This is a genomic window from Pseudomonas sp. GL-B-26 (assembly GCF_019947405.1).
In the GTDB taxonomy this organism is placed as follows: Bacteria; Pseudomonadota; Gammaproteobacteria; order Pseudomonadales; family Pseudomonadaceae; genus Aquipseudomonas.
The window spans coordinates 115,343-172,621 of the sequence record NZ_JAGYGJ010000007.1 but is presented as its reverse complement, the minus strand read 5'-3'; the positions used below and the strand labels follow the sequence as shown (position 1 = coordinate 172,621).

The 57,279-nt window shown below is 59.6% G+C and carries 53 protein-coding genes and 1 pseudogene (2 of these 54 only partly in view); 36 read left to right on the top strand and 18 right to left on the bottom strand.

Annotated elements, in window-relative coordinates; genetic code table 11:
* The 15 genes from KGB23_RS06995 to KGB23_RS06925 all read right to left on the bottom strand — a co-directional run.
* Positions 1-272 carry the 5' portion of a YMGG-like glycine zipper-containing protein gene (locus KGB23_RS06995; protein WP_223430435.1) on the bottom strand. It extends 184 nt beyond the left edge of the window, so the window shows 272 of its 456 coding nt (coding positions 1-272); it begins with the start codon at positions 270-272; its stop codon lies beyond the left edge, outside the window.
* A gap of 160 nt (positions 273-432) precedes the next feature.
* Complete coding sequence (locus tag KGB23_RS06990) at positions 433-768, bottom strand: Rieske (2Fe-2S) protein (RefSeq protein ID WP_223430434.1); 336 nt, start codon at positions 766-768, stop codon at positions 433-435.
* A gap of 2 nt (positions 769-770) precedes the next feature.
* Positions 771-1,082 carry a YciI family protein gene (locus KGB23_RS06985; RefSeq protein ID WP_223430433.1) on the bottom strand — a complete coding sequence of 104 codons (312 nt, stop codon included), beginning with the start codon at positions 1,080-1,082 and terminating at the stop codon, positions 771-773.
* Between the two features lie 3 nt (positions 1,083-1,085).
* The gene (locus KGB23_RS06980) at positions 1,086-1,958 is read right to left on the bottom strand and encodes a dioxygenase (RefSeq protein ID WP_223430432.1); all 873 of its coding nucleotides are present in this window, start codon (positions 1,956-1,958) and stop codon (positions 1,086-1,088) included.
* A gap of 37 nt (positions 1,959-1,995) precedes the next feature.
* Positions 1,996-3,063 carry a maleylacetate reductase gene (locus KGB23_RS06975; protein WP_223430431.1) on the bottom strand — a complete coding sequence of 356 codons (1,068 nt, stop codon included), beginning with the start codon at positions 3,061-3,063 and terminating at the stop codon, positions 1,996-1,998.
* 8 nt (positions 3,064-3,071) lie between these two features.
* Positions 3,072-4,535 (bottom strand): aldehyde dehydrogenase family protein, encoded by a 1,464-nt coding sequence (locus KGB23_RS06970; protein ID WP_223430430.1) that lies wholly within the window; start codon positions 4,533-4,535, stop codon positions 3,072-3,074.
* A 104-nt stretch (positions 4,536-4,639) separates the two neighbouring features.
* Positions 4,640-5,659 (bottom strand): hydroxyquinol 1,2-dioxygenase, encoded by a 1,020-nt coding sequence (locus tag KGB23_RS06965; RefSeq protein ID WP_223430429.1) that lies wholly within the window; start codon positions 5,657-5,659, stop codon positions 4,640-4,642.
* Positions 5,660-5,703: 44 nt separating this feature from the next.
* Positions 5,704-6,198: a hydroxyquinol 1,2-dioxygenase gene (locus tag KGB23_RS06960; RefSeq protein WP_223430428.1), complete on the bottom strand. Its 495-nt coding sequence runs from the start codon at positions 6,196-6,198 to the stop codon at positions 5,704-5,706.
* Between the two features lie 128 nt (positions 6,199-6,326).
* Complete coding sequence (locus KGB23_RS06955; protein WP_140678827.1) at positions 6,327-7,256, bottom strand: LysR family transcriptional regulator; 930 nt, start codon at positions 7,254-7,256, stop codon at positions 6,327-6,329.
* Between the two features lie 87 nt (positions 7,257-7,343).
* Positions 7,344-8,378 (bottom strand): branched-chain amino acid ABC transporter permease, encoded by a 1,035-nt coding sequence (locus KGB23_RS06950; RefSeq protein ID WP_223430427.1) that lies wholly within the window; start codon positions 8,376-8,378, stop codon positions 7,344-7,346.
* On the bottom strand, positions 8,378-9,241 hold the full coding sequence (locus KGB23_RS06945; RefSeq protein ID WP_223430426.1) for a branched-chain amino acid ABC transporter permease: 864 nt from the start codon (positions 9,239-9,241) through the stop codon (positions 8,378-8,380). The genes KGB23_RS06950 and KGB23_RS06945 overlap by 1 nt, the downstream gene beginning before the upstream one ends.
* A 2-nt stretch (positions 9,242-9,243) precedes the next feature.
* Entirely contained in the window at positions 9,244-9,936 is a 693-nt protein-coding gene (locus KGB23_RS06940; protein ID WP_317851609.1) for an ABC transporter ATP-binding protein, read from the bottom strand.
* Positions 9,937-9,956: 20 nt separating this feature from the next.
* Entirely contained in the window at positions 9,957-10,682 is a 726-nt protein-coding gene (locus KGB23_RS06935; RefSeq protein ID WP_140678833.1) for an ABC transporter ATP-binding protein, read from the bottom strand.
* A 25-nt stretch (positions 10,683-10,707) separates the two neighbouring features.
* Complete coding sequence (locus KGB23_RS06930) at positions 10,708-12,018, bottom strand: ABC transporter substrate-binding protein (protein ID WP_223430424.1); 1,311 nt, start codon at positions 12,016-12,018, stop codon at positions 10,708-10,710.
* A gap of 106 nt (positions 12,019-12,124) precedes the next feature.
* Entirely contained in the window at positions 12,125-13,396 is a 1,272-nt protein-coding gene (locus KGB23_RS06925; RefSeq protein WP_223430423.1) for an outer membrane beta-barrel protein, read from the bottom strand.
* A gap of 373 nt (positions 13,397-13,769) precedes the next feature.
* Between KGB23_RS06925 and KGB23_RS06920 the strand changes: the two genes are divergently transcribed.
* The 7 genes from KGB23_RS06920 (at position 13,770) to KGB23_RS06890 (ending at position 21,788) form a co-directional block, all read left to right on the top strand.
* The gene (locus KGB23_RS06920; protein ID WP_223430422.1) at positions 13,770-16,157 is read left to right on the top strand and encodes a DUF3772 domain-containing protein; all 2,388 of its coding nucleotides are present in this window, start codon (positions 13,770-13,772) and stop codon (positions 16,155-16,157) included.
* 214 nt (positions 16,158-16,371) lie between these two features.
* Complete coding sequence (locus KGB23_RS06915) at positions 16,372-17,148, top strand: ABC transporter substrate-binding protein (protein WP_046047038.1); 777 nt, start codon at positions 16,372-16,374, stop codon at positions 17,146-17,148.
* A 90-nt stretch (positions 17,149-17,238) separates the two neighbouring features.
* Positions 17,239-17,928, top strand: coding sequence for an ABC transporter permease (locus KGB23_RS06910; protein ID WP_046047037.1), 690 nt, complete (start codon positions 17,239-17,241; stop codon positions 17,926-17,928).
* A gap of 14 nt (positions 17,929-17,942) precedes the next feature.
* Complete coding sequence (locus tag KGB23_RS06905) at positions 17,943-18,641, top strand: ABC transporter permease (protein ID WP_223430421.1); 699 nt, start codon at positions 17,943-17,945, stop codon at positions 18,639-18,641.
* A gap of 9 nt (positions 18,642-18,650) precedes the next feature.
* On the top strand, positions 18,651-19,763 hold the full coding sequence (locus KGB23_RS06900; protein ID WP_223430420.1) for a succinylglutamate desuccinylase/aspartoacylase family protein: 1,113 nt from the start codon (positions 18,651-18,653) through the stop codon (positions 19,761-19,763).
* Between the two features lie 18 nt (positions 19,764-19,781).
* Complete coding sequence (locus tag KGB23_RS06895; RefSeq protein WP_223430419.1) at positions 19,782-20,546, top strand: ABC transporter ATP-binding protein; 765 nt, start codon at positions 19,782-19,784, stop codon at positions 20,544-20,546.
* A 321-nt stretch (positions 20,547-20,867) separates the two neighbouring features.
* Positions 20,868-21,788, top strand: a complete 921-nt coding sequence (locus tag KGB23_RS06890; protein ID WP_223430418.1) for a MurR/RpiR family transcriptional regulator — start codon at positions 20,868-20,870, stop codon at positions 21,786-21,788.
* Between the two features lie 12 nt (positions 21,789-21,800).
* Here KGB23_RS06890 and KGB23_RS06885 read toward each other — a convergent pair whose 3' ends face one another.
* Positions 21,801-22,724 (bottom strand): helix-turn-helix domain-containing protein, encoded by a 924-nt coding sequence (locus KGB23_RS06885; RefSeq protein WP_223430417.1) that lies wholly within the window; start codon positions 22,722-22,724, stop codon positions 21,801-21,803.
* Between the two features lie 161 nt (positions 22,725-22,885).
* On the opposite strand from KGB23_RS06885, the gene KGB23_RS06880 reads away from it, so the two are divergent.
* From KGB23_RS06880 to KGB23_RS06835, 10 genes are all read left to right on the top strand, one after another.
* The gene (locus tag KGB23_RS06880) at positions 22,886-24,244 is read left to right on the top strand and encodes a glutamine synthetase family protein (RefSeq protein ID WP_223430416.1); all 1,359 of its coding nucleotides are present in this window, start codon (positions 22,886-22,888) and stop codon (positions 24,242-24,244) included.
* A 150-nt stretch (positions 24,245-24,394) separates the two neighbouring features.
* On the top strand, positions 24,395-25,483 hold the full coding sequence (locus KGB23_RS06875; protein ID WP_223430415.1) for a polyamine ABC transporter substrate-binding protein: 1,089 nt from the start codon (positions 24,395-24,397) through the stop codon (positions 25,481-25,483).
* On the top strand, positions 25,480-26,781 hold the full coding sequence (locus tag KGB23_RS06870; protein WP_223430414.1) for an NAD(P)/FAD-dependent oxidoreductase: 1,302 nt from the start codon (positions 25,480-25,482) through the stop codon (positions 26,779-26,781). The genes KGB23_RS06875 and KGB23_RS06870 overlap by 4 nt, the downstream gene beginning before the upstream one ends.
* A gap of 152 nt (positions 26,782-26,933) precedes the next feature.
* Positions 26,934-27,530 carry a paraquat-inducible protein A gene (locus KGB23_RS06865; protein WP_223430413.1) on the top strand — a complete coding sequence of 199 codons (597 nt, stop codon included), beginning with the start codon at positions 26,934-26,936 and terminating at the stop codon, positions 27,528-27,530.
* Complete coding sequence (locus KGB23_RS06860; protein ID WP_223430412.1) at positions 27,527-28,183, top strand: paraquat-inducible protein A; 657 nt, start codon at positions 27,527-27,529, stop codon at positions 28,181-28,183. The genes KGB23_RS06865 and KGB23_RS06860 overlap by 4 nt, the downstream gene beginning before the upstream one ends.
* The gene (locus KGB23_RS06855) at positions 28,164-29,822 is read left to right on the top strand and encodes an intermembrane transport protein PqiB (protein WP_223430411.1); all 1,659 of its coding nucleotides are present in this window, start codon (positions 28,164-28,166) and stop codon (positions 29,820-29,822) included. Before KGB23_RS06860 ends, KGB23_RS06855 begins: the two co-directional genes overlap by 20 nt.
* Positions 29,823-29,839: 17 nt before the next feature.
* Complete coding sequence (locus KGB23_RS06850; RefSeq protein WP_223430410.1) at positions 29,840-30,397, top strand: membrane integrity-associated transporter subunit PqiC; 558 nt, start codon at positions 29,840-29,842, stop codon at positions 30,395-30,397.
* Positions 30,398-30,618: 221 nt separating this feature from the next.
* Positions 30,619-31,632, top strand: coding sequence for an iron ABC transporter substrate-binding protein (locus KGB23_RS06845; protein WP_223430409.1), 1,014 nt, complete (start codon positions 30,619-30,621; stop codon positions 31,630-31,632).
* 3 nt (positions 31,633-31,635) lie between these two features.
* Positions 31,636-33,234 carry an ABC transporter permease gene (locus tag KGB23_RS06840; RefSeq protein WP_223430408.1) on the top strand — a complete coding sequence of 533 codons (1,599 nt, stop codon included), beginning with the start codon at positions 31,636-31,638 and terminating at the stop codon, positions 33,232-33,234.
* Positions 33,231-34,301, top strand: a complete 1,071-nt coding sequence (locus KGB23_RS06835) for an ABC transporter ATP-binding protein (RefSeq protein ID WP_223430407.1) — start codon at positions 33,231-33,233, stop codon at positions 34,299-34,301. The genes KGB23_RS06840 and KGB23_RS06835 overlap by 4 nt, the downstream gene beginning before the upstream one ends.
* A 10-nt stretch (positions 34,302-34,311) precedes the next feature.
* Here KGB23_RS06835 and xerC read toward each other — a convergent pair whose 3' ends face one another.
* On the bottom strand, positions 34,312-35,250 hold the full coding sequence (gene xerC, locus KGB23_RS06830) for a tyrosine recombinase XerC (RefSeq protein WP_134421531.1): 939 nt from the start codon (positions 35,248-35,250) through the stop codon (positions 34,312-34,314).
* A gap of 389 nt (positions 35,251-35,639) precedes the next feature.
* Here xerC and arnB point away from each other — a divergent pair, with 389 nt between their 5' ends.
* The 10 genes and pseudogenes from arnB to KGB23_RS06780 form a co-directional block, all read left to right on the top strand.
* Positions 35,640-36,788 (top strand): UDP-4-amino-4-deoxy-L-arabinose aminotransferase, encoded by a 1,149-nt coding sequence (arnB, locus tag KGB23_RS06825; protein WP_223430406.1) that lies wholly within the window; start codon positions 35,640-35,642, stop codon positions 36,786-36,788.
* Positions 36,785-37,804, top strand: coding sequence for an undecaprenyl-phosphate 4-deoxy-4-formamido-L-arabinose transferase (gene arnC / locus KGB23_RS06820; protein WP_223430405.1), 1,020 nt, complete (start codon positions 36,785-36,787; stop codon positions 37,802-37,804). Before arnB ends, arnC begins: the two co-directional genes overlap by 4 nt.
* The gene (gene arnA / locus KGB23_RS06815; RefSeq protein ID WP_223430404.1) at positions 37,801-39,792 is read left to right on the top strand and encodes a bifunctional UDP-4-amino-4-deoxy-L-arabinose formyltransferase/UDP-glucuronic acid oxidase ArnA; all 1,992 of its coding nucleotides are present in this window, start codon (positions 37,801-37,803) and stop codon (positions 39,790-39,792) included. Before arnC ends, arnA begins: the two co-directional genes overlap by 4 nt.
* The gene (gene arnD, locus KGB23_RS06810) at positions 39,792-40,676 is read left to right on the top strand and encodes a 4-deoxy-4-formamido-L-arabinose-phosphoundecaprenol deformylase (RefSeq protein ID WP_223430403.1); all 885 of its coding nucleotides are present in this window, start codon (positions 39,792-39,794) and stop codon (positions 40,674-40,676) included. The genes arnA and arnD overlap by 1 nt, the downstream gene beginning before the upstream one ends.
* On the top strand, positions 40,673-42,322 hold the full coding sequence (gene arnT, locus KGB23_RS06805; protein ID WP_223430402.1) for a lipid IV(A) 4-amino-4-deoxy-L-arabinosyltransferase: 1,650 nt from the start codon (positions 40,673-40,675) through the stop codon (positions 42,320-42,322). Before arnD ends, arnT begins: the two co-directional genes overlap by 4 nt.
* Positions 42,319-42,663 carry a 4-amino-4-deoxy-L-arabinose-phosphoundecaprenol flippase subunit ArnE gene (gene arnE / locus KGB23_RS06800; RefSeq protein ID WP_223430401.1) on the top strand — a complete coding sequence of 115 codons (345 nt, stop codon included), beginning with the start codon at positions 42,319-42,321 and terminating at the stop codon, positions 42,661-42,663. Before arnT ends, arnE begins: the two co-directional genes overlap by 4 nt.
* Positions 42,660-43,061 (top strand): 4-amino-4-deoxy-L-arabinose-phosphoundecaprenol flippase subunit ArnF, encoded by a 402-nt coding sequence (gene arnF / locus KGB23_RS06795; protein WP_223430400.1) that lies wholly within the window; start codon positions 42,660-42,662, stop codon positions 43,059-43,061. Before arnE ends, arnF begins: the two co-directional genes overlap by 4 nt.
* On the top strand, positions 43,058-44,437 hold the full coding sequence (locus tag KGB23_RS06790) for a UDP-glucose dehydrogenase family protein (RefSeq protein ID WP_223430399.1): 1,380 nt from the start codon (positions 43,058-43,060) through the stop codon (positions 44,435-44,437). The genes arnF and KGB23_RS06790 overlap by 4 nt, the downstream gene beginning before the upstream one ends.
* The gene (locus KGB23_RS06785; RefSeq protein WP_223430398.1) at positions 44,434-46,032 is read left to right on the top strand and encodes an ArnT family glycosyltransferase; all 1,599 of its coding nucleotides are present in this window, start codon (positions 44,434-44,436) and stop codon (positions 46,030-46,032) included. The genes KGB23_RS06790 and KGB23_RS06785 overlap by 4 nt, the downstream gene beginning before the upstream one ends.
* A gap of 215 nt (positions 46,033-46,247) precedes the next feature.
* Positions 46,248-46,559: pseudogene (locus tag KGB23_RS06780) on the top strand (hypothetical protein); the annotation flags it as partial.
* Here the strand turns inward: KGB23_RS06780 and KGB23_RS06775 are convergent.
* On the bottom strand, positions 46,468-47,433 hold the full coding sequence (locus KGB23_RS06775) for a LysR family transcriptional regulator (RefSeq protein ID WP_223430397.1): 966 nt from the start codon (positions 47,431-47,433) through the stop codon (positions 46,468-46,470). The pseudogene KGB23_RS06780 and the gene KGB23_RS06775 overlap by 92 nt on opposite strands.
* Before the next feature lie 296 nt (positions 47,434-47,729).
* Here KGB23_RS06775 and argH point away from each other — a divergent pair, with 296 nt between their 5' ends.
* The 9 genes from argH to KGB23_RS06730 form a co-directional block, all read left to right on the top strand.
* Positions 47,730-49,157, top strand: coding sequence for an argininosuccinate lyase (argH, locus tag KGB23_RS06770; RefSeq protein WP_223430396.1), 1,428 nt, complete (start codon positions 47,730-47,732; stop codon positions 49,155-49,157).
* A gap of 165 nt (positions 49,158-49,322) precedes the next feature.
* Positions 49,323-50,201, top strand: a complete 879-nt coding sequence (locus KGB23_RS06765; RefSeq protein WP_056745976.1) for an amino acid ABC transporter permease — start codon at positions 49,323-49,325, stop codon at positions 50,199-50,201.
* A gap of 10 nt (positions 50,202-50,211) precedes the next feature.
* The gene (locus tag KGB23_RS06760; protein WP_033054778.1) at positions 50,212-50,976 is read left to right on the top strand and encodes an amino acid ABC transporter ATP-binding protein; all 765 of its coding nucleotides are present in this window, start codon (positions 50,212-50,214) and stop codon (positions 50,974-50,976) included.
* 53 nt (positions 50,977-51,029) lie between these two features.
* Positions 51,030-51,854 carry an ABC transporter substrate-binding protein gene (locus tag KGB23_RS06755; RefSeq protein ID WP_223430395.1) on the top strand — a complete coding sequence of 275 codons (825 nt, stop codon included), beginning with the start codon at positions 51,030-51,032 and terminating at the stop codon, positions 51,852-51,854.
* Between the two features lie 186 nt (positions 51,855-52,040).
* Positions 52,041-52,889 carry a polysaccharide deacetylase family protein gene (locus tag KGB23_RS06750; RefSeq protein WP_223430394.1) on the top strand — a complete coding sequence of 283 codons (849 nt, stop codon included), beginning with the start codon at positions 52,041-52,043 and terminating at the stop codon, positions 52,887-52,889.
* Positions 52,882-53,769: a polysaccharide deacetylase family protein gene (locus tag KGB23_RS06745; RefSeq protein WP_223430393.1), complete on the top strand. Its 888-nt coding sequence runs from the start codon at positions 52,882-52,884 to the stop codon at positions 53,767-53,769. The genes KGB23_RS06750 and KGB23_RS06745 overlap by 8 nt, the downstream gene beginning before the upstream one ends.
* A complete protein-coding gene (locus tag KGB23_RS06740; RefSeq protein ID WP_223430392.1) occupies positions 53,766-55,115 on the top strand; it encodes an MmgE/PrpD family protein in 1,350 nt (449 codons plus the stop codon). The genes KGB23_RS06745 and KGB23_RS06740 overlap by 4 nt, the downstream gene beginning before the upstream one ends.
* A gap of 151 nt (positions 55,116-55,266) precedes the next feature.
* Positions 55,267-56,445, top strand: a complete 1,179-nt coding sequence (locus KGB23_RS06735; protein WP_223430391.1) for an MFS transporter — start codon at positions 55,267-55,269, stop codon at positions 56,443-56,445.
* 156 nt (positions 56,446-56,601) lie between these two features.
* On the top strand, positions 56,602-57,279 hold the 5' portion of the coding sequence (locus KGB23_RS06730) for an HPP family protein (RefSeq protein WP_223430390.1). Its footprint extends 30 nt past the window's final position; only the first 678 of its 708 coding nucleotides appear in the window; it begins with the start codon at positions 56,602-56,604; the stop codon falls past the right edge of the window.

Here is a 57,279-nt window from a genome sequence, read left to right as displayed (position 1 = left end):
ACCTGATCATAAAACTCGTCATGCTGACGTCCCCGCACCTGCGCCCCCGCAGCCCCTGCGGCAGCGCCCGCCGCGGCGCCCTTCAGCCTTCCGCCGCCAGGAGGCGGTGCCGCCGAGGCGCTCTGACCGGCCGCGATGTTGTGGCATTCGGTGATGTCCGTTTGGGTTTGTTGCGAACTCTGCCCTTTCATCGGCACGACCGTTTCCGCCCACCCCTGGGTCCAGGAAACCGACAGTGCGATGCACAGGCTAATGGATGACAACCTTTTCATGATGACCTCCGACAGGGCCCGGCACTCTGCAAGCACACTGGGTCGGTAGACAGACCGCTCAATACGTCACACCTCGTGATCCTGAGCGTGGTTCAGCATAAAAGATTGTAGATCACCCCTTCTCACCCGCCCCCCTTCTCCATTCGTGAACCGCGTGGCGCTAGACCTCCATGACCAACCGGTCTTCGACCCATCGCACCGGCACGGGCTCCAACTGCGCGCCCTTGCAGGGACCGTCGATGCAATGCCCGTCTTCGAAACGAAACATCGCGCTGTGATGAGCGCACATCAGGATTTTGCCGCGATAGGTGCAGAATTCTTGCGGGCGATAGTCCAGAGGCACCGAGAAATGCGGGCAACGGTTGATGTAAACCCACACCTGCTCGCCTTGCCGCACCGCCACCAGCCCGCCGGGATGCAATTGCTGGTGTTCGGGCAGACCCAGGGCGCCGCCATCAATGATGTCATCCAGTTGGCATAACGTAATGATGGTCATGATCAGCCGCGCAATTCCGGGTTGCCAAGGCTCCAGTACCAGGGGCGAATCTGAACACTGGCGAACAGTCCTGCCTGAACATACGGATCGTCCTGGATGAACGCTTCCACCTCCGGCAGACTGCCCGCCTCGATGACCAGCAACGTGCCATTCATGGCCGTACCCGTCTCATCGAGGGTCGGGCCGCCGAACCGGACGACCACTCGATGCGTTTCAGTCGCTCGCAAGTGCGCCTGATGACTCGGCCGCAAGCGCTGACGCAAGGCCAGGGAATCCGGGTGGTCTGTAGCGAATACTGCAAAAAACTGTCCCATGGTTCACTCGGTTTCCATGACGAATTCGTAACAGGCGCGCTTGAACGGCAAGTCGATACCCAGGTCGGCGGACAGATCATCGTGGGTGATCCGGTCTTCATAGATCACCTGCAATGACTGTTTGACGCCGAACACCGCATCGGATGTCAGGTACGGATCATCGTGATTGAACAGGTGGGTGACCAGTTTGCGATAGCCAGGCACATCGATCATGAAATGCAGGTGCGCAGGCCGCCACGGGTGACGGTTGGCGGCGTTGAGCATGCGCCCGACCGGGCCATCGGTGGGGATCGGATAGCACACCGGGACAATCGTGCGAATCGCAAAATAGCCATCGGCATCGGTGCGATAGCGACCGCGCAAGTTGCCGAAAGGCTGTTCGGTATCTTGACCTGAATACATGCCATTTTCGGCAGTCTGCCAGACGTCGAGCACTGCGCCGGCCAGGGGATTGCCCCGAGTATCGACCACACGACCGCGCACCAGCGCCGTCTCGCCTGCGGTGAAGGACATGTTTTCACCGAAGTCCCGCTCTGGCATGCCTTCGATGTAGAACGGTCCGAACACGGTGGTCTCGGTGGCGTTTGCACTGTGCCGATGGTTAATCGCATCGACCAGCATCGACACACCCAGGGTGTCTGACAGCAGGATGAATTCCTGGCGCAACTGACCATCGCACTTGTGGCCGGTCTCGGTCAGAAAGCGGATGCCTTCAAACCACTCTTGCTCGGTCAGTTCGACGTCGCTGACGAATGCGTGCAGGTGGCGAACCAGGCTCTGCATGATCTGTTTGTAACGCGCATTGGGCGCATCGCCAAAACTGCTGACCGCCTGCTCGGAGATCAGGGTTTCTATGGCTTTGTCTTGATCGGTCATTGTTTTTATTCCGACGTGGGTTGTCTGCACGGGTCAATCAGGCTGGCGCCAGACCATTCATGGCACGGGTCAACAGCGCTTCGATCGGACCTTGTTCAAACGGCCGTGGGTTGTAATAAGGACTTGCGCAGGCGATTTGCGCGGCGTCGGCCGGCCCGTTTTCAGGCAGGCCAATGTCAGCCAGCGCCAATGGAATACCCAGCTTCTGGTTGAGCGCGTACAACAAGGCGCCCACCTCCCCCGCTTCGCTGCCGCCCAAGGCGCGGGCGGCACGCTGTAAAGGTCCTGCGGCCGCTTCACGGTTGTAATGCGCCGCGTGTGGCAAAACTATCGCGTGTGCCTGGGCGTGAGGCAAATTGAACGTCCCGCCCAAGGTGTGGCAGAGCTTGTGGTGTAAGGCCATGCCGACCGAACCCAGGCAAATGCCTGCCAGCCACGCGCCATACAAAGCCTGGCTGCGCGCTTGCGGGTCGTTGGGGTCATTGACCACGCCCGGCAGGGCCAGTGCCAGTGAGCGAATCGACTCTTCAGCCATGAAACCGATGATCGGATTGGCGTCCTGGGCGTACAACGCTTCAACCGCATGGGCCATGGCGTTCATCCCCGAACAGGCGGAAATCTGCGCCGGCAAGGTCAGGGTCAATTGCGGATCGTAGATCACAGTCTTGGGCAAAACCCTTGGATCACGTCCGGTTTTCTTCAGGCGGTTTTCGGTCAGCCCGTAGATCGGCGTCATCTCTGAGCCGGCGTACGTCGTCGGAATCGCCACGATCGGCAGCCCCGAATCCATGGCAATCGCCTTGCCCAGGCCAATGGTGGAACCACCGCCAATGGCGACGCAGCAATCGGCATCCAGACGCGCCGCTTCGACACGCGCCGCTTGCGCTACTTCCAACGGCACATGCATCACTGCCTTGGGATAGACGCCCGCAGCGCGATCACCGAGCAACGCCGCGACCTGTTCGCCGAGCCCATGCTGTTCAGGCGTGGTGAGGATCAGCGCGCGCCTGGCGCCCAGGCGCTCGATCTCTTCAGCCAGCGCCGAGAGCTTGCCCCAGCCGAACACCACACGGGTCGGCAGGCTTTGGTACACAAAAGGATTCATGGCAGGCCTCAACGTTTGAAGTGCGCAGCGATGTTGGCGTCGACGTTGACCCAGACCGAGCGTGCCTCGGTGTAATCATGGATCGCTTCAAAGCCCATTTCACGGCCGTAGCCCGACTGTCCAACGCCACCAAACGGGCTGCCAGGGCTCACGCGTTTGTAGCAGTTGACCCAGCACATACCGGCATGAATGGCATCGGCCATTTTGTGCGCGCGGCTCAGGTTCTGTGTCCACAGGCCGCTGCCCAGTCCGTATTCAGTGCTGTTGGCAATGGCCAGGGCTTCTTCATCGGTGCTGAAACGCACCACGGTGACGAATGGACCGAAGACCTCTTCCTGGCAAACGCGATCTTCTGGCGAAGCCTCGACAATGGTCGGCTCGACATAAAAGCCTTGGGCCAATGCCTGGTCATCCGGGGCCTTGCCGCCACAGAGGATTTTGCCACCCTGCTCTATCGCGATATCGATATAGGCCAGCACGCGGTCGCGGTGCAGCGCCGACGTCAGCGGGCCCATTTCGGTCTCCGGGTTCATCGGGTCGCCAAGGCGGATGGATTTGGCCAGCGCGATGAAACGCTCAAGGAACTGGTCAGCTATGTCTTTATGCAGAATCAAACGCGAACCGGCGATGCAGGCCTGGCCCTGGTTGTGAAAGATCGCCCAGGCAGCGCCGTTGACGGCCGCGTCCAGGTTGGCGTCTTCGAACACGATGTTGGCGCCCTTCCCGCCTAGCTCCAGTTGAATACGCTTGAGGTTGCCTTTCGACGCTTCAACGATCCGGCGACCGGTGGCCGTCGAACCGGTAAAGGCAATCTTGCCCACGTCCGGGTGTTCGGCCAGGCGTTGACCGGCGGTATGCCCATAACCCGGCACGACGTTGACCACGCCCTTCGGGAAGCCGACTTCGGTCATCAGTTCGACAATCCGCAAGGTCGTCAGCGGCGTAATTTCCGAGGGTTTGATAACGATCGTATTTCCGGCGGCCAGTGCCGGGCCCATTTTCCAACTGGTGAACATCAGCGGGAAGTTCCAGGGCACGATCTGCCCAACCACACCGATTGGCTTGCGCTGCACGTAATTGAGAAACCCGGCTTCGACCGGAATCACCGCACCTTCGATTTTGTCGGCCATGCCGCCGAAATAGCGGAAACAGGCCGCCGTGCGTGGAACATCGAGGCCGCGGGAGTCACGAATCGGGTGCCCAGTGTTGAGGGATTCGAGCTGCGCCAGTTCTTCGCCGCTTTCTTCGATCTTGTCCGCCAGTTTGAGCAACAAGCGCCCACGTTCGGCGGCACCCAGGGCAGACCAGACTGGAAACGCCCGTTTGGCTGCGGCGACAGCGAGGTCGATGTCAGCGGCTTCTGCCGCGGCGACGCGGGTGATCAACGAGCCGTCATGGGGCGAGACGACATCAATGGTGCCGCCAGCGACCGCATTCACGAAACGGCCATCGATATAGAGCTGATTTTGCATAATATTTTCCTCGCACCGCGCCGATGGCGCAGTGTCTGACGACTTGATTCTTGAGAGCATGCCTTGCTGATTAGCCCGGCGTGATGCCGAGCAAGACAAAGGTCTTAGAACTCGATCGGATACGGCTTGAGTTCACCGCTTTCGTAACGCTGCGGCAGGTTCGGCGTGGCGTTTTCCCACACCAGCAGCATCGAGCGCTTGGTCGAGTAGCCCTGATGACGAATGTCCGCCGGCATGGCGCAGATGTCGCCGGCACGCATGGTGATGCGCGCTCGCGGATTGCCGTCGTCCTTGTCACCGACGTCCCAGAGGATTTCATCGGACAACTGCAAGAACCACTCGACCCGGTCATTGCCATGGAACACCGGCAAGATGAATTCTTCAGTGGTCGGGCAGAACAGGCTGGCCTTGCACACCGAAGTCACCGATGGGTTCCAGGTCACGTCGGAGCGCGACAGGTACTTGAACAGGCTGAAGGCATGTAACTCAGCTTCGAAGCCTTCGGCGGCGTGTACTTCCGGTTCATCCTGAGGAACGTCGATGAACTGGCGATTGACCGGCAAATCGTTACGCAGCGGCGAGTCATCTTTCAGGCCCGGCATGCGCTTGGTGGCGATGCGGAAGCGTTCGATGGCCTCGATGTTGTTGCCGTTCTTGCGACCGAACGCCGAACCGGTTTCTTCCGGTGCTGCGAAGGGGTCGAAGGTGGCATTGGTCCAGTCCCGCAGGATGGCCTTGAAGGTCGCCATGATCAGCGGTGTTTCAAAGTTTTCGGTGTAGTTGACGCCTGCGGCCTTGAGCGTGCCATTGAAGGTGCCGGCGTACAGGTCGACTTTGCCGTAGTAATTGCGGGTGCCGATGACGTGGTCGAAGTTGACCCAGCCGTAGAAAAAACCCCAGGCCACGTCGCGCATCATGGCGCGCAGAAAGGCATCGACCGGAATCAGGTGCGAACGGGTCTGACCTTTGGCGGGCCAGGTGATGCGGGCAAAATACTCGTCGCGCGACAGTTCGAAGGCGCCGAGGTTGAAGGCGCGATAGCCGGTGACGGCATGGGGAGCGCTGGCCTGGACTTCGTCGTCGGCAAAGGGTGTGTTATCGGCAGCGTTTTCAAGCATGGCCATGACGGGGTTCCTCTTGTTGCTTTTATTAGATGGGAAGGCGGTGATCACTTGAAGCAGATGTCGGCCCACTTCTCGACCGATAACGGCCCCTTGATGGTCTGCTGGAGGATCACGCCGGGACGGCTGGCTTCGAAGCGATACGCGGTGCCGGTCGGCAACAGGCACTGGTGACCGCGTTTGAGCAGCACGTAACCCATCGGTTTGCCCGCCGGGACTTCACCGGCCAGCTGAGTGCCCTCGCCGTCTTTCAAAGGTGCATCGAGCTTGAGGAAGTCCACGCGGACTTCACCGTCCATGACGATGGCGAACTCGTCGTGCGCCGCTGTGTACCAAGGCGACTGTCCTTCGGCGCGCAGGGTTTCAATGACGTAGCCAAGATTGAGACCGACGACGACTTTTTCATAAGGAAGGGAGTTGTCCGCCACTTCGAAAATATTCGAAAAAGCGTAATGACTGGCCTGGCCGCTGATGATTTCAACCGCCCCTTTGCTGTAGTTATCCAGCGAGCCAAAGACCGTTTCGATTGCCGCGCTACTCATGGTTTTCACCGTTTTGTTGTTGTAGTAACAGTGATCCAACAGTACGTCCCCCCTCCTCTGGGGACAATTAGTGAGCGGGCGACAACAGTGTTCGCGAAACGCAAACACTGATAGCGCAACCGTTCCGTTCAGCGTACCCAGCCACGCTCCAGCAAGGGTTTGTCCCAGCACGGTTCGTCACCGAAGTTTTCCACCAGGAAATCGATCAGCGTGCGCACTTTCAAGGCCCGGCGCTGGGTTGCGGGGTACACCGCGGAGAAATTGAAGGATGACAATGCGTACTCCGGCAGCACCGGAATCAGTCGACCGCTGAGCAGGTCATCGCTGGCCACCAACGTTGGCAAACAAACAATGCAGACCCCGGTCGACGCGTAGTCGCGCAGCAAATGAACCGAATTCGAACGTACCTGCCCCGGCAGGCTCAGCTCCACCTGCTCGTGCTCGCCGGTGAAGATCCAGCGGTTGCGTGACGGATAGCCTTCGTACAAAGCAATTTTGTGTTGCAGCAGTTCCTGCGGATGCTTGGGCACACCGAACTCGGCGGCATAATCGGGTGACATGCAGAACAACCGGCGAACGCTGAACAACTTGCGTTCGATCAGGGTTTCCGCCATCGGTGGGAACATCTGGAACGCTACATCGAAACCCTCTTCGATCGGGTCCACCACCCGGTCATTGACGATGACGTCGACTTCAATGTCCGGGTACAGCCGCGTGAACTCGGCGAGCATTCTGCCGAAGTGGCCGATGGCGAAGCCCGGCAGCATCTGCACGCGCAATTTGCCGGTGGGTTTGGCGCGCAACTCGCGCATGTGTTCGGTCAGCGAGTTGAAACTCGCGACCATGTCCGCGCATTCCTTGTAGTAGGTCTCGCCCACTTCGGAGAGCCGGACATGCCGCGTACTGCGGTGGAACAACGGTGCATTGATGAACTGTTCCAGCTGTTGAATGCGGTGAGTGATCACCGACCGGGTCACGCCCAATTGCTGGGCCGCCTTGGCGAAGTTGCCGGTTTCGGCAACACGCACAAAGGCTTCGACACTGAGTAAACGATCCATGGGGCAGGCTCTCTGGATGTTTTTGTTCTTATAGGAACAGCGAGGTTAGCCTGTCGGCACCCAGCACTCCACATCCCTGGCAACGCGCTATTTGTGGTTCTGAACAGACAACCGTCGCTGCATGGGGAAAACCTGCCAGCCCAGGCGTTCACTGATCAGCCCCCACACCCCTTGCGGTGCCTTGAGCATCATCACCACCGCGACCACGCCGAGGATGATCATGTACACGGCGCCGTATTGCGCCAGACAACCCCGCAACACAAAGTAAATCAGCGTGCCGATCAATGGCCCCTCCAGTGTGCCGATGCCGCCGATGATGACGATGAAGATCACCACCGCCGTCCAGTCCTGCAGGTTGAACGCCGCGTCCGGTGAAATTCGCAGTTTCTGCAGGAAGATCAGCGCCCCGACCACGCCCGTGCAACCGGCGGCCAGCACGTACACCATCAACTTGGTACGAAAGGTGTTGACGCCCAGGCTGCCGGACGCCGGCTCGGAGTCGCGAATCGACGCCAGGGCCAGGCCCTGTCGTGAACGCAGCACAAAAAACACCACCGCCACGGCGGCAATGGCGATGGCCAGGGCGGTGAAGTAGATCAGCATCTCGCGCTCGTCCCGGTCATTGCCGATCTGCCGCACAATCGCCGCCGGCAGGCTTTGCCCGGAACCGCCGCCGAGGCTACTCATCTGCGCCAGGCCCAGGCGAAAGACTTCTGCCACCACCCAGGTGCCAATGGCGAAGTAGGCACCGCGCAACCGAAACACAATCAAGGCTGTGGGAATCGCCAACAGCGCGACCAAAACGCCCGAGAGCAGGACCGCGAACAACGGCGGAATACCAAACCGGGTGGCCAACATGAACAGCAGATACCCACCCAGACCGACGAACGCCTGCTGTCCGACCGAGACCATGCCCGCGTAACCCGCCAGCAGGTTCCACATTTGCGCCAGCGCCAGGTAATAGGCGAACTCCACCACGAGCCGCAAACTTGAGCGATCGGCCCAGAATGGCGCGCTGATCAACACCAACACACAGACGCCCAGCAATGACAGCCCGACCATGCTGCTGGTGGTCGTGCGTTGCACGCGATAGCTGAGCGCGGGATTGTTCAAGGCATTCATCAGTCGACACTCCGTGGGAACAGGCCACGCGGGCGCACGACCAGAATCAGCAAGAACACAAGATGACCGGCGAGGATTTGCCAGCCAGGATCGATTTTTGCGCCCAGCGCCTGGGCGACGCCGAGAATCACCCCGCCGGCCAGGGTGCCCCACAGGCTGCCCAACCCACCGATGATCACCGCTTCGAAACCGTACAACAGACGCGCCGGCCCCACAGTGGGGTCGAAGCTGGTGCGAATCGCCAGAAACACCCCGGCAATCGACACCACAGCCATCGCCAGCGCCATGGCCAGACCAAAGATATGCGCGTTGTTGACGCCCATCAGCCGCGCGGTGTGCTGATCATCGGAGGTGGCGCGAAATGCCCGACCCAGAGCGGTTTTGTAGAACAGTAATTGCAAACCGCCGATGATCAGCAACGCACTGCAAAACACGATCAGCGGCATGACGCCCACGCTCAAACTGCCGAAGCCGACACTGGCGACTTCAAGGTCACCCTGAGACAGCTTTTGACTGTCTGCGCTGAAAAACTCCAACAGCACGTTCTGCACGATGATCGACAAACCAAAGGTCACCAGCAGCGGCGGCAGGATGTCCTGGCCAAGCGTTCGGTTGAGCAACAACCGTTGCAGCAGATAACCGAAACAGAACATCAGCGGCACCACCACCAGCAGGCTCGCCAACGGGCTGAAGTCCAGATGATTGACCACCATCAGCGCCAGGTACGACGCCAGCACGATGAAGTCGCCATGGGCGATATTGACCAGGCGCATGATGCCGAACATCAGCGACAGCCCCACCGCGAACATCGCGTAAAGGCCACCCAGCAACATGCCCTGAAGCAAAGTATTGAGCCATTCCATAACTAGATCCCGAAATACGCGGCTTTGATTTGTGCTTTGTCCGCGTCCCCAGGGCGGCCAGTCAGGGACACGCGCCCTTCCTGGAAGCAATAGAAACGGTCGCAGACACTCAGCGCCTGATTGATGTCCTGCTCGACGAGAATCACCGTCGTGCCGTCAGCCTTGATCGAGGGCAGCGCGGCGTAGATGTCCTTGATCGTGGTTGGCGCCAGGCCCAGGCTGATCTCGTCGCACAACAGCAAATGCGGGTTGGCCATCAAGCCCCGGCCAATCGCAACCATTTGCTGCTGACCGCCGGACAGCGCGGTGCCGGGGCGCTTGCGCAGTTGTTCCAGCACCGGAAACAGCTGATAGATCCGCGCCAGCGTCCAAGGGCCGGGGCGTTTGCTGTAAGCACCAATCAACAGGTTTTCCTCGACGCTCAGCGAAGGAAACAGCTTCCTGCCTTCCGGCACCAAGGCGATGCCACGTTCCAGCACCTGATTGGCCGCCAGATCACCAATCGCCTGGCCCTTGAAGGTGATGGCGCCGGGCTGGTTTTTGATCAGCCCGGCCAGCGAGCGCAGGAACGTCGATTTGCCCGCGCCGTTGGAGCCGATGATCGCCACGGTTTCGCCCGCCTCAAGGGTCAGGCTGATATCGAACAGCGCTTGAAAGTCGCCGTAGCCGGCACAGAGTTTTTCGATGGACAACAGGTTTGAAGGGGTCGACATGTTCAGCTCCCGATGCCCATATAAATGTCCTGAACCCTGGGGTCGGCCATCACGCTGCGCGGTTCGCCTTCCGCCAATTTGGCGCCGAAGTTGATCACTGTCAGGCGGCTGACGACTGCCAGTAACGCGTGCACGATGTGTTCGATCCAGATGATGGCGACGCCGGCCTTGTGAATGCCCTGAATGGTTTCCACCAGCGCCAGGCACTCCGGTTCGGTCAGGCCACCGGCGATTTCATCCAGCAGCAACAGCCGCGGTTGGGTCGACAACGCGCGGGCCATCTCCAGACGCTTGCGGTCGAGCAATGTCAGCGAGCCGGCGAGGACGTTGGCCTTGCGCATCAGCCCCGTCAGTTCCAGGGTCTGCGCGCACCATTGGCTGGCCTCCTTGTCGCGCAATCGCGCCCCGAAGGTCGCGCCGACCAGCAAGTTCTCGAACACCGTCATTTTCACGAATGGATGCGGGATCTGATGGGAGCGGCCAATGCCTTGCTGACAGCGCTTGAACACCGGCTCGCGGGTGACGTTGCGACCTTCGAAATGGATCGTGCCGCTGTCGGCTGCCACGCCCCCGGCGATCAGGTTGAACAGCGTGCTTTTACCCGCGCCGTTGGGACCGATGATGCCAAGGGCTTCACCCGGTTGCAGGGTCAGGCTCATCGCATCCGTGACCTTCACCGAGCCGTAGCTTTTGTGCACATCGTTCATTTGCAGAAGTGGCTGTTGCATGGTGCACCCGTTTCTTTTCGAGCAATCAGTACGTAATGGCCTGCATGTCGCCGCCCAGCGGAATCGCTGGTGCGGTGGCATTGCTGGTCACGACCAGGTCGTATTTGTTGTCAGTGCCCAATCGCCATTGGCCGCTGACCAAAGGTGTTTTGGCGACGTTCTTCACCGGTCCGTTTTTCCAGCTGATCGGCCCGACAACGGTGTTGAGCTCGGTCTTGAGCAAGGCATCGCGTACCGCATGCGGGTTACCGATTTCTTCAGTGCGCTTGAGGATGTTCACCGCCAGTTCGAACAGGGCATGCACGAAACCCAGCGGTTGAGTCCACTGCTTGCCGGTCGCCTGAGTGAAGCCCTGGGCCAACTGCCCGGCACTGGCGCCGGTCAAGGAAGAGCTGAACGGGTGCGTCGGGCTCCACCAGATTTCGGTCGACAGGTTGTTGCCGGCCTTGCCCAGCGCTTCGACCGCCGTGGGAAACAGCAGCGCCTTGCCGACCGACACCGCTTTGGGCTTGAAGCCCTGCTGGCGCGCCTGGGTCCAGAAGGTGGTCAAGTCAGGTGGAATAACCACGCCAGTGACGATCTCGACGTCGGCCTTTTTGAACGCGGCGATCTGCGCCGAGAAATCGTCGGTCAAGCTTTGAAAGCGGCCGGGGTCGACCACTTGGAAACCCTTCTGCGCCAACACCGGTGGAAAGCCGAGTTTCGGATCGCCCCAGGCATTGCCGTCGCCATCGTTGGGGAACAGACCGCCGACCACCTTGTTGGACGGCATCGCGCCCCACATGGCGCTGTAAGTGCCGATCACATCCTCCAGGCCCCAGAAAAAGTGATAGGTCCATTCGAACCCCTGATCCGGCTTGCCACCGCGGGTAAAGAACCACGGCTGCCACGGCGCCACCGTGGAAATACACGGAATCTCGTTGATTTCGCATTGGTCGGAGACCGGGTTGGTGGTTTCCGGTGTCGACGACACCAGCATCAGGTCGACCTGATCAGAGAGAATCAGCTCGCTCGCCACTTCTGCTGCGCGATTAGGGTTGGACTGGCTGTCCTTGACGATGACTTCCAGGCGATACGCCTTGCCGGCCACGTTGATGGAGCTCTTCAACACCTGCTTGAGCGATTCAATGATGTAGTTGTCGGCGGCCGCAAAGGGGGCCAATGGTCCGGTTTGCGGGCTGACATAACCGAGTTTGATCACCCGCTCGCTACCCAGCGCAAAGTTGAACGGCAAACTCGCCAGCGCCATACCGCCGGCAGCAACGCCTGTGGTGCGCAGGAAATCACGGCGCGAGACGTCGCGGCCAAACAGGTTTTTATCGTTGTTGTCTGTCATGTAGTACTCCAAAGCGGCTGCGTATCGGCAAAGTCCGGACGAACAAAGTCGCAGCGTGTGGGCTGAGCCAGCACGCAGGGTCAGGTGCTTTGCGAAAGTGGGCGGTTTAGAAAAAGAAGCTGACGTCGAAGGACGCGACCAGTTGCGAGTCCTTTTGCCCGTCGGCGTAGGCATCGCGGCCGGGGCCGGAATGAATGTCGTAGCGCAATTCCGGTCGCAGGCGCACGTTGGGGGTCGGCGTCCAGGCCAGGTTGGTGGTCACGCCGTAGAAACTGCCCCAGGTCGGGTCGGGAATTCCGGTGTGCGGGTCGATGTTGGCCATCATCACGTGCACCGGCGCATCGGTGTAGAACCACTCGGCGCGGCTGTTCCACATCAGGGTTTCGCTGACCCGGTGGTACCAGTTGATGTCGGTGCCGTACCAGGTGGCATCGTTTTTGTTGGCAAACCCGGCGAAAGCGCCCTGCTCCTGTTTGCCGTAATTCAACTCCAGCGCCATACGGTTATTCGGATCGAGCACTTGCGACAGGGTCAAGTACGAGGCCAGGCGCTTGTAGTCGTCGTCCTTGGTGCCGGCCGGCAATGGCGAGCCACAACTGCAGTCGGCGAAGCTGTCGCCGGCGCCGTTGCCGTAGATGTTTTCCCAGTCTATCCAGGTGCTGAAGTCCGCCGAGCGCCAGCGTACGTTGGCGATCACATCGGGATCATGGTTGGGATCCTGCAAGTTGTTCCAGCCCTGCACCACGCCCAGTTCGAAGCCCAGCATGCTTTCCCCGGGCGCCGAGGGCAGTTTGAACGAGTACAGCGCCCCGGCATGCTTGGCCGGGCCGTGCATGAAGGAATAGGTGTGCGAGTAGAAGTCGCTCGGTGCCGGGGATGGCAAGGCAAAGCCGATTTCATTTTCCAGTGGCGTGTGGAAAATCCCGATCATCAAGTCGGAACCACCCAGCACAGGAAAGTAAAAATCGACGTAGGCCTGAGCGACAGTGAAGGCTTCGTCTTCAGCCTTGTTGTCGCGATTGACACTCAGGTCTTCGTCCCAGCCGTAGGTCTTGAAGAAGCGTGCATCCTTGCCATACAGCGCCGTGACATTGAAACCCCAATCAGCCTCTTGCGGCATGGGCCCGGGAAACGGTCCGACACGACCGATCACATTGCTCTTGGGTTTCTTTTCCACGGCCAGCGCGAACTGGTTGAGGTTCACGCCTTCGTCGGAAGTGAAGAAGCTCTGTTTGCTGACGTCATCCGTGCCGTTGTTGTTGTAGCTCACACCCACCTGGCCCCAGCCGTAGACCTTGATGCCATGCTCACGCTCAAGGCTGTCGCCGAACACCCCACGAACCAGCGAGCCCATCGGGTCTTCCGCGGCCGAAGCCATCGAGGGACATAAGATGCCGGCTCCCAGAACGGGGGCGAACAGGGTTGCTGCACATGCCCACGCACGAATACTCATACCTGTGTTCCTTATTTTTATTAGGCGCCAAACCCCCGAAAGGGCATCAGGCCGACAGCAAGGTATGACGTGAAGGTGTCTGTCTTGAAAAGCCCTGGCAGGGGCTCCACTCGATCCTTGGCAGATCGTAGTGTTCGGCGTATTGCAGGCTACAAGCCCGTCACTACCCCAACAATTCCATTCTCGGCGACTTCAGTGTTTGCGTATTCAGAACAATCGCGCGCAGTGCGGAACTATTTTTCGCGCCTGCACACGCCATGACCTAACCTGAATGGCTAAAGCCGCTGGAGGCATGCTTATGCGTCCTGCATTGAAATTACTCATATTCGTTGTGTTCGCGCTGATGGGGGCGAACATCGGCGAGCTGTCGGCGGACGAACTCCCCAACACGTCAAGCAACGGTGAGGCCAGCGCTACCGCTACGGTGTCAAAAAGTGATCTGGAAGCACTGCAATTAAGGCTGGACAACCTTAAACAGCAGGTGTCACTGACCAGTAACTACACCCAGTTGATAGGCTTTCAGGACAACGTTCAGTTGCTCTTCAGTGATGTGGACAAGTTGGCGGCGGTGTTACTTCCCGAGCAGGCGCAATTGCAAGCACAACTCAGTGTGCTCGGGACGGCATCCGCCACCAGTCTTGCCATGGAAACGTCCGATATCGTTAAACAGAGGTCCTATCTCACCGCACAAAAAGACAAGGTGGATGGCGATCTCAAGATACTGCAGGCCATCAAAGAAGGTGCTGCTAACCTCATCGCTCAGATTGCCAGTATTCGACGTACCCTACTGGAAACCGAACTGGCCCAGCGCACCGCCAGCTTCCTCAATCCCCGCTTTTGGTTACCGCTGTTTTCTCCACTGGAGGAGGATAAAAACCGTCTGAGGTTTTTGATCGATCAGTCCAACAGTGTCATTCAGTCCGTCTGGCAACCTGGCCGGCGTGCCGCGACCGCCACGTTGTTACTATTGGCCCTGGCCTTCTGGACACTGGGGCGAAGACTGGCTGAACGTGGTTTGACATGGATCTGCATCCATCGAGTACCGGAAGGTCGCCTGCGCAGAAGTTCATTGGCGATAGCGACCGTAGTTGCCACGATGCTGAGCGCAGGTTGCGCAATACAGCTCATCTCCGCGGCGGCTACCCGGCTTCAACCATTGCCGCAGCCACTGCAAGGTTACTTCGACGATGTCGAGAAAGTCGCTTACGCCTGCGCCCTGATTATCGGTTTGAGTCGGGCCCTGCTGTCTAAACGCAATCCCTCATGGCGGTTGCCTGGCATCGCCGATGAAGTGGCACTTGCAATAAGCCCTTTTCCGGCGCTGCTGGCCGGATCAATGCTGATACTCATCTCGCTGGTACAAGTCACCAATGCGACGGGTATGAGTACGCAAGTGGTTCTCTTCAGCCGGGGCGTCGTATCATTAGTCGTCATCATGATTATCGGTGCGCTATTGCTACGCGTCAGTAGAACCCGCCGAGCGATGGTCATTGCCGGGGAACACCCTGAGTCAGGGACTACGCTGGCGGGGCTGATTTATACCGGCGTCAGTATCGCCATGTTGATCTCGATTTTTGGCCTGCTGATCGGTTACATCTCCCTGGCCCGCTTCATCACTTACGAAATTGTCTGGCTCTATATCGTTTTTGCCAGCTTCTATTTGCTGACGCAGTTGTTCAGGGACTCGTGCGATTACCTGTTTTCGCCAAAACACCCCAGCGGCAAAACGATCAAACAGCTGCTCGGTATCGGCGACGTACGGCTCGAACAAATCGAGGTTGTTGTGTCGGGTATTGGCAGAGCGGCTTTACTGTTGATTGCCGCGATTACAACGTTTGTGGGGGGGGTTGGAGCGACCTTTGGCCAACTGACTGACAGGGTTTCAGCGATCCTCGGCGGCGATGGCTTGCGCAAGCTGAACATCATTCCGGGCAATCTGTTGAATGCGGTCCTCGCGCTGTTGATCGGTATTTACCTGATTCGATCGCTGCGCAGATGGCTGGATAACGAGTTCCTGCCAAAAACCGTTATGGACCCCGGCATGGGTGCATCGCTGAGCACTCTGTTCAGTAATATCGGGTACGTACTGGTCATTCTGCTGGCGTTGTCTTCATTGGGCGTCCAATGGACGAATCTGGCCTGGATCGTCAGTGCATTGTCGGTGGGGATCGGCTTCGGCTTGCAGGAGATCGTCAAGAACTTCGTGTCCGGGTTAATCCTGCTCACCGAGCGTCCGGTCAAGGTCGGCGACCTGATCAGCATCAGCGGAGTCGAAGGCGATATCCGGCGAATCAATGTCAGGGCCACCGAGATACAGCTCAGTGACCGCTCAATCGTGATCGTGCCCAACTCGCAGCTTATTTCCCAGAACCTGCGCAATGTGACCATGGGCGGCAGCGCCCAAGGGGTGGCCACACTCGAGTTGGTGTTCCCTCTGGATATCGACCCCGAACAAGTCAAAAACCTGCTGTACACCACCTATTGCGAACATGAAACCATCCTCGACAAACCCTCCCCCGTTGTTCGATTCAGCAATCTGAGCCCTGAAGGCATCACATTGACCATCACCGGCTATGTCAGCAGCCCAAGGATTGTCAGTACGACCAAGAGCGATCTGCTCTTTGAGATCCTGAAGCGATTGAGTGCGGCCGGCATCGAATTGGCCAAGCCGGTCCCTCCTGCGTAATGCCCATCAATAGCCTGCCTGGCGCCTGAACATGTTCGTGATCACACGGGATCGCCGTGATTTTTTGCGCCATCGAATGATATGTTTATTTTCATTACGTTGCATTATGAAATAAAACATGTCATTTATAGTCACACAAAATCATCAGGACTGATCCACCGTGCCAGATCGGATGGCCTGTACCACCCCAACGCCCCTCCAAGGAGTCAACAATATGAACAAGACAGAACTTCTAGGTGCTCTGGCACTGTGCGCCGCAAGCTTGCTGGCTCACGCCGACGAAGACAGCCTGCGTATCGGTATCGAAGCCGCCTACCCACCCTTCTCTTTCAAGACGCCGGAGGGCAATGTCAGCGGTTTCGATTACGACATCGGCAACGCCCTGTGCGAAGAAATGAAGGTCAAATGCGAGTGGGTCATCCAGGAATTCGACGGCATGATCCCGTCGCTGAAAGTGCGCAAGATCGATGCCGTGCTGTCGTCGATGTCGATCACTGAAGACCGGATGAAGTCGGTCGACTTCAGCAAAAAGTACTACCACACGCCAGGCAAGTTCGCGATGAAGGCCGGCAATGTGATCAACGACCCGCTGGTTGATCTCAAGGGCAAGAAGGTCGGGGTGCAACGCTCATCGACCTACGACCGTTTTGCTACCGAGCAGCTTGAAAAAGCCGGGGTCGAAGTGGTGCGCTACGGCTCACAAAATGAAGCTTTCCTCGATCTGGCGTCGGGTCGACTGGACGCGACGCTCGCCGACATCGTCAACACCGACGAGAGCTTCATCAAAACGCCGGCAGGCAAAGGCTTCGCGCTGGTTGGACCGGACATCAGCGACCCGAAATATTTCGGCCGAGGCGCCGGGATCGCAGTGCGTAAAGGCGACAGTGTGAACGTTGCACGTCTGAGTACAGCGATCGACGCCATCCGCGCCAACGGCAAGTACCAGCAAGTGATGGCCAAGTACTTCGCGTTCGATATCTACGGCGAATAAACCTTACCTGAAACCCTGTGGCGCCGGCCTCTTGCGGGCGCTTTGGGCTCGTCTCGCGCGCCTTTTGGCGCTCGTTTGAGGAACTTCATCATGCTTCACGGCTACGGATCGAGCATTCTCGATGGCGCCTGGCTGACCATTAACCTGGCCCTGACCTCCATGAGCATGGCGATTGCTTTGGGTCTGATCGGCGCGGCCTTTCGGCTATCGCCGCTCAAATGGCTGGCGATGCTGGGCGAAGGGTACACAACCCTGATTCGCGGTATTCCTGACTTGGTGTTGATCCTGCTGATCTTCTACGGCGGCCAGGATCTGGTGAACCGCATCGCCCTGGCGCTCGGTTACACCCGCTACATCGACATCAATCCCTTTATCGCCGGTGTCTGCACCATGGGCTTCATTTTTGGCGCCTATCTCTCGGAAACTTTTCGCGGCGCCTTTATGGCCATCCCTAAAGGTCAGGCCGAGGCCGGCGTGGCGTATGGCATGAGTGGCGGCCAAGTGTTCTGGCGGATTCTGGTGCCGCAGATGATTCGTTTCGCCATCCCGGGGTTCACCAACAACTGGTTGGTGCTGACCAAATCCACCGCGCTGATCTCGGTGATCGGCTTGCAGGACATGATGTTCAAAGCCAAGAACGCAGCGGACGCCACCCATGAGCCGTTTACGTTTTTCCTCGCGGTGGCGGCGCTGTATCTGATGCTGACCAGCGTGTCATTGCTGGTGCTGCGCTACCTGGAAAAACACTACTCGGTCGGCATCAAAGCCGCCGAATTGTGATTGGGAGCTACCCCATGATTCTCGACTACAACCTGATCTGGGAAAACCTGCCGCTGTATTTCAATGGCGCCTTGTTGACCCTCAAAGTCCTGCTGATTTCCCTGGCCTTCGGCCTGGTGCTGGCGATTCCGTTGGCATTGATGCGGGTGTCCCGATCGCCCCTGATCAACTTCCCTGCGTGGCTCTACACGTACGTGATTCGCGGCACGCCGATGCTGGTGCAATTGTTCCTGATCTATTACGGCCTGGCGCAGTTCGCAGTGGTCCGTGAAAGCGCGCTCTGGCCATACCTGTCCAGCGCAACCTTTTGTGCCTGCCTGGCCTTTGCGATCAATACCAGTGCCTATAGCGCGGAACTGCTGGCCGGCAGTCTGAAGGCCACGGCCCACGGCGAGATCGAAGCGGCCAAGGCCATGGGCATGTCGCGCCTTACCCTGTACCGCCGCATTCTGTTGCCATCGGCCTTGCGCCGGGCGCTGCCGCAGTACAGCAACGAAGTGCTGATGATGCTGCAAACCACCAGCCTGGCATCGATTGTCACCCTGGTGGATATCACCGGAGCCGCGCGTACGGTCAGTGCGCGGTTCTATCTGCCGTTCGAGGCGTTCATCACTGCCGGCCTCATCTACCTGGCCCTGACCTTCATCCTGGTTCGCCTGTTCAAACTCGCCGAGCGTCACTGGCTGGCGTATCTGGCACCGCGCAAGCACTGAGGAGCTGTTATGGAGCACATTGAATACCTGTTGCCGTGGAGTGCCTCGGGCACTGAACGGAAACTGTCGCTGTTTCGTTTTGGCAGCGGGCCGCGCAAGGCCTATATTCAGGCGTCCCTGCACGCCGACGAGTTGCCGGGGATGCGCGTGGCGGTTGAACTCAAACGACGTCTGCGGGTGCTGGAACAACAAGGTCGCCTGAACGGAGTGATCGAGCTGGTGCCGATGGCCAATCCGATTGGCATCGCCCAGATGTTCCAGGCCACCCATCAGGGGCGTTTCGAGTTCTCCAGCGGGAAGAATTTCAATCGGGATTTCCCGGAACTGGCCGAAGCCGTGGCGCCGCTGCTGGAAGGAAAACTGGGAGACGATGCCGATACCAACGTTGCGCTGATCCGCCGCGCCATGAGCGATGTCCTCACCGACATGCCCGCACCGGCATCGGAACTCGATGGCTTGCGCCGCCTGTTGCTGCAACATGCCTGTGACGCTGACGTGGTGCTGGACCTGCACTGCGATTTCGAGTCGATCATGCTGCTTTACGCCATGCCGCAAAACTGGCCGCGCTTGCGTTCATTGGCCGCTCGACTCGGTGCCGGTGCCGCGTTGCTGGCCGAGGGTGCGGGCGGTAGTGCCTTCGATGAAGCCTGTGCGATCCCTTGGTTGCAGTTGGCCGAGCTCTTTCCTGAAGCCGATATTCCGCTGGCCTGTGTGGCCACCACCATCGAGTTGCGCGGCATGGCCGACACCGAACGCGAGCCATGTGTCGATAGCGCCGAGGCCATTCTTGGCTATCTCGCCGAACAAGGCCTGATCAGCGGTGACTGGCCAGCAGCGCCACAGACCTGTTGTGAAGCGACGCCATTCGCCGGTGCGCAGTATGCCTATGCGCCGCATCCGGGGGTGGTGAGCTTTCTGCAACCGCTGGGTGCCCGGGTCAGGGTGGGCGATCCGCTGTTCGAAGTGCTGGATCCGTTGACCGATCGCCACAGTATCGTGCGCGCCAGCACCGACGGCATCCTCTATGCCCGAGAACGCCTGCGCTTTGCCCAGCCCGGTTTGTGGCTGGCCAAAGTCGCCGGCACCCGCCTCATTCGCCAGGGTCGCTTGCTCAGCGACTGATTCCAGAGAATAAAAACCATGTACAAACTTGAAGTTCAGGATCTGCACAAAAGCTACGGCAGCCACCACGTGCTCAAGGGCGTGTCCCTGGAGGCGAAGGCCGGCGATGTGATCAGCCTCATCGGCTCCAGCGGCTCGGGCAAAAGCACTTTCCTGCGTTGCATCAACCTGCTGGAGCAGCCCAACGCCGGCAGCATCGTGCTCAACGGCGAACAATTGAAACTGGTGACCAACAAACTCGGCGGGCTCAAGGCCGCCGAACCCAAGCAGTTACAACGCATGCGTTCGCGGCTGTCGATGGTGTTTCAGCACTTCAACCTGTGGTCGCACATGAGCGCCCTTGAAAACGTCATGGAAGCCCCGGTGCATGTACTTGGCATGGGCAAGAAAGAAGCCCGGGAAAAGGCCGAGTACTACTTGAACAAAGTCGGCGTGGCGCACCGCATGGATGCCTGGCCAGCCCATATGTCGGGCGGCGAGCAGCAGCGTGTGGCGATTGCCCGGGCGCTGGCCATGGAGCCGGAAGTGATGCTGTTCGATGAGCCGACCTCGGCACTCGACCCCGAGCTGGTCGGCGAAGTGCTGAAAGTCATGCAGGACCTCGCCCTCGAAGGCCGCACCATGGTGGTCGTGACCCACGAAATGGGCTTTGCCCGTGAGGTTTCCAATCAACTGGTGTTCCTGCACAAGGGTCAGGTCGAAGAGCGTGGCGACCCGCGCGAAGTGCTGGTCAACCCGCAGTCCGAACGCCTCCAGCAGTTTCTTGCCGGCAGCTTGAAGTAATCCGACCGGCCTAATGCCAGTCAGTTAAGCCGTAACGCGATCTGTAGCAGCTGTCGAGCCTGCGAGGCTGCGTTCGGCTGCGCAGCAGTCGTAAAACCTGACCGCGAGGTAGCCCTGAAGAACCGCATTGCCTGATTTCACGACTGCTGCGCAGTCGAACGCAGGCTTCGCCAGCTGCTACAAAGTATGCGCTGCAGCTGAAATTGCTTAACTGGCGGGCATTGCCCGACCGCGTTGCACACCAACGGTTGGCTTCGGATACACTCCAGCCAACCTTGTGCCCCCCCCCTTCTCCAACCCTCAGGAAATGTTGAGCCGGATATGCCGACCCCATCGAAAAACACCACGGTCTATGCCGCACCGGTTATGCGCAAACTGGCGGAGATCGTTGGCGATTTACAGCCGTCACTGCGCAAGGTAGCGGACTTTATCCTGCGTCACCCGCTGAGGGCCGCGACGCTGACCATCGAGGAGATGGCTCACGAAACGTCCACCTCGCCAGCTGCGGTCAACCGTTTGGCCAAGGCCTTGAACCTGGGTGGCTATACCGGCATGAAAGCCGAGCTGGTCGCGACGTTGCAGCAGATGGTGTCGCCGGTCGACAAACTGCGCAACGAACTGGCTCATCGTCCTGGCGGCGAGTTTGGCCTGCATGAGCAAATCCAGAGCGCCAGCAGCAACCTCGCAACGGCGGCGACCAACAACCATGCAGACACCTTTGAAGCGTTCGTGACCCGCCTGACCCAGGCTCGCAAAATCTACATCCTGGGCTTTGGTAACAGCGTGTACTTCGCCGGCCTCGCCGCCTCGACCCTGATGCCTTTCTGCGCGGACGCCACCGCCATCAGCATGGAGGGCGGCAACGAAAACGCTGCTTACCGTCTGGCCGCGATTACCGATCAGGATGTGTTGCTGGCGATCTCCCTGCCGCGCTATTCCCTCGACACCCTGCAACTCGCCCGTTTCGCCAATGAACGTGGCGCCACAGTGCTGGCAATCACCGATTCCCCCGCCTCGCCGCTCACCAGCATTGCCGAACACGTGCTGTTTGCTCCCGCCGACCATCCGGTTTTGACCAGTTCCAACATCGCGGTGCTTGCCTTGATCGAAGGGTTGGTGGCGGGCGTGATGGCGCGCAACAAGGAAGCCGTCAAGCTGGCGACCGAGTTGACCGAAAGCGTGATGGCTTACCTGCACATGCCGGGCAACAGCAAATCGGCGAAAGCCACAAAGCCGCGTTGACGTGTCCCAGGCTTACCCGCGACCTGTTACGCCACAGGATTTGCGGGCGAGCGTCTGACTGGGAAGTTCGTTGAACAACGCCCGATAGCTGTTGGAAAATCGCCCTAAATGCCAGAACGACCACTGCATCGCCACTTCGGCAACGGTGGTGTCCATCGCTGTGCGACTGAGCAATTCGCGGCGTGCGCTGTTGAGTCGGCGCAAGCGCAGCCAGTGGGTTGGGGTCATCCCGGTATAGGCCTTGAACGCATGCTGCAACTGCCGCAGTGAAACCCCGGCGACCTGCGAAAGCTCCAGCAGATTCAGGGTGTCTTCCGGGGCATCAGCCGCCCATTCACCGATGCGTTTCATCACTGCACGCTCTTCGGCGCGGCGCTGTAACCCTCCGCGATCAAGGCAAACACACGCGTTGTCGAGGATGTACAGGCAGTCTTCCAGCAACTGCTGGGTCAACGCCTCCTTGCTCGGTGGATCGAGCGTCTGCGCCAGTCGGGTCAACGTCCCGCTGAGCCAGCGACTGAACAACGCGTTCTGCCCCGAATTCAGTGGCGCCATGAACAGGCCTTCGAGCCTGGCCACGTTCAAACCGTGACGCTGCACGAACTCCGGACCGAACACCACGGCGATTTCCTGGTAGTTCTCCGGGGTGATCCAGATGTTGCGGCTTTCGCCATTCAACACGTACAACGCGTTGTCGCTGCGATCGAAACAGAACGCCAGCGCACCTTCGGGCGCGCTGAAATTCTGCTCGACGCGAGTGTTCATCTGTTCCTCGTAAATCTCCACGCCTTGCAGGTCCAGGTAGCGCACGCGCCCGGCGAAATGCCCCGGTGACATTTGCTGGTAATGCTGCACCCAACCCGGTGTGGCGCGGATTTGCTCGGTTACATCGGCGGTGTTGAACGCTTGGACTTGCAGGGGGTTGCACGTTGTCATGGGTGACCTTACGCACTCGTTTGGTGCGTTTTGGTGCTGCTGAAAGTGGATAGATGGAACGTCAAGGCTCGCCCAAGATAGTCGTCAACGCGCCACAGGGGAAGTGTGTGGTGGATGAAACCAGCCTCCCCGGCGTTAATAAAACCAATAACGAGGTCTTTATGAATGTCCCTTTCGATCAGCTGCTCACGTGGCTGAAAGATCACAAGATTACCGAAGTCGAGTGTGTGGTCAGCGACTTGACCGGCATCGCACGCGGCAAAATTGCACCCACCAACAAGTTCCTGCATGAGCGAGGCATGCGCCTGCCGGAAAGTGTGCTTTTGCAAACGGTAACCGGGGACTTTGTCGACGACGACATCTACTACGACCTGCTCGACCCGGCCGACATCGACATGGTGTGCAAGCCCGTCTCCGACGCGGTGTATGTGATTCCATGGGCCATCGAGCCGACCGCTATCGTGATTCACGACACCTTCGACAAGTTCGGCAACCCGATCGAGCTGTCGCCGCGCAACGTGCTGAAAAAAGTCCTGCAGCTGTACACCGACAAAGGCTGGCGGCCGATTGTCGCGCCGGAAATGGAGTTCTACCTGACCCAGCGCTGCGAAGACCCGGACTTGCCGCTCAAGGCACCGCTAGGGCGTTCGGGCCGTGCGGAAAGTGGTCGTCAGTCGTTTTCCATCGACGCCGCCAACGAATTCGATCCGCTGTTTGAAGACGTGTACGACTGGTGTGAACTTCAGGGCCTGGACCTCGATACCTTGATCCACGAAGACGGCCCGGCGCAGATGGAAATCAACTTCCGTCACGGCGACGCGCTGGATCTGGCCGACCAGATCACCGTGTTCAAGCGCACCCTGCGCGAAGCGGCGCTCAAGCACAACGTCACCGCGACCTTCATGGCCAAACCGATTGGCGATGAACCCGGCAGCGCCATGCATATCCACCAGAGCGTGGTGGACATCGCCACCGGCCAGCCGATCTTTGCCAATGCCGACGGGCAGATGACCGAACTGTTCCTGCACCACATCGGCGGCCTGCAAAAGTACATCCCCAAAGTGCTGCCGATGTTCGCGCCGAACGTCAATTCGTTCCGCCGCTTCCTGCCGGACACTTCGGCACCGGTGAACGTCGAGTGGGGCGAAGAAAACCGCACCGTGGGCCTGCGTGTGCCGACCTCCACGCCGGACGCGATGCGCGTGGAAAACCGGTTGCCGGGGGCCGACGCCAACCCTTATCTGGCGATTGCAGCGAGCCTGTTGTGCGGGTATCTGGGAATGGTCGAGCGCGTCGAACCGAGCGCTGCAGTCCAGGGGCGTGCCTATGAGCGCCGCAATCTGCGCCTGCCGATCACCATCGAAGACGCGCTGACGCAGATGGAAGAGTGCGAAACCGTCGGGCGTTATCTGGGTAGCAAATTCGTCCGCGGTTATGTGGCGGTCAAGCGCGCCGAACATGAGAACTTCAAGCGCGTGATCAGCTCGTGGGAGCGAGAGTTCCTGCTGCTCAGCGTCTGAGATTTGTAGTGTCTTTGACTGCCTCTTCGCGAGCAAGCCCGCTCCCACATTTGAAATGCGTACCCCTGTGGGAGCGGGCTTGCTCGCGAAGACGGCCTACCAAGCACCGAAGAAACGCCTGATAAATCCAAAAAATCGAAGAGGTGTCGAATGCGTCTATTGAAATCCATGGTGCCGGTCGCACTGGCGTTATTGTTCAGCGCCGTTGCGCAGGCTCAGCCAACGGTCAGCGTCTACAACTGGACCGATTACATCGGCGAGACCACCCTCGTCGACTTCCAGGCGAAAAGCGGGATCAAGGTGATCTACGACGTGTTCGATTCCAACGAAACCCTGGAGGGAAAATTGCTCGCTGGCCGCACCGGGTATGACGTGGTGGTGCCGTCCAACCACTTCCTCGCTCGCCAAGTGAAAGCCGGCGCGTTCCTGAAGCTCGATCGTTCGCAGCTGCCCAACTTCAAGAACCTTGACCCGAAACTGCTGGCGCTGCTGGAGAAAAACGATCCGGGCAACGAACACTCGGTCCCGTACCTGTGGGGCACCAACGGCATCGGCTACAACGTCGACAAGGTCAAGCAAGTGCTGGGCATTGACCGCATCGATTCCTGGGCCGTGTTTTTTGAACCGCAGAACCTGAAGAAACTCAGCCAGTGCGGCGTGTCGATGATGGATTCGGCCGATGAAGTGTTCCCGGCCGTGCTCAATTACATGGGCATGGACCCGCGCAGCGAAAACCCTGAAGACTTCAAGAAAGCTGAAGCCAAGCTGTTGGCCATCCGCCCTTACATCACTTACTTCCACTCCTCGAAGTACGTTTCAGATTTGGCCAACGGCGACATCTGCGTGGCATTCGGTTACTCGGGTGATGTGTTCCAGGCCGCGAACCGGGCCAAGGAAGCCAAGAACGGCGTGAACATCGCCTACGCGATTCCCAAGGAAGGCAGTAACTTGTGGTTCGACCTGTTGGCGGTTCCCGCAGACGCCAGCAACCAGAAAGAAGCGCACGCCTTCATCAACTACTTGCTGGACCCGCAAGTGATTGCCAAGGTCAGCGCGTCGGTCGGTTACGCCAACCCTAACCCGGCGTCCAAGCAAGACATGGACCCGGAACTGGTCAACAACCCTGAGGTTTACCCACCCCAGGCAGTCCTCGACAAGCTCTACATTTCCACCACCCCGCCCCAGGCGATTATGCGTTTGATGACCCGTTCCTGGAGCAAAGTGAAGTCCAACCAATGAACCAGTACAGCAACGAACATGCCCGCTCCTATTACGCGGCGTCAGCCAATGGAATGGCGCCCTACCCCACACTGGCCGAGGATCTTGAGGCCGATGTCTGTGTGATCGGCGGCGGCTTTACCGGCGTTAACACAGCGATCGAACTGGCGCAGCGCGGACTCTCGGTGATCCTGCTGGAGGGCCGGCGTATTGGCTGGGGCGCCAGCGGGCGTAACGGCGGGCAGTTGATCCGCGGTATCGGCCATGACGTCAGCGGTTTTGCCCGTCATGTCGGTGAAGAAGGCGTGCGTTACCTTGAGCGTGCGGGCGTCGAATCGGTAGCGCTTGTGGGCAACCGCATTCGTGAACACGGGATTGATTGCGACCTGCGCTGGGGGTTCTGTGAACTGGCCAATACTAAAGCGCAGTTCGCGGCGTTCAAGGCTGAGCAGCAGGGCCTTGCCGAATCGGGTTACGCCCACGAAACCCGACTCGTCGGGCCGGAGCAGATTCGTCAGCAGGTGGTGAACTCAGGCGTGTATGCCGGTGGTCTCATCGATATGGGCTCGGGTCACTTGCACCCGCTCAATCTGGTCCTTGGCGAAGCACTATTGGCGCAATCCCTCGGCGTGAAGATCTTCGAGCAGAGCCCGGTGCTGGAGTTGATCCATGGCAGCACCGTGCAGGTTCGCTGTGCCGGCGGCACGGTGCGCGCCGGCAGTCTGGTGCTGGCGTGTAACGCTCACCTGGAAGAGCTCGAACCGAAACTGAGCGGCAAGGTCCTCCCGGCGGGCAGCTACATCATCGCCACCGAGCCGTTGGCGCCCGATGTTGCAGCGCAATTGATCCCGCATAACCTGGCGCTCTGCGACCAGAAAGTCGGTCTGGATTACTACCGGCTCTCGGCAGATCGACGCTTGCTGTTCGGCGGCGCCTGTCATTATTCCGGGCGCGATCCGGCGAACATCGAAGCGTACATGCGCCCGCACATGCTCAAGGTCTTCCCGCAACTGGCCAACGTGCGCATCGATTATCAATGGGGCGGCAAGATTGGCATCTCCGCCAACCGCTTCCCTCAGGTCGGGCGCTTGAGCCAGCATCCGAACGTGTTTTACGCCCAGGGTTACTCCGGTCATGGCCTGAACGTGACCCACTGGTGCGCAAAGCTGTTGGGCGAAGCGATCCACGTCGGACACAGTCAGGGCTTTGACGTGTTCAGCGCCGTGCCGCACATGACCTTTCCGGGCGGGTCTATGCTGCGCTCTCCGCTGCTGGCGCTCGGCATGTTCTGGTATCGCCTGCGCGAACTGCTCGGCTGAACGCCCTCCCACCTTCGATAAAACGCCATTCCCCTGTAGGAGATCACCGTACGTCCGCATCCTATTGAATAACCTTTTAATTTGCTCAATTGCGAGGTCCTTCTATATTGAGGGAGTGCTCTGACTTCCCTGCGTCCTGGCGAGTGCAGCCTATGGCTACGACTGATCCACTGATCATCTGCGAGCACTGCGACTGCGTGTATGAAAAAGTCACGCTCGCCAAACATCAAAAAACCCTCTGTACGCGCTGCGGCGGCGTGCTTCAGCGCTATAACGGCCTGACGGTGGAACAACGTCTGGCGTTGACCTTCACCGCGTTGATGCTGTGGATTTTCGCCAACTTCTATCCCGTCATGAACATCAGCCTCAAAGGCCTGAAAAACAGCGCAACACTCTGGGATTCGGTGCTTGCCCTGAGTCTGGGGCCGATCACTTTCATCGCCATGGTGGCGGCGATCGCGATGATCATCGCGCCGATTTTCCAGCTGGTGCTGCTTGTCTGGGTGCTGAGCTTCGCCCTCGCCTCCCGCCGCTCACCCGGTTTCAGGTTCTGCATGCGCTGGCTGGAAACCCTCAGGCCCTGGAGCATGCTGGAGGTCTGTCTGCTGGGGGCGATGGTCGCGGTCATCAAACTCGCCGGATTGCTGGATGTACTGCCCGGCATCGGCCTGTTTGCCCTGGCCATCCTCAGTCTGATGATGATCCGCATCGCCGGGCGCGACATCCGTGACCTATGGGACATCTTATGAACAGGCCCCCGGTGGCGAGTGAACTCAACCTGTGCCTGTGTCATAGCTGCGGCCTGGCCTGTGACATGACCGATGAGCCTCACGAATGCACTCGCTGCGGCGCGCCGCTGCATCGGCGCAAAGCCAACTCACTGGCCCGGACCTGGGCCTACATGTTCACTGCCCTGGCGTTTTACGTCCCGGCGAATCTGCTGCCAGTGATGAACACCAGGATGGTCGGCAACGGCGCCGACAGCACGATCATGAGCGGTGTACTGGAGTTCTGGCAGCACGGCGCCTGGGACATTGCCCTGATTATTTTCATCGCCAGCATCGCGGTGCCGGGCATCAAGTTCGTCGCCCTGACGCTGTTACTGGTGACCGTTCAGCGCGACAGCCAATGGGCGAATAAGCAACGGTCAACGCTGTACCGTTTCGTCGAGCTCATCGGTTACTGGTCGATGCTCGATGTGATCGTGGTCGCCCTGGTGGCCTCACTGGTGAAGTTTCAAGCCCTGGCCGATATCGAACCGCGTCCGGGCATTCTGTTTTTTGGCCTGGTGGTGGTCTTCACCATGCTGTCGGCGATGAGTTTCGACCCACGCCTGATCTGGGATAAAGAGCGGAAAAATCCGCAAAACGAGGAGGTCATGGATGAAGTCGCAAGCCACTGACGGGCCGCAAGCCCCTGGGCAGGCCCCTGTCAAGACCACCCACCGCTTCAGCGTTTCGCTGGTATGGATCGTGCCGATCGTCGCGGTGCTGGTGGGGATTTCCCTGGTCGTGCACACCATGATGCAGGAAGGTCCGACCATTACCGTTACGTTCAAAACCGGTAGCGGCCTGACGGCCAACAAGACCGAGGTCAAATACCGCAACGTGGTGATCGGCCATGTCTCGGACGTGGAACTGAGCAACGATCAGAAGAGCGTCAACGCCACCATCAAACTGTCCAAGCAGGCGGAAAGCTTCACCCGCGAAGACTCGCAATTCTGGGTCGTGCGTCCGCGTATTGGCGCCGGCGGGGTGTCGGGTATCGATACCCTGCTGTCCGGGGATTACATTGGCGCCGACATCGGCCAGGCCAACGCGCGTGCAAAAAACTTTATCGGCCTGGAAAACCCGCCTCCGATTACCTATGGCGAGCCGGGCAAGCGCTTCACCCTGCGCACCCAGGATCTCGGTTCGCTGGACATTGGCTCTCCGATTTACTACCGCAAGATTCCGGTGGGGCAAGTGGTGGCCTATGCCCTGGACGCCGACGGTAAAGGGGTCAACATCGAAGTGTTCGTCCACGCGCCCAATGATGCCTACGTCACTGAAAACACCCGGTTCTGGAACGCCAGCGGGATCGACGTGAGTGTCGACGCCAACGGCTTCTCGGTGAAAACCGAGTCGTTGTCATCAATCCTGGTGGGCGGCATCGCCTTCCGCGCTCCGGAGTACAGCCCCAACGATCAACCGGCCGCCGAGGACAAAGCCTTCGACCTGTTCGAAGACCAGCTAACTGCCCTCGCCCCACCCAGCGGCAAGGGGCAATTCTTGAGTTTGCGTTTCGATCAGGCCTTGCGCGGGCTCAGGGTCGGCGCGCCGGTGGAATTCCTTGGCATCGAGTTCGGCAAAGTCGTGTCGGTCGTTCTGGATTTCGACGCGAAAAAGCGCAGTTTCCCGGTCAATGTCGGGATCATGATCTACCCGCAACGACTCGGCCAGGCCCACATCAAAATGCTCGAGGTGTTAAAGCATGACCCCAACGACGAAGCCGCTGGCGTACGCCTGATGGGCTCCTTCATCGAAAACGGTCTGCGGGGCCAGGCCCGGAGCGGCAACCTGTTGACCGGCCAGCTCTACATTGCGCTCGACTTCTACCCCAAAGCGGAGAAAGTCGTGTTCGATCCAACCGCCCGTCCAGTCTCTATCCCAACCGTTCCTGGCAGCCTCGAACAATTGCAGGAAAAACTGGAGGGCATGGTCAACAAGATCAACCAACTGCCGATCGAGCGCATTGCCGGCAACCTGGACAGCAACCTCGTCGAACTGCGAAAAGGCCTCGCACAGTTCAACGCCAAGACCCTGCCCGGCGTGCAGACCACCCTGGCGGATGTCAGCAAGACGCTGCAATCGGCCAGTTCGACCTTGGCCGAAGACTCGCCGCAACGCGAACAATTAGGTCAGACCCTCGACGAACTCGGGCGCATGTCGCGCTCCTTGCGTGAACTCTCGGATTACCTGGGACGCCATCCGGAATCGCTGATTCGCGGTCGTCCCGACAATGCTGCGCCGATGGACCTGCAGGGGCCGCCACGCAAATGACCACAGGAGCATCACTCATGGTTTATCCGCTGAAAATCAGCTTGGTCACTGCATTGTTGCTACTCGCCGCTTGCCGCGGTGATCCGATTCAATTTCACACCCTGACCCCGGCCCAACCGAGCGGCAATTCAAGGACCAGTGCTGCGGAAATCCAGATTGAGGGCATCAGCGTACCGCCCCAGGTCGATCGTCCGCAGATCGTCATTCGCCAGGGCAACAGTGGCATGGCGATCCTCGAAACCGAGTGGTGGGGCGCGAGCCTGGTGGATGAATTGCGTAGCGCGCTGGTCGATCAAATGGTCAACAACAATCCTCGACGCAACGTATCGGTGCGGTTAGACGTGCAGCGATTTGATTCGATTCCCGGTCAATATGCGTTGATCGACGTCAAGTGGCGCCTGCGCAATCTGAGCGAAGGTGATGCGCCGCTGCTCACCTGCCGCAGCACTTTGCAGACGCCTTCAGGGCCGTCCATCGATGAACTGGTGGCGGCTCAACAAAACAACGTCAAACGCCTGGCCGCGCTTATCAGCCAGGCCGCGGGTGGAACACAAAAAGGGTGTCCATCGGCTTGATTAAGCCATTACGCGATCCGTAGCAGCTGGCGAAGCCTGCTGCTACAAGTGATGCGTTGCTACTGAAATTTTGACGTTTTTTTCTCATTTGGCACTTTACATTTGCCGCGCCTCAAACATGCAAATGATTCGTATTGATCTACACTGATCGACGACCCTTCCCGTCGTTTCTGCCGAGTCTGCGCGCACGATTATTAAAAGAAACAGGAGCTGCACAACGCATGAGTCCCAACATCCCTTCTTTCCTGAAAACAGCACTGCTGGCCACCGCTTTGCTGAGTGCCGGTCATGTGTATGCGGCGGATGCCGATGGCATCGTGGTCTACAACGCCCAGCACGAAAGCCTGACCAAATCCTGGATCGAGGGTTTTACCAAGGAAACCGGCATCAAGGTCACCGTGCGCAATGGCGACGACACCGAGATGGGCAATCAGATCGTACAGGAAGGCGCTGCCTCCCCGGCCGACGTGTTCCTGACCGAAAACTCCCCGGCCATGGTGCTGGTCGACAACGCGGGGCTGTTTGCGCCGGTTGCGCCGACCACCCTGGAACAGGTCGGCAATGCTTACCGCCCGGCCCATGGCAAATGGGTGGGGATCGCCGCGCGCTCCACGGTGTTTGTCTATAACCCGAGCAAACTGCCCGAAGCCGAACTGCCCAAGTCGCTGATGGACCTCGCCGGCCCGAACTGGAAAGGTCGCTGGGGCGCTTCACCGGCCGGTGCCGACTTCCAGGCCATCGTCGCCGCCGTGCTGGAACTCAAGGGTGAAGCCGCCACCCTGGAATGGCTCAAAGGGTTGAAGGCCAATGCCACGATCTATCGCGGCAACAGTGCGGTACTGAAAGCGGTCAACGCCGGGCAGGTCGACAGCGGCGTGATCTACCACTATTACAGCTTCGGCGACCAGGCCAAGACCGGCGAAAACAGCAAGAACACCGCCCTGCACTACTTCAAGCACAAGGATCCGGGCGCGTTTGTCAGTGTCTCCGGTGGCGGCGTTCTGGCGTCCAGCAAACACAAGGAACAAGCCCAGGCGTTCCTCAAATGGGTTACCGGCAAAGATGGCCAGGCCATCCTCAAAACCGGTAAATCGTTCGAATACGCGGTGGGCAAGAACGCTGAATCCAATCCAAAACTGGTGCCTTTGCAGCAACTCGACGCGCCGACAGTCGATGCTTCAAAACTCGACAGTAAAAAAGCCGTGGAGTTGATGACTCAGGCGGGACTGCTCTAATTGATGCCTGAAACCTTGCCAGCGGGTGTCGCCGAGGCGATACCCGCGAACTTGCGACGACGATCCCGCGGCCTCTTCGCGGGGCGTGGCGGCGCGTGGGTGATCAGTTTGTCGGTGCTGGTTTCGCTGCTGTCGCTGCTGCCGATTGCCTTCGTCATCGGCGTATCGTTTCAGACAGGCTGGGCGACCCTTGTGCCGCTGGTATTCCGGCCGCGGGTCGCTGAATTGTTGATCAACACCGTTTTACTGGTGGTGATCACGATTCCGTTGTGCGTCACGTTAGGCCTGTCTCTGGCCTGGCTGACAGAACGCACCAACCTGCCGGGGCGGCGCTGGTGGTCGTTGTTGGCGACCGCGCCGCTGGCGGTGCCGGCGTTCGTTCACAGCTATGCGTGGGTCAGTCTGGCCCCGCCGATTCACGGGCTGTTTGCCGGGGTTCTGGTTTCGGTCATCGCCTACTTCCCGTTCCTGTACCTGCCGATTGCTGCGACCCTGCGCAGGCTCGATCCGGCCATCGAAGACGTTGCCGAATCGCTCGGTCTCAAACCCTGGGCGATATTTTTCCGGGTGGTGCTGCCGCAATTGCGCCTGCCTATCTGCGGCGGCGCTTTGCTGGTGGGCCTGCACCTGCTGGCCGAATATGGCCTATACGCAATGATCCGCTTCGACACCTTCACCACGGCCATCTTCGATCAGTTCAAATCCACCTTCAACGGCCCCGCCGCCAACATGCTGGCCAGCGTGCTCGCGCTGTGTTGCCTGGTGATGCTGACCGCAGAATCGACCGCTCGCGGCACGGCGCGTTACGCCCGGGTCGGGTCGGGAAGCGCTCGCGAACAGCGGGTGGTGCGCCTGAAACCTGCAACCACCTTCCTCGCCCTGACCGTACAGATTGCGACCTGCGCACTGGCGCTGGGCGTGCCACTCGTGACTTTGGGTAACTGGCTGATCGCCGGCGGTACGCAAGTCTGGCAGATGGACGAACTTCTGCCGGCGCTGGAACAGACGCTGCTGCTCGGTGTTGCGGGTGCCGCCCTCACCACCTGCGCCGCCATCCCGATTGCCTGGTTGTCGATTCGCTCTCCGGGCCGGTTGCAACGTGTGCTGGAAAGCTGCAACTACATCACCAGTTCGTTGCCGGGGATCGTCGTAGCCTTGGCATTGGTGACCGTCACCATCCATTTCGCCCGACCGATTTACCAGACCACGATCACGGTGCTGCTGGCGTATCTGCTGATGTTTTTGCCTCGCGCCCTGGTGAGTTTGCGCGCCGGGATCGCGCAGGCGCCGGTCGAACTGGAAAACATGGCCCGCAGCCTCGGCCGCTCACCCGCCCGGGCCTTATGGCTGATCACCCTGCGCCTGGCCGCGCCCGGCGCTGCCGCTGGCGCGGCGCTGGTGTTTCTGGCGATCACCAATGAGTTGACCGCCACCCTGCTGCTCGCCCCCAACGGCACGCGCACCCTGGCCACCGGATTCTGGGCCATGACCAGCGAAATCGACTACGCCGCGGCTGCGCCCTATGCCCTGCTGATGATTTTGCTGTCGCTTCCCTTGACCGGACTTCTTTATCACCAATCCAAACGAACGGCTGGCCGATGAACGCTCTTGAACTCCATTCCATTTCCAAGTCCTACGGCGCCCATCAAGCGCTGGAGAGCATCAACCTGTCGGTGCCAACGGGCAGCCGAACGGTCATCGTCGGCCCGTCGGGCTCAGGAAAAACCACGCTGTTGCGGATGATTGCGGGCTTCGAATTCCCGGACTCGGGCCGTCTATCATTCAATGGCCAAACGCTCGTCGACGACACCCACGAAGTCCCGGCGCATCAGCGCTTGATTGGCTATGTCCCGCAGGACGGCGCCCTGTTCCCGCACATGACCGTGGCCGCGAACATCGGTTTCGGGCTTTCGATCAAGGGCGGTGCAAAACAGGAGCGAGTCGCAGAGTTGATGGACAGCGTGGCGCTGGATACGAACATGGCCAATCGTTGGCCTCATGAACTGTCCGGCGGCCAGCAACAACGCGTGGCGCTGGCGCGGGCGTTGGCGCAACAGCCGCGCCTGATGTTGCTGGACGAGCCGTTTTCGGCCCTCGACACCGGACTTCGAGGCGCCATGCGCAAAATGGTCGCACGGCTGCTGACCGACGCCGGCGTGACCACCATTCTGGTCACCCATGACCAGAGTGAAGCCTTGTCGTTTGCCGATCAGTTGGCGGTGATGCGCGACGGCCGGCTGGTGCAGTCAGGCCATCCGCTGGATCTTTACCGCTACCCCGAGGATGAACAGACCGCGCTGTTTCTGGGGGATGCCGTGGTCTTGCCCGCCAGAATCGAAGCCGGCTGGGCCCATTGCGATCTCGGTCGCATACCGGTGAACAACCACCGGAACAACAAATCGGCGCAGATCATGCTGCGTCCCGAACAACTGCAACTCGTCAGTATCCAGCCCAGCCCAACCGAGGCTTCCGGGTGCCGCGCCGTCGTGACCGAGCGGGATTTCAGCGGCAATACCTGCACGTTGACGGTGGAACTGGAAACATTGGCTTCCGGGCAACAGCCTGGTCGATCATTAATGGTGCGCAGTTCGGGCCTGTATGCGCCACCCGCCGGCAGCGCGGTTCACGTCTCGACAATCGGCCATGCCCACGTACTGAGCGAATCCTGAACCCCGTCCATCAAAGATCGAACCGGTCCACGGCCCGACGCCGTTCGTTGTCATCGCGCACATCGTAGTTGGCCGTGGTCTGGATGTTGCTGTGATGGGCGAGTTTCTGGGCGATCGACAAGTCATACTCCTCGATCACTCGGGTAATGAACGAACGTCGAAAATCATGCGGCATGATTTTCACCCCGACCTGCGCGCCCCGCTGTCGGGCGATGTAATAAATCGCATGTTTGGTGATGCGCTCGCGGGTGATGTGACTGCCGCGGCGAATGCGGTTGAACAGGAACGAATCATCCACTTCACCCTCCTTCAGTAGCGAGCGCCGCAGTTCCAGCCAGTCATTGAGTTTGGCGAACGCCCAAGCCGGTGCGTACTTGATCAATTGCTTGTTGCCCTTGGCGGTCACACGAAGGCTGCGCTCGGTGAAATCGACCTGGTTCAGGTCCAGGTTCACCGATTCCGATTTGCGCATGCCCGAGCCATACAAAATCCCGATGATCGCCGCATCCCTCAACCCTTGCGGCCGTGGATCGGCAGCACAGACCGCCATCAATTCCTGGATCAGCGTGCGCCTGAGGTTTCGCCCCTGGGACAATCGTGTGCCGGCAATCCCCTTGACCGAGCGCATCTTCAGCAGGTGTTCCTGACTGATCAGGCTCATGCGCCACGCTTCGTTCATCACCCCGCGCACCGCGTTGACGTACAGCGAAGAAGTGTTCGGCGCGTAGCCATCCGTGCGCAAGGTGGCCACCAGTGCGATGACATCTTCAGGTTGCAGGTTGTGCCAGGGAATCTCCTCGACGTTCATGTCTTCGAAGCCCAACCGGTCAGCGGCGTCCTGCAAAACATAACGCATGGTCAGCTGGCTGGAGGGCGCCAGACGCGCCAGATACAGGGTCAACGGATTGGTCTTTAAGGGAGTCGAGTCGGTAGCGGGTAAGTCGATCAAACGAAACGGCCTTCAATGGAAACAGTTCATTAAACAACTAAGGATTGAAACATCCTTCATGTAAAGCAGGACACTTCTGTAGGACTTTCTACTAGAAAACTCGATGAACGGCAGAAGTCTGAACAGTGGCTGTATGACCTCCAGATAAACGATTCGCCGACCGGTTTTTCATGTTCCTTTCACAAAATCGGGAATAACCTCAATGGATCCGGCCTGTCTCTTTGCGAGGGACCAACCTGCCGACCATCGCAGAAAATGTCAACCTATCTAAATCGTCAGGTATTTCGAGTAAGTAATTGATGCAGCTTTTGTTTTAGCGTCTACGCTTGCAATGGATCCAAAATTTTTTTAGCCTCACAGGCTATTCACTCTTCAGCCCCGAGGTGTCCATGAGTCAGGCTTTTCTCCCCTTCTCCCGCCCCAGTATCGGCGATGAAGAAATTGCCGCCGTAGAGCAAGTATTGCGCTCTGGCTGGATCACTACCGGGCCGAAAAACCAGGAACTGGAAGAGCAATTCGCCAACTACGTGGGATGCCGTCATGCCGTGGCACTGTCCTCGGCCACCGGCGGGATGCACATTACTTTACTGGCACTGGGAATTGGTCCGGGCGATGAAGTCATCACGCCGTCGCAGACCTGGGTGTCCACTGCCAACATGATCTGCCTGTTGGGCGCGACACCCGTGTTCGTCGACGTTGATCGCGACACGCTGATGAGTGACCTGGCCAGCATCGAAGCAGCGATCACGCCGCGCACCAAAGCCATCATTCCGGTGCATTACGCCGGTGCCGCGTTCGATCTCGATCCGCTTTATGCGCTGGCCGACAAACACGGCATCCCCGTCATCGAAGACGCCGCTCACGCCGCAGGCACCTTCTACAAAGGTCGTCATGTCGGCGCGAAAGGCACGGCGATCTTCTCGTTCCACGCGATCAAGAACATGACCTGCGCCGAGGGCGCCATGTTTGTCAGTGACGATGAAGCCCTGGCCAGTCGTGTGCGCATGCTCAAGTTCCATGGCCTCGGTGTCGATGCCTATGACCGCCTGACCCACGGCCGCAAACCTCAGGCTCAGGTCATGGAGCCCGGCTTCAAGTACAACCTGGCCGACATCAATGCCGCCATCGCCTTGGTGCAGCTGAAGCGACTGGACGAAATCAACGCCAAACGCACGGAGCTGGCCGGCACTTATTTGCAGCGACTGGAAGGTTTGCCGGTGCAACCCCTGGCCCTTCCAGCCTATGCGCAGCAGCACGCCTGGCACCTGTTCATCCTGCGTATCGACAGCGAGCGCTGCGCAATGGACCGTGAAACGTTCATGAAGGCCCTGCAAGCGCAGAACATCGGCACCGGCATTCACTTCATCGCCACTCACCTCCACACCTACTACCGCCAGCGCTTCCCCAACATCTATCTGCCCAACACTGAATGGAACTCGGCACGGCTGTGCTCGATTCCGTTATTCCCCGACATGACCACCGATGACGTCGATCGTGTGGTCGACGCTATTGAAAACGTTTTGGACTCAAGCCTGTGAAACCTTACCCGATCCGTTGCGTGTCAATCGTCATCCCGGTCTACAACGAGCAAGACAGCCTGCCCGAGTTGCTCCGGCGAACTGAAGCGGCATGTCAGCAATTGCACCATGACTACGAGATTGTGTTGGTGGACGACGGCAGCCGCGACAACTCGGCGCAAATCCTCGAAGAGGCCGCCCATCGCGAGTGCAGCCCGGTGGTGGCGGTCATTCTCAACCGCAACTACGGCCAGCACGCGGCAATCATGGCCGGTTTCGAGCAGTGCAAAGGTGATGTGATTATTACCCTCGACGCCGACCTGCAAAACCCTCCCGAGGAGATTCCGCGGTTAGTGGCTCAGGCCGAGCTGGGTTATGACGTCGTCGCCACCGTGCGCAACAACCGTCAAGACTCGGCACTGCGCCGTTGGCCGTCAAAGCTGATCAATCTGGCCGTACAGCGCTCAACCGGCGTCGCCATGACCGACTACGGCTGCATGCTCCGCGCTTACCGGCGAACCATCGTCGACGCCATGCTCGCCTGCCGTGAACGCAGCACCTTCATCCCGATCCTCGCCAACAGCTTCGCCCGGCACACCACAGAAATCCTCGTGCCCCACGCCGAGCGCGAACACGGGGAATCGAAGTACAGCCCCATGCGCCTGGTCAATCTGATGTTCGACCTGATCACCTGCATGACCACCACGCCCTTGCGTTTGCTGAGCATCGTCGGCTTTGGCATGGCGGCCCTTGGCGTGCTGTTCGCCATTACGCTGATTGTGCTGCGCCTGGCCTTCGGCGCCCATTGGGCCGGCGACGGGACATTCGTGCTGTTCGCCGTGCTGTTCATCTTCACCGGTGGCCAGTTCATCGGCATGGGCCTGTTGGGCGAGTACCTGGGACGCATGTACGGCGACGTTCGCGCCCGCCCCCGGTTCTTTATTGAAAAAGTCCTGCGTAACCAACCCGCTGCCCCCGCTCCCGTTGTCACCGTTGACGGTCTCACCTCCATTTCTTCAGATCAGGTTCACTCATGAGTGCAAAAGCTGTTGTCTTCGCCTATCACGATATTGGCTGTGCCGGCATCGAATCCCTGCTCAACTCGGGCTTTGATATTGCCGCGGTGTTTACTCATCCTGATGATCCCAAGGAAAACGCGTTCTACGGCTCCGTTGCGCAACTGTGCGCACGCAAGGGCATCCCGGTGCACGCCCCGGACGATGCCAACCACCCGCTGTGGATCGAGCGCATCAGCAAGCTCAACCCGGATTACCTGTTCTCGTTCTACTACCGCAATCTGCTGAGCGAACCGCTGTTGGCCACCGCCAGCAAAGGTGCCTTCAATCTGCACGGTTCGTTGTTGCCGCGTTACCGTGGTCGTGCGCCGGCCAACTGGGTGCTGGTCAACGGTGAAAGCGAAACCGGCGTGACTCTGCACCGCATGGTCAAGCGGGCCGATGCGGGCGCAATCCTCGCCCAGAAAACGGTTGCGATTGAACGCAGCGACACGGCGCTGAGCCTGCACGGCAAACTGCGCGTGGCCGCTAGCGACTTGCTGCGTGACACGCTACCGGCGTTGCTTCAGGGCAAAGTCAACGAAACCCCGCAGGACGAATCCCAAGCCACAGTGTTTGGCCGCCGCACACCGGCCGACGGCAAACTTCTCTGGAACAAACCGGCTGAAGAATTGTTCAATCTGGTTCGCGCCGTCACCCAGCCTTACCCGGGCGCATTCTGCGCCGTGGGCGAACACAAGCTGATTGTCTGGAGCGCAGAAGTCGCCCAAGGCAATGAAGGTCAAGCGCCTGGTCGCGTCATCAGTGTCGACCCACTGCGTATCGCCTGCGGCGAAGACTCGCTGGTGATCACCGCCGGCCAGCGTAACGACAACGGCCTGTACCTGAGCGGCCCGCAACTGGCCAACGAACTGGGCCTGGTGGACGGTTCCGTGCTGCGTGGCGCCGAGTCCGGTCGCGCACCGCGTCGCACTCGCGTGCTGATCCTCGGCGTCAACGGCTTCATCGGCAATCACCTGTCCGAGCGTCTGCTGCGCGACGACCGATACGAGGTGTATGGCCTGGACATCGGCTCGGATGCCATCGAGCGCCTGCGCAGCCATCCGAATTTCCACTTCGTCGAAGGCGACATCAGCATCCACTCCGAGTGGATCGAATACCACATCAAGAAGTGCGACGTGATCCTGCCACTGGTCGCGATTGCCACACCGATCGAGTACACCCGCAACCCGCTGCGGGTGTTCGAGCTGGACTTTGAAGAGAACCTGAAACTGGTTCGTTACTGCGTCAAATACAACAAACGCGTGATCTTCCCGTCGACCTCCGAAGTGTATGGCATGTGCCAGGACCAGAACTTCGACGAAGACACCTCCAACCTCATCGTCGGTCCGATCAACAAACAGCGCTGGATCTACTCGATCTCCAAGCAACTGCTTGACCGGGTGATCTGGGCCTACGGCCAGAAAGGCCTGAACTTCACGTTGTTCCGTCCCTTCAACTGGATGGGCCCACGCCTCGACCGCCTGGACTCGGCACGTATCGGCAGTTCCCGCGCGATCACCCAGCTGATCCTCAACCTGGTGGAAGGCACGCCGATTCGCCTGTTCGATGGCGGTGAGCAAAAACGCTGCTTCACTGACATTGCCGACGGCGTAGAAGCCCTGGCGCGGATCATCGACAACGAGAACGACGCCTGCAACGGCCAGATCATCAACATCGGCAACCCGGACAACGAAGCCAGCATCCGCCAGTTGGGCGAAGAGCTGTTGCGTCAGTTCGAAGCGCACCCGTTGCGCGACAACTTCCCGCCGTTCGCCGGGTTCCGCGATGTCGAAAGCAAAGCGTTCTACGGCACCGGTTATCAGGACGTGTCGCACCGCAAACCAAGCATCGCCAATGCCAAGCGCCTGCTGGACTGGACGCCGACCGTGGAAATGAGTGAAACCATCGGCAATACGCTGGACTTCTTCTTGCGTGAAGCCATGCTCGAAATCGCGGACAAGCGCTAATGCAGGCGGGCCTGCGGATTGATGTCGACACTTACCGAGGCACCCGCGAGGGGGTGCCGCGGCTGCTGGAAATGCTTGAAGAAGCACAGGTCAAGGCGACGTTTTTCTTCAGTGTCGGGCCGGACAACATGGGGCGTCACTTGTGGCGCCTGATCCGGCCGCAATTTCTCTGGAAAATGCTCCGTTCCAACGCGGCAGGCCTGTACGGCTGGGACATCTTGCTGGCCGGTACCGCGTGGCCCGGTAAACCGATCGGCCGTGATCTAGGGCATTTGATGCGTCAAACCGTGGCAGCCGGGCATGAAGTCGGCCTGCACGCCTGGGATCACCACGGCTGGCAGGCCAATGCCGGACGCTGGAGTGACAAGCAGCTGGTCGAACACCTTCGTCGGGGCGTCGACACCCTCGCCGACATCATCGGGCAAAACGTCGAATGCTCAGCGTCCGCCGGGTGGCGGGCAGACGAGCGCGTGATAGAGGCCAAGCAGGCATTCAGTTTTCGCTACAACAGCGATTGCCGGGGCCAGAGCCTGTTCCGGCCGCGATTGGCCGATGGTGGCTTGGGAGCTCCGCAAATTCCGGTGGACTTACCAACGTTCGATGAGGTGGTGGGCCCCACCGTGGCGGCCAAGGACTTCAACGCTTTCATTCTTGATCGCTTCAGCCCCGAAAAACTCAACGTCTACACGATCCATGCCGAAGTAGAAGGGATTCTGATGGCCAACGATTTTCGTCAACTGCTGGCCGATGCGCGCCAGCGAAACATCCGTTTTCAACCCTTGGGCGATCTGCTGCCCGAGGTACCCGACACCTTGCCGGTTGGCCGAGTGCTGCGTGGCGCGCTCGAAGGGCGCGAAGGTTGGTTGGGAGTGCAAGGCGTATGAGCAAGCACTGGGCATTGCCGTTGTCGCTGGCCATCTTCGCTCTGGCGTATCTGCTGCCGCTGGGCAGCCATGGCTTATGGATTCCCGACGAAACCCGCTACGCCCAGATCAGCCAGGACATGCTCCTGAGCGGCAACTGGGTGTCGCCGCATTTCATGAGCCTGCGCTATTTCGAAAAACCGGTGGCCGGTTACTGGATGATTGCCGCCAGTCAGGCACTGTTCGGTCAGAACCTGTTCGGCGTGCGCTTCGCCTCGGCCCTGAGCACCGGGCTCAGCGTGTTGCTGTGTTACCTCATCGCCCGCCGTCTGTGGAACGAACCACGCAAGAGTTTTGCCTGCGCACTGCTGTACATGAGCCTCACCGTCATCGCCGGTGCTGCGGGCTACGCCAACCTCGATCCGCAATTCACCTTTTGGGTCAACCTGAGTCTGGTGGCCTTGTGGTTTGCCCTGGACAGCGCCGGCCGTGGCCAACGCCTTGTGGGCTGGGCCGTGCTGGGACTGGCCTGCGGCATGGGTTTCATGACCAAGGGTTTCCTCGCCTGGCTGTTGCCAGTGCTGATCGCCCTGCCCTGGATGCTCTGGCAAAAACGTTGGCGTGAACTGCTGATCTACGGCCCGCTGGCGATCGTCGTGGCCATCGCTGTCAGCCTGCCCTGGGTCTTGGCGGTGCATGCGCAGGAACCGGATTACTGGCGATTCTTCTTCTGGCACGAACACATCCGCCGTTTTGCCGGGGACGATGCGCAGCACGACGCGCCGTGGTGGTACTACTTGCCGTTACTGGTTGCGTTCAGCCTGCCGTGGGTGGCGCTGTTGCCACCGGCGCTCAAGCAAGCGTGGCAAACACGTCGCCAGGCGAATATCGCGTTCCTGTTGCTGTGGTTGCTGATGCCGCTGATTTTTTTCAGCCTGAGCAAAGGCAAGCTGCCGAGCTACATCCTGCCGTGCCTGTTGCCATTGGCGTTGCTGCTGGGGCACGCACTGGTGGACCGCTTGAAGCTTGAGCAAGGCCGGGTACTGGGCATCAATGGTCTGCTGAACCTGCTGCTGGGCCTGACGATTCTGGTGGCCCTGGTCTACCTGCAACTGAAAAAACCGCTCTACAACCATGAACTGCACAACCTGGTGCTAGTGTTCATCGGTCTGACCGGCTGGATCATGGCCAACCTGCTGCAAGCCTTCAGACCTTTGCAATGCTGGGCGGCGCCAGCCTTCGGCAGTCTGCTGCTGATTGCCTTGTTGCCGGTCGGGCTGCCCGAGTCGGTGGTCGCCAACAAAATGCCCGACCAATTCATCCTCGAGCATGCCCAGGAACTCAGCCAGACCGATCAGTTGCTGAGCAACGACCTCGGCGCCGCCGGAGCGTTGGCCTGGCGCCTGAAACGCCCGGACGTGGCGTTGTACAACACGATAGGCGAATTGAAATATGGCCTCGCCTATCCTGACGGCGCACAGCAGCAAGTCGACCCGAACCAGGTTCAAACGTGGATGCGCGACGCCCGCCAGAGTGGTTCGGTCGGTGTGGTCATGCGCATCAAGGGTGACGACGAACTGCGCGAAATCGAACTGCTACCCAAGGATGGCAAGCGTTATGAACAAGGCAACATTGTGATTCTGATTTTTCCTCAGGAGGCGTCATGAGCCTGTTATTGCTCTTGACCGCCTGCCTGCTGACCTGCCTGGGCCAGATCGCACAGAAATACGCCGTTGAAAGCTGGCGCGACAGGGCGTCGCTCTGGAGCGAGAAACTGCGTTCGCCGTGGTTGTGGCTGGCGCTTGCCTCTCTGGGATTGGGCTTGCTGGTGTGGCTGCTGGTGTTGCAGCGCCTCGAAGTCGGCATTGCCTACCCGATGCTGAGCCTCAATTTCGTACTCATCACCCTGGTCGCCCGCTTCGTTTTCCACGAAACCATCGACCGTCGCCACTGGTTGGGCGTGGCGCTGGTGATCGGTGGCGTGGTGCTGCTGGGGCAACAGACATGAACCTGCGTCGCGGAATCACCTTCGCGTTGAGCAGCGTGCTGCTGGTCAGTGCCGCGCAACTGGGCATGCGCTGGAGCATGAGTCGCCTGCCATCGCCCGAACACTGGCTCACCACCAGCATCGATCTGTCCGCTGTCGCCGTGGTGCTGGTCGCCATTCTCGCTTACGCCCTGTCGATGCTCTGCTGGCTCGCCGCCCTGCGGGATTTACCGCTGGGCCGGGCCTATTCGCTGCTGAGCATCAGCTACGCGCTGGTGTACCTGCTGGCCGCCAGCCTGCCGCTGTTCAACGAAGCGTTCAGCCTTTCAAAAACCATCGGGGTGGCCCTGGTCATCCTCGGTGTCATTACCATTAATTCTCGCCCTGCTCGCGCGCCCGAACTCAGGAGTGCCCCATGAAAATCAGTGTATTTGGTAGCGGTTATGTTGGTCTGGTGCAAGCCGCCGTCCTGGCGGAAGTTGGCCACGACGTGGTCTGCATGGACATTGACGAGAAGAAAGTTGAACTGCTGCAACAAGGCCACGTGAGCATTTTCGAGCCGGGGCTGGCCAGCCTGGTGCGCGAAGGCCTGGAAGGCAAACGTTTACAGTTCACCACCGACGAAAAACTCGCGGTGCAGCATGGCCAGGTGTTGTTTATCGCGGTCGGCACACCGTCCCGGGACGATGGTTCGGCGGATCTGCGTTATGTGCTGTCGGTGGGAGAAGCCGTGGCGCGTCATCGTGAACAACCGGTGATTCTGGTGGAGAAATCCACGGTGCCGGTGGGCACGGGGGACACCTTGCGCGCGCATATCGACAAGTGCCTGATCAAAGTCGGTCGGCTGTTGCAGTTCGATATCGTCTCCAACCCGGAATTTTTGAAAGAAGGCTCTGCCGTGGCCGATTGCCGGCGCCCGGACCGGATCGTCATCGGCTGCGAACGCGATGAGGTGCGTGACGTAATGCGTGACCTCTACGCGCCCTTCAACCGCAACCATGACCGGGTCATGTTCATGGACCTGCGCAGCGCCGAGCTCACCAAGTACGCCGCCAACTGCATGCTGGCGACCAAGATCAGCTTCATCAACCAGATCGCCGAACTGGCCGAACACCTGGGCGCCGACATCGAATCGGTGCGCCTGGGCATCGGCGCCGATTCGCGCATTGGCTATCACTTCATCTACCCCGGTTGCGGTTATGGCGGCTCGTGCTTTCCCAAGGACATGCGCGCGCTGATCCACAGCGCTGAAGAGGCGCATTGCTCCAGCGATCTGCTGCAAGCGGTAGAAGCGATCAACCAACGTCAGAAGCACAAGCTGTTCGAGCGCATCAATGCGTTCTACAAGGGCGATTTGCGCGGCAGGACCTTTGCCGTGTGGGGGCTGGCGTTCAAACCGAACACCGACGACATGCGTGATGCACCGAGCCGGGTGCTGCTGGAATCGCTGTTTGCCGCCGGGGCCAACGTCCGCGCGTTCGACCCGGAAGCCATGCAGGAAACCCAGCAGCTGTATCCCGATGAATCCAAGTTGATGCTCATGGGCACACCGGAGTCGGTATTGTCCGGCGCTGACGCCTTGATCATTTGCACCGAATGGCAGCAGTTCAAGGCCCCGGATTTCAGCCTGATCCAACAGCGGCTCAACGCACCGGTGATCTTCGACGGACGCAACCTGTACGACGCCGATCGCCTGGCCCGCGCCGGTTTCATGTACTTCCCGATGGGGCGCGGTGAATCGCGCAATCTGCCGATTCCGCATCAGCAGTGGCTCGCTGCTTCGGTCACCGCTTGATTGCGACATCACCCGGTATCCGCCGACAGTCTCTGGGGCTAGGGCTGTTGGCGCTGCTGCTGTTCAGCGCCGGGTTGTATCAACAGGCAGTGATCGGCTTCGATTCGCGTTTTGTGCTGTTCGCTCAGGAAATGCTGCGCCATGGGCCGACATTTTTTCCGACCACCTATGGCCAGCCGTATGCGGATTATTCTGCGCTGACGACGCTGTTCATCTGGTTGCTGTCGCTGCCGTTCGGGCAGGTCAACAGTTTGACTGCCTGGTTGCCGAGCGCCATTGCCGGGGCGGTGATCGTCACGTTGATGTACCGGTTGCTGGCGCCCTACTCCCAACGCTGGGCGTTGCTGAGCATCGCCCTGATGATGTTGACCAATACCTTTGTCACCGAAACCCGTGCCGTGTCCCAGGATCTGATGCTCGCGGCGGTGGCATTTGCGGTGTTCTACCTGGGCTATGCCGCCGATTATTTCGCCGCAAAGCGCCGGTGGTGGCTGATCTTTGCCTTGTTGCTAATAGGTTTCGGGATTCGCGGGCCGATCGGGCTGGTGATTCCCACGGGCATGCTGTGCAGCTATTTCTTGCTCAATCGACAATGGCAGCATTTTTTTGGTTTTGGCCTGATGGCTTCGGTGCTGCTGGCCGTGTGCGTTGGCGTGCTGTTGTGGCTGGCGGAAACCATCGGCGGCCCGGAGTTCATGCACGACGTGGTGCGCATGCAGATCCTGGGGCGCCTGGACGGTAGCGAAGGCGTCAGCGGTTCGCTGTATTACTTCACCAGCTCGGTGGGCAACTATGCGCTCGCGTATCCGTTGGCGTTGCTGGTACTGGCCGCGGTCTGGCTGACAAATCCGCGGCAGGCCGGTCCTGCTTTGCGCCTGTTGCAATACTGCACGGCAGCCGGGCTGATCGTGATGGTCGGGCTCTCGATCCCCCAGGCAAAAAAGGCCCGCTACCTGCTGCCGATGTTGCCCATGGCGGCTATCATTGCGGCGTATCCGTTTCAGGTGGTGCAAGGTCGGGTATTTGAGTGGTTGCGGGGGTTGATGCAAGGGCTGTGGTTGTTGATCCCGGCTCTATTGGTCGTTGGATTGATGGTCGCTCACCGACGTTTTTCCGAGCAAATGCCGACGCTGACTGCAATTTTGATCATTCTTGGCGTGCTGCAAGTCATTGCCCTGGCGGTGCTCTTTCGGCCCCGCTGGCGGGTTCAGACACTGGCCTTGTGCGCGGTCCTGGCGTTGTGGTTGGTCTATATTCTGGTATTCGAACCGGTCGAACGCCGACTCTACGACACCCGGACCTTCAGCCGCGCGGCATTCGCACTTGTCCAGAAAGACCCGGCGCCTCTGGTCCTGCACGCCATGGGTAAAGACGCCAAGGCGATCAAGTTCATGGTCAACATCGAGCAGGACTTACAGCCGGTTTTCACCGAATCGACCCAAGAACTGGAAAACCTTCAGGGGCCGCATTGGCTGATGATGGATGAAAGCGACTACCGCGCCCTGCAGGGCACGCCGTTGGGTGCATTGCCGCCCGTTTTGAGCGGCCGTTTCGACAAAAACGATTTCGTCCTGCTGCACCTCAATCCCTTGTAGCAGCTGCCGAGCCTGCGAGGCTGCGTTCGGCGACGCAGTCGTCGTGAACCCAGGCAACGCGGTGTTTCAGGAAGACCTCATGCGCATGTCTTGCGACGACTGCGTCGCCGAACGCAGCCTCGCAAGCTCGACAGCTGCTACAGTCGCCCGCATGAATTTCACTATTCGCCGTGCCCAACTTACCGACGCTGCTGCCCTCCCCGCCATTGAGCGGGAAGTTACTGTTAACCGCGGTTGAGCATGCCCGGGATCGAGAACTCTACGGTCTGACGCTGACCACGTTCCGCGACTTGCCGTGGAATGAACCGTTTTATCAGGGCATGGGCTTTGAAACATTGAGCCCTGCACAATTGGGTCCGCGATTAGCGACTGTATTAAACGACGAAGTCGCCCACGGCTTACCCGGTGAGCGACGTTGTGCGATGCGTTTGAGCCTTAGAGCGGCGCCTTCAAATCAACCCCCAACGCCTGGGCAAACGCCTTCACCAGAGGACTGCGCACGGTGTTGTGGCGAAGGATCAGATTGAACGGCGTGACGATGTTGATCAGGTCCGGGCGCACCGCCCGGAACTGCCCCTGAGCCACCATTGATGCGGCGTAATGCTGGGGCAGAAAACCCACGAAACGCCCGGTCTTGATCAGTAATGCCACCGCTTCGACCTGGGTGGCCGAGGCGGAAAAGCTGTCGTAGTGGGCAAAATTCAGTTTGTCGCGATGGATCGCGTAACGGTGGTTGATGCACTCGTAATCCTTGAGCACATGACTGCCGATTTCTGCGTCCGGCACCGAGAATAACGGATGACCGACCGCGCAATAAACTTCGGAGCGTTCTTCATAAAGCGCGTAGTAGTCAAACTCTTCGCGCTTCTGATAAACCGGCACGATCCCCGCCACTAATCGCCCCTCTACCACGCCTCTTTCCACCTCATCCAACTGAGAGGATTGAAGTTGGAACCTGACTTTAGGCGATGTCTCATTAATTATTCTAAGTGCAGCAACTAACGGCGAATTAACATCGGAAATCGTATTATCAATAACCCCCACACCAAGGTCACCGATCAGTTCGTTTTGCGCTGAACTAAGCCGATCACGAAAGTTGTCGACCGAGGCAAATAAATCAATCGACGCCTGATACACCAGACGTCCCTCTTCGGTCAGGTGAAAACCCTCGCGACCTCGGGTACACAGGCGCATGCCGATACGAATCTCCAGGTCGGAGATCTGTTTGCTGATGGCTGCCAGTCCCACATTCAGCTCGTTCTGGGCGGCACTGAAGCCGCCGGCCTCAACCACAGCCTTAAACACTTTGAGCAGTTTGAAGTCCAGACCGCTGAGGGTCAGCGGTGCCCGATGGCTCGTTTTCAACGGCGGGTTTCCGGAATTGGAAAGTGGGGTTTCCATAATGCCTATTTACCTCTGGCGCCCTATTCAACAACCTGTGTCCAACAACAAAAATAGTGCTGGTAAATAATAATGACCACAGAAAACCAGGCTTGGCAACCGCTAATAAATCCCGCACATCAGTGCCAACTCACTGATTTCGAACTATTAAAAGCTGACACTTCGATCAGCTCTCGCAACGATGCAACTGCCCTCTTGAAAACTGCTTAGGCCAAACCACGCCCAATTGATTTGTGGCGAGTGTTTCATGCCCGGCACACCGATTTCAGTTCGCTTTACCGACGAGGAAAACAACAATGTCTCAAACCACCGACCGTCTCTGGGGTGCTCGCTTCAAAAGCGGCCCGTCCGAAGCCCTGGCGGCCTTGTCCCGTTGCCCCGAGCGCTACTTTCGCCTCACCCCGTATGACCTCGCCGGTTCCAAGGCACATGCCCGTGAATTGCAGCGCGCCGGGCTGCTGAGCGAACAAGAAACCCAAACCATGCTCGACGCTCTTGAGCGCATCGGTGATGACTTCCGCGCCGGCAGCATCGCACCGACGCTGGACGATGAAGACGTCCACACCTTCATCGAACGCCTGCTGACCGAACGCCTCGGCGCGCTGGGCGGCAAGCTTCGTGCTGGCCGTTCACGCAACGACCAGACCGCCAACGACTTGCGCCTGTTCCTGCGTGATCATGTCCGCACCCTGGCCGTTGAAGTGCTGGCCCTGCAGCAAGCGCTGGTGGATCAGGCCGAGCAACACATCGAAAGCATCTGCCCGGGGTTCACTCACCTGCAGCAAGCTCAACCCATCGTTTTCGCTCACCACTTGCTGGCCCACGCCCAATCGATGTTGCGTGATGTGCAACGTCTGGTGGATTGGGACGTACGCACTTCGTTGTCGCCACTGGGTGCTGCGGCCATGGCCGGTTCCGCCATCGCTCGCCTGCCTCAGCAGTCGGCCAAGGAAATGGGTTACAGCGGCGTGTGTGAAAACTCCATCGACGCCGTGGCCAGCCGCGATCACGTTGCCGAGTTCCTGTTCATTGCCAGCATGCTCGGGATCAACATTTCCCGCCTCGCCGAAGAGTTCTGCCTGTGGTCGTCGCGGCAGTTTCGCTGGGTCGCACTGGACGATGCCTACGCCACCGGCAGCTCGATCATGCCGCAGAAGAAAAACCCGGACATCGCTGAACTGGCACGCGGCAAGGCGGGTCGCCTGATCGGCAACCTGACCGGCCTGCTTTCCACACTGAAATCCCTGCCGCTGTCGTACAACCGCGACTTGAGCGAAGACAAAAACGGCGTACTCGACAGTGTCGACACCCTGCTGCTGGTGCTGCCAGCCATGGCCGGGATGGTCGCGACCATGAAGGTCAACGTCGAAGAGTTGCGTCGTCAGGCACCACTGGGTTTCACCCTCGCCACCGAAGTCGCCGACTGGCTGGCCATGCGCGGCGTGCCGTTCAAGGAAGCTCACGAAATCACCGGTGCGCTGGTCCAGGCCTGTGAGAAACACGACATCGAATTGTGGGAAGCCTCGCCAGCGTTGTTCGCCGAGATTGATCCGCGCCTGACCGCGGAAGTGCGCGAGAGCCTGACCCTCGAAGCTGCCATCGCCGCCCGCAGTGGCTGGGGCGGCACCGCGCCGCAACAGGTGCGCGAGCAGATCGGCCGCTTGAAAACCGCCCTCGCCGCGCAGCAAGAGTGGACCGAGAACTATCAGGGCTTCCGCCTCTGAAGCAGAACACAAAACCTGTGGGAGCGGCGGTGCGACGATTCGACTTGCTCGCGAAGGGGCCGTGTCAGTCACCATTTATGTTGAATGACACACCGCATTCGCGAGCAAGCCCGCTCCCACAGGGATTGTGGTTGGCCTGAATTACCAAGTGTACGGAGAAACAACATGAGCCAGACTCAGGCAGAACGACTCCAGTCGGAGCGCAAACTGGCGGAAAACCAGTTCGATATTACCCAATACCACCATGTGCCACGGCGCTACTACGGGCGGATCTTCTTCGCCACCGTCATCGTCATTGCAATTCTCGGGCTGGTGCGGGCCTTCGCCGAAGGCAAGATCGAGTGGTCTTACATCGGCCAGTTCCTCACTTCCCAAGCGATCATGTGGGGCTTGCTCAACACCATCGTCATGGCGGTGCTGGCCATGGCGCTGGGCATTGTTTTCGGGGTGATCACCGCGATCATGCGCATGTCGGCCAACCCGATCCTGCGCTACGTGGCAGTGACCTACACCTGGCTGTTTCGCGGCACGCCACTGATTCTGCAACTGCTGTTGTGGTTCAACCTGGCGCTGATCTTCCCCACCATCGGCATCCCCGGCCTGTTCGAAATGGACACCGTGAGCCTGATGACGCCGTTCGTGGCCGCCCTGCTCGGCTTGAGCATCAACCAGGGCGCCTACACCGCCGAAGTGGTGCGTGCCGGCCTGTTGTCGGTGGACACCGGCCAGTACGAAGCCGCCAAGTCGATCGGTATGCCGCGCCTGCAAGCGCTGCGCCGGATCATCCTGCCGCAAGCCATGCGGGTCATCATTCCGCCGGTCGGTAACGAGTTCATCGGCATGGTGAAAATGACCTCGCTGGCGAGCGTCATCCAGTACTCGGAACTGCTCTACAACGCCCAGAACATCTACTACGCCAACGCCCGGGTCATGGAGCTGCTGATCGTCGCCGGTATCTGGTACCTGGCCACCGTCACCGTCCTGTCCTTCGGTCAAAGTCGTCTGGAGCGTCGTTTCGCTCGCGGCGCCGGCAAGCGTTCTTGAGGAGTTCAACATGAGAAGCATCGTCAAGGCCGTGAGCCTGAACAAGTACTACGACCATTTCCACGCCCTTAAGGACATCAACATCGAAGTCGAGCAAGGCGAAGTGCTGTGCATCATCGGTCCGTCCGGCTCCGGCAAAAGCACCTTGCTGCGTTGCATCAACCAGCTGGAAAAAATCGACAAGGGTGGCCTGTGGGTCGACGGCGAACTGGTGGGTTACCGGATCGTCGGCAACAAACTGCACGAACTCAACGAATCGCAGATCGCCCGTCAACGCCTGTCCACCGGCATGGTGTTCCAGCGCTTCAACCTGTTCCCGCACATGACCGTGCTGCAAAACATCATCGAAGGGCCGTGCCAGGTGCTCAAGCGTTCGCCCAAAGAGGCGCACGAAGAAGCCGTGGAATTGCTCGCTCGCGTCGGCCTCGCCGACAAGCGCAACAGCTACCCGATCGAACTCTCGGGTGGTCAGCAACAACGCGTCGCCATTGCCCGTGCATTGGCCATGCGGCCCAAGCTGATGCTGTTCGATGAACCCACTTCGGCACTCGACCCGGAACTGGTCGGTGAGGTGCTGTCGGTGATGCGCGACCTCGCGCAAACCGGCATGACCATGATCGTCGTCACCCATGAACTGGGCTTCGCTCGCGAGGTTTCCAACCGCATGGTGTTCATGGACGGCGGGCAGATCGTGGAGGCTGGAAGCCCCGAAGAAATACTAATAAGTCCGCAAAACCCACGCACCCAAAGCTTCATTTCTGCCGTTCGAACCTAAGCGCCAGTCTCAGAAACCAAGAGCTGCGTAATAACACTCATAAGAGAACGACCATGAAGAACATAGTTATCCCAGCAGTACTCGCAGGCGTTATGGCTTCCGGCTTCACCTGGGCCGCCGAACTACCGGCCAGCATCAAATCAAAGGGCGAGGTCGTGGTAGCGATCATGCCGAACTACCCGCCGATGGACTTCAAGGACCCGGCCACCAACACTCTCACGGGGCTCGACTATGACCTGGGCAATGCCCTGGCCGAACGTCTTGGCGTGAAGATCAAATGGCAGGAAACCGGCTTCGAGCAAATGATCAATGCGCTGACCACCGACCGCGTGGACATGGTGATGTCGGGCATGACCGACACCGCTGAACGCCAGGCCAGCGTGACCTTCGTCGACTACTTCACCAGCGGCCCGCAGTTCTACACCTTGCAGAAGAACAAGGATTTCAACGAGATCATCGACCTGTGCGGCAAGAAAGTCGGCACCAGTCGCCGCACCACCTTCCCGGCGGAAATCGCCGAGTGGAGCAAGGCCAACTGCGAAGCCGCCGGCAAGCCTGCGATCAACGTGATCGGCACCGAAGGCTCGGCGGACGCCCGTGCGCAACTGCGTCAAAGCCGTATCGACGCCGCCATGCAGGGCAGCGAGACCTTGTCCTACCTGAAGACTCAGGAAAAGGACATGTACAAAACCGTGGGTCTGCCGATCTCCAAGCAGTTCACCGGGCTGGGCGTGAGCAAGAAAAAGCCTGAGCTGAGTGAGGCGGTGAAGGTCGCGTTGCAGAGCATGGTGGATGACGGCAGCTACCAGGCGATCCTGAAGAAGTGGGATCTGGAGTTGGGTGCGATCAAGACTGTGACCATTAACGCCGGCAAATAAGTTTGCTCCCACCGGGTCAAGTGCTGATCACAAACATGGCAGACGACCCGGATTAAATGTGGGAGCGGGCTTGTTCGCGAATGCGGTGTGTCATTCAACATCAATGTCGACTGACACACCGCATTCGCGAACAAGCCCGCTCCCACAGGTTTCGCGTTTTACCAATAAGTAAATGGAGCGCTACTGATGTCCTCCTCGCCACAACTCACCTGGCCCGACCAGCACAAAGCCTGCCTCGCCCTGGCCTTCGACCTCGACGGCCCGACCGGCGATGCCATGCTCAACGGCTCGATCTGGCGCAAACCCGAGTACTTCGGTTTCGGCGGTTACGGCCCTTACCGGGCCTTGCCGCGAATCCTCGATGTGCTCGACGAGTACCAAATCCCGACGACGTTTTTCGTCCCGGCCTGGGTCGTGGAGAACTGGCCGAAACAGTGCCAGGCGATTGTCGAGCGCGGGCATGAAGTGGCCTACCACGGTTACAAACACGAATCCTTTTACGCCCTGACGCTGGAACAGCAAAAGGACGTGATGAAGAAATCCCGCGAGGTTTTCTGGAAGCACTTGAACATCCGCGCCGAAGGTTTCCGCACCCCGTCCGGCGACTGGCGCGCCGAAACCCCGGCGATGCTGGTGGACGCCGGCGTGACCTATTCCAGTAGCATGCGCGGTGATGACCGGCCGTACCTGGTGAAAGTGCCGGGCCACGACACGCCGTTGGTGGAAATCCCCGGCCGCTGGGAAATGGACGACTACGCCTCCCTCGCCTACACCCGCGCCCCGGATTTTCCTTCCGGGCTGGACCGCACCGCCAGCTACGCGCTGACCCTCGATAACTGGCGCCGCGAGTACGACGGTGCCATGAACGAAGGGTTGTGCCTGACCACCCTGTTCCACCCCAAGATCACCGGCAAACCAGGACGCATCCTGCTGCTGGAAAAACTCTTCGAACACATGCGCCAGCGCGATGACGTGTGGTTCGCCACCTGCCGCGATGTCGCCCAGTGGTGGCTGAAGGAGCATCACCATGGCTGAGTCCACTGTCTGGCCCAAAGGCTACCGCTGCGCCGTGGTGCTGACCGTCGATTACAACGACGTCCACGGCATCCTCACCCAGGCCCCGGAAGTCGCCGGGCGCGACAAGACGCTGTCGGTCTGGCGCTATGGCACCCAACGCGGCGTCGACCGGTTGCTCGGTTTATTCGAAGAACTGGGGGTTTCCAGCAGTTGGTTTGTGCCCGGCATCGTCGCCGAGGAAAACCCCGGGCACATTCGGGCAATCCAGGCTGGCGGGCATGAAATTGCCTGCGCCGGTTATCGCCATCAGAACTACGACACCCTGAGTCTCGCCGAGCAAAGCGTCGAGATTGCCAAAGGCTGCGAGGCGTTGACCGCGCTGACGGGCCAGCGTCCGACGGGGTTTCGCATCCCGGCCGGCAACGGTGCGCCGGGTTTCATCGAGGCGTTGAAGGATCACGACATTCGCTGGTCCTCATCCTGGCGCGGTGATGATTTGCCGTTTGCTCACCCGACCGCGTCCGACGTCATTGAGTTGCCGTTGCACTACGAACTGGAAGACGAACCCTACTTCGCCTTCAACCTCAGCCCGGCCGTGCCGCCGGCGCAATCGCGCATCGCTTCTTACAGCCACACCCTGGGCAACCTGCAAATGGACTTCGCCGGGTTTCACCGGTTTGGCTTGTGTTATGTGCTGCGGCTCCATCCGGAGATCATTGCTACGCCCGGGCGGATTGGCGTACTGCGCGAGTTGCTGGAGGGGATTCAACAGCACGATGACGTGTGGATTGCCACGGGCGCCGACGTCGCTCAATGGTGGGCTGAATCGGCTCGGCCGGTGACCGAGGACCATCCGGCGGCCGTGTATGAGCGGCATTATCGGGATTACATCGTATGAGTGAGCGGATGCAGCGACTGGCGCAGTTCTGCGTCGACACCCGATTCGAAGATTTGCCACCCGCACTGGTGGCACAAGCCAAGCGGCACATACTCGACACCTTCGGCGCGACGTTGGCCGGGGCTGGCAGCGAGGTAGCCAAGCAGGCACGTCAGGTGTTCGACGGTGAAGTCGGGAGCGCGCTGATCTGGGGCACCGATCAGCGCACTGGCGCGGCTCAGGCCGCCATGCTCAATGGTGTCGCCGCCCATGCCCTGGAACTGGACGACACCGGTGGCTGTGACCATTCCGGCGCGGTGGTGCTGCCGGCGGTCATGGCGGCGGTGTCGATGTCTGGAAAACCGGTGAATGGCCGGGAGTTGATCACGGCCGTGGTGATCGGCTACGAAATCGGCCGCCGGGTGCTCGAAGCCTGCGGCAGTTATTCGGCGCACAACGGTGCCGGCTGGCACTCCACCGCCACCTGCGGCGTATTCGGTGCGGCGGCGGCCAGTGCGCGAATTCTCGGGCTGGATACCGCGCAAACCGTCTCGGCGCTGGGCATTGCCGGCAGTTTCAGTGGGGGGTTGTGGGCATTCATCCACGACGGTTCGCAAAGCAAGAAACTTCACAGCGGTCGTGCCGCCGAGGGTGGATTGCTGGCAGCACGATTTGCCCAACGAGGCATCACCGGGCCGACGAAGTTGTTCGACGATGTCTGGGGCGGGTTTCTCAAGACCCTGGCCAGTGAGACTGCACAACCTGAAGCGCTGGATGCCGATCTGGGCGTCGTATGGAAACTTTCTCGTTGTTCAATCAAGCCATACGCGGCGTGCCGAGGAACCCATTCGGCAATCGATGCGTTGGGACTGCTGCTGGATCAGCTGCAGGTCGGCGCGGATCAGGTCGAGGATGTTCAGGTGTCGTTGTGCGGGTTTCTGCAGGACATGTGCGGCGGGCGCGACGTCGGCACGTTGGCAGCGGCGCAGATGAGCCTGCCGTATGCCCTCGCGGTGCGGCTGGTGCAGGGTCATTGCCGATTGGAGGCTTATGACGATGAACAACGGGGCGATCCGCGGATTGCTCACTGGATGTCGCGCATCCACCTTGAAGTGGACTCGCAACTGTCAGAGGATGGCGAGCCCATCGTCAGCCTGCGGACCGTGGACGGTCGGCAGGCGAGCCTGTGTGTCGACCCGCCGTTGGGTGCGCCGGGCAATCCGTTGAGTGATGCGGCGCTGGAGCAGAAGTTTTTCAGTCTGGCAGGGCGGGTGATGTCGCGACAGCAGGCTGTGGAACTACTCGGGCAGTTGCAGCGACTGGAAACGCTTGAATCGGTTCGTTCGCTGGATCGGTGGCTCACTTGACTATGTCGTTGTCTGTGCGGGCCTCTTCGCGAGCAAGCCCGCTCCCACAGGGGAATGCGTTCCAAATGTGGGAGCGGGCTTGCTCGCGAATGGCCGCGACGCGGTACATCGGCGAACACCACAAAATCTGAATAAGGATATTTGCACCACCGTGGCCACTTACTCACTCGTTATCCGCCGGTTGATGATCGTTTCGCTGACCATCGTCGTCAGCCGCGCCATCACCAGCCCGCTGCTGACGTTGTTCCTGAGCAACAAACTCGGCCTCAACCAACAGGATGTTGGCTTGCTGCTGGGCATCGCGGTGTTCATCGCCACCCTGCTCGCGCTCTACGGCGGTTACATCATCGACCGCCTCGAAAAGCGCCGGCTGCTGATCCTCGCGATGCTCTCCAGCGCCATCGGCTTTGTACTGCTGACCTTCGCCGAAAACCTCTACCTGACCACCGCCACCCTGGTGATCACCGAAACCGCCTCGGCGCTGTTCCTGATCGGATCGAAGGCGATCCTCAGCGAAAACCTGCCCATGGGCCAGCGCGCCAAGGCGTTTTCCCTGCGCTACACCTTGACCAACATCGGCTACGCCACCGGCCCGATGCTGGGCGTGGTGATTGCCGGGGTGTATCCGATTGCACCGTTCCTGATCGCTGGCGGTATCGCGTTCTTCAGTATTTTCCTGATGATCGGGATACCGAAGGACTCGGCCCAGACACCTGCAATCGGCCAGCCCCAGAGTTTTCTCAAGACGCTGGTCACCCTGAAAAACGACCGCACGCTGATCATGTTCACCTGCGGTTGCCTGCTCAGTACCGTGGTCCACGGCCGTTTCACCCTGTACCTGTCGCAATACCTGCTGGTGACCCACGACTCCAAACGGGCACTGGAAACCATGGCCGCCCTGCTCGCCTGCAACGCGATCAGCGTGATCCTGCTGCAATACCAGATCGGCCGTTTCCTCAAACGCGAGCAATTGCGTTACTGGATCGCGGGCGGTACCAGCCTGTTCATCGTCGGGCTGATCGGTTTCAGCCTGGCCGACAGCCTTGTGAGCTGGTGCGTGGCCATGTTCATCTTCACCCTCGGTGAAATGATCATTTACCCCGCCGAATTCCTCTTCGTCGACACCCTGGCCCCGGAAGAGCTGCGCGGCAGCTATTACGGCGCGCAAAACCTCGCGGCCCTCGGCGGTGCCCTGAGCCCGGTGATTTGCGGTTACCTGCTGATGCACACTCCGCCGCCAACGATGTTTTATGCCCTGAGCGCGCTGACCGCCATGGGCGGTTTCCTGTGTTTCATGAGCGGTCGTCGGGTGGCCTTACAGCAAAATTAATGCACTAAAACTGCATTAATATGAATTTGTCAGCATCAGGAATGAACGGCACACTGTGCCCGTTCCTCCCCCAATAGTTGGAACAACTTCAAGGGCTTTCTGGGTATCCCAGCTAAGCCTTTTTTTTGCCTAGATTTTTTACGGATTGTTTGCCTCATGTTCGCTCGCTGGTTACCTGCCGCCATCAACACCCGCCCCTCCGAATGGAGCCGGGCCGCCATCGGCATGTCCTTGGGCACGATGTTCAGCGTCTGGCTGTGCAGCCAGGTATTCGGCATGCAAGTGGCGCAGCACCTGATCGGTCCGCTGGGTGCATCGGCCGTGTTGTTGTTTGCAGTGTCCTCCGGCGCCCTTGCCCAGCCTTGGTCGATTCTTGGCGGCTACCTCAGCGCCGGGGTGGTTTCGCTGCTGGTCGCTCACGTGCTCGGACGAACCCTCGGCAGCGCATGCCTGGCGGCCGGCATGGCATTGATTCTGATGTGCTGGCTGCGTTGCCTGCACCCACCGGCCGGGGCGTTGGCACTGCTGTTGGTGTTGGCAGACCCGGCGACCATTGCCCTGGACTGGAAAGCCCTCGGCCCGGTGATGCTCAGCGGATCGACCATGCTGCTCAGCGCCCTGGCCTACAACAACCTGACGCGCATTCGTTACCCAAAACGCGCCAGCGAACCGGTGTCCAGGGTGCCGGCCGATCGCCCGCCCACCGACAGCCAGGCGATCACCGCCCAGGACCTGAAACTGGCCTTGGCGGATATGGAAGCCTTCTTTGACGTCACCCCCGAAGACCTTGAACAGTTGATCCATGCGAGCGAGCTGCATGCCAAACGGCGCAGC

Bases quoted from the DNA above. Each gene is read 5' to 3' on its own strand.
- KGB23_RS06990 (WP_223430434.1), bottom strand. From the start codon at position 768: ATGACCATCATTACGTTATGCCAACTGGATGACATCATTGATGGCGGC.
- KGB23_RS06960 (WP_223430428.1), bottom strand. From the start codon at position 6,198: ATGAGTAGCGCGGCAATCGAAACGGTCTTTGGCTCGCTGGATAACTAC.
- KGB23_RS06900 (WP_223430420.1), top strand. From the start codon at position 18,651: ATGGAGCACATTGAATACCTGTTGCCGTGGAGTGCCTCGGGCACTGAA.
- KGB23_RS06925 (WP_223430423.1), bottom strand. From the start codon at position 13,396: ATGGCTTCGGCCGCGGAAGACCCGATGGGCTCGCTGGTTCGTGGGGTG.
- KGB23_RS06745 (WP_223430393.1), top strand. From the start codon at position 52,882: ATGGCTGAGTCCACTGTCTGGCCCAAAGGCTACCGCTGCGCCGTGGTG.
- KGB23_RS06865 (WP_223430413.1), top strand. From the start codon at position 26,934: ATGGCTACGACTGATCCACTGATCATCTGCGAGCACTGCGACTGCGTG.
- KGB23_RS06965 (WP_223430429.1), bottom strand. From the start codon at position 5,659: ATGGCCATGCTTGAAAACGCTGCCGATAACACACCCTTTGCCGACGAC.
- arnE (WP_223430401.1), top strand. From the start codon at position 42,319: ATGAGCCTGTTATTGCTCTTGACCGCCTGCCTGCTGACCTGCCTGGGC.
- KGB23_RS06835 (WP_223430407.1), top strand. From the start codon at position 33,231: ATGAACGCTCTTGAACTCCATTCCATTTCCAAGTCCTACGGCGCCCAT.
- argH (WP_223430396.1), top strand. From the start codon at position 47,730: ATGTCTCAAACCACCGACCGTCTCTGGGGTGCTCGCTTCAAAAGCGGC.
- KGB23_RS06915 (WP_046047038.1), top strand. From the start codon at position 16,372: ATGAACAAGACAGAACTTCTAGGTGCTCTGGCACTGTGCGCCGCAAGC.
- KGB23_RS06790 (WP_223430399.1), top strand. From the start codon at position 43,058: ATGAAAATCAGTGTATTTGGTAGCGGTTATGTTGGTCTGGTGCAAGCC.
- KGB23_RS06930 (WP_223430424.1), bottom strand. From the start codon at position 12,018: ATGACAGACAACAACGATAAAAACCTGTTTGGCCGCGACGTCTCGCGC.
- KGB23_RS06980 (WP_223430432.1), bottom strand. From the start codon at position 1,958: ATGACCGATCAAGACAAAGCCATAGAAACCCTGATCTCCGAGCAGGCG.
- KGB23_RS06870 (WP_223430414.1), top strand. From the start codon at position 25,480: ATGAACCAGTACAGCAACGAACATGCCCGCTCCTATTACGCGGCGTCA.
- KGB23_RS06860 (WP_223430412.1), top strand. From the start codon at position 27,527: ATGAACAGGCCCCCGGTGGCGAGTGAACTCAACCTGTGCCTGTGTCAT.
- KGB23_RS06985 (WP_223430433.1), bottom strand. From the start codon at position 1,082: ATGGGACAGTTTTTTGCAGTATTCGCTACAGACCACCCGGATTCCCTG.
- KGB23_RS06905 (WP_223430421.1), top strand. From the start codon at position 17,943: ATGATTCTCGACTACAACCTGATCTGGGAAAACCTGCCGCTGTATTTC.
- KGB23_RS06845 (WP_223430409.1), top strand. From the start codon at position 30,619: ATGAGTCCCAACATCCCTTCTTTCCTGAAAACAGCACTGCTGGCCACC.
- KGB23_RS06935 (WP_140678833.1), bottom strand. From the start codon at position 10,682: ATGCAACAGCCACTTCTGCAAATGAACGATGTGCACAAAAGCTACGGC.
- KGB23_RS06740 (WP_223430392.1), top strand. From the start codon at position 53,766: ATGAGTGAGCGGATGCAGCGACTGGCGCAGTTCTGCGTCGACACCCGA.
- arnT (WP_223430402.1), top strand. From the start codon at position 40,673: ATGAGCAAGCACTGGGCATTGCCGTTGTCGCTGGCCATCTTCGCTCTG.
- KGB23_RS06895 (WP_223430419.1), top strand. From the start codon at position 19,782: ATGTACAAACTTGAAGTTCAGGATCTGCACAAAAGCTACGGCAGCCAC.
- KGB23_RS06910 (WP_046047037.1), top strand. From the start codon at position 17,239: ATGCTTCACGGCTACGGATCGAGCATTCTCGATGGCGCCTGGCTGACC.
- arnF (WP_223430400.1), top strand. From the start codon at position 42,660: ATGAACCTGCGTCGCGGAATCACCTTCGCGTTGAGCAGCGTGCTGCTG.
- KGB23_RS06885 (WP_223430417.1), bottom strand. From the start codon at position 22,724: ATGACAACGTGCAACCCCCTGCAAGTCCAAGCGTTCAACACCGCCGAT.
- KGB23_RS06945 (WP_223430426.1), bottom strand. From the start codon at position 9,241: ATGGAATGGCTCAATACTTTGCTTCAGGGCATGTTGCTGGGTGGCCTT.
- arnD (WP_223430403.1), top strand. From the start codon at position 39,792: ATGCAGGCGGGCCTGCGGATTGATGTCGACACTTACCGAGGCACCCGC.
- KGB23_RS06950 (WP_223430427.1), bottom strand. From the start codon at position 8,378: ATGAATGCCTTGAACAATCCCGCGCTCAGCTATCGCGTGCAACGCACG.
- KGB23_RS06855 (WP_223430411.1), top strand. From the start codon at position 28,164: ATGAAGTCGCAAGCCACTGACGGGCCGCAAGCCCCTGGGCAGGCCCCT.
- KGB23_RS06840 (WP_223430408.1), top strand. From the start codon at position 31,636: ATGCCTGAAACCTTGCCAGCGGGTGTCGCCGAGGCGATACCCGCGAAC.
- KGB23_RS06975 (WP_223430431.1), bottom strand. From the start codon at position 3,063: ATGAATCCTTTTGTGTACCAAAGCCTGCCGACCCGTGTGGTGTTCGGC.
- KGB23_RS06750 (WP_223430394.1), top strand. From the start codon at position 52,041: ATGTCCTCCTCGCCACAACTCACCTGGCCCGACCAGCACAAAGCCTGC.
- KGB23_RS06920 (WP_223430422.1), top strand. From the start codon at position 13,770: ATGCGTCCTGCATTGAAATTACTCATATTCGTTGTGTTCGCGCTGATG.
- arnA (WP_223430404.1), top strand. From the start codon at position 37,801: ATGAGTGCAAAAGCTGTTGTCTTCGCCTATCACGATATTGGCTGTGCC.
- KGB23_RS06760 (WP_033054778.1), top strand. From the start codon at position 50,212: ATGAGAAGCATCGTCAAGGCCGTGAGCCTGAACAAGTACTACGACCAT.
- KGB23_RS06765 (WP_056745976.1), top strand. From the start codon at position 49,323: ATGAGCCAGACTCAGGCAGAACGACTCCAGTCGGAGCGCAAACTGGCG.
- KGB23_RS06755 (WP_223430395.1), top strand. From the start codon at position 51,030: ATGAAGAACATAGTTATCCCAGCAGTACTCGCAGGCGTTATGGCTTCC.
- KGB23_RS06880 (WP_223430416.1), top strand. From the start codon at position 22,886: ATGAATGTCCCTTTCGATCAGCTGCTCACGTGGCTGAAAGATCACAAG.
- KGB23_RS06955 (WP_140678827.1), bottom strand. From the start codon at position 7,256: ATGGATCGTTTACTCAGTGTCGAAGCCTTTGTGCGTGTTGCCGAAACC.
- KGB23_RS06850 (WP_223430410.1), top strand. From the start codon at position 29,840: ATGGTTTATCCGCTGAAAATCAGCTTGGTCACTGCATTGTTGCTACTC.
- KGB23_RS06775 (WP_223430397.1), bottom strand. From the start codon at position 47,433: ATGGAAACCCCACTTTCCAATTCCGGAAACCCGCCGTTGAAAACGAGC.
- arnB (WP_223430406.1), top strand. From the start codon at position 35,640: ATGAGTCAGGCTTTTCTCCCCTTCTCCCGCCCCAGTATCGGCGATGAA.
- KGB23_RS06970 (WP_223430430.1), bottom strand. From the start codon at position 4,535: ATGCAAAATCAGCTCTATATCGATGGCCGTTTCGTGAATGCGGTCGCT.
- KGB23_RS06890 (WP_223430418.1), top strand. From the start codon at position 20,868: ATGCCGACCCCATCGAAAAACACCACGGTCTATGCCGCACCGGTTATG.
- KGB23_RS06875 (WP_223430415.1), top strand. From the start codon at position 24,395: ATGCGTCTATTGAAATCCATGGTGCCGGTCGCACTGGCGTTATTGTTC.